The sequence below is a fragment of the Citrobacter sp. wls714 genome, assembly GCF_005281025.1.
GTDB classification, from domain to species: domain Bacteria; phylum Pseudomonadota; class Gammaproteobacteria; order Enterobacterales; family Enterobacteriaceae; genus Citrobacter; species Citrobacter werkmanii.
The window spans coordinates 1-57307 of record NZ_SZWZ01000092.1; the positions used below are offsets into that span (position 1 = coordinate 1).

53 protein-coding genes are annotated in these 57307 nt (G+C 52.2%); 25 read left to right on the forward strand and 28 right to left on the reverse strand.

Annotation, left to right across the window (positions count from 1 at the left end):
- Positions 1-195: 195 nt before the first annotated feature.
- From FDX11_RS18735 to FDX11_RS18765, 7 genes are all read left to right on the forward strand, one after another.
- Complete coding sequence (locus FDX11_RS18735; protein ID WP_006687581.1) at positions 196-804, forward strand: glutathione S-transferase; 609 nt, start codon at positions 196-198, stop codon at positions 802-804.
- 98 nt (positions 805-902) lie between these two features.
- On the forward strand, positions 903-2294 hold the full coding sequence (gene selA / locus FDX11_RS18740; RefSeq protein ID WP_061380923.1) for an L-seryl-tRNA(Sec) selenium transferase: 1392 nt from the start codon (positions 903-905) through the stop codon (positions 2292-2294).
- Positions 2291-4135, forward strand: coding sequence for a selenocysteine-specific translation elongation factor (gene selB / locus FDX11_RS18745; RefSeq protein ID WP_042311620.1), 1845 nt, complete (start codon positions 2291-2293; stop codon positions 4133-4135). The genes selA and selB overlap by 4 nt, the downstream gene beginning before the upstream one ends.
- Before the next feature lie 188 nt (positions 4136-4323).
- The gene (gene yiaY / locus FDX11_RS18750) at positions 4324-5475 is read left to right on the forward strand and encodes an L-threonine dehydrogenase (RefSeq protein WP_137349124.1); all 1152 of its coding nucleotides are present in this window, start codon (positions 4324-4326) and stop codon (positions 5473-5475) included.
- A 92-nt stretch (positions 5476-5567) separates the two neighbouring features.
- Complete coding sequence (aldB, locus tag FDX11_RS18755; RefSeq protein WP_137398362.1) at positions 5568-7106, forward strand: aldehyde dehydrogenase AldB; 1539 nt, start codon at positions 5568-5570, stop codon at positions 7104-7106.
- A gap of 331 nt (positions 7107-7437) precedes the next feature.
- A complete protein-coding gene (locus FDX11_RS18760) occupies positions 7438-7761 on the forward strand; it encodes a DUF3302 domain-containing protein (protein ID WP_042311625.1) in 324 nt (107 codons plus the stop codon).
- 5 nt (positions 7762-7766) lie between these two features.
- Positions 7767-8903, forward strand: a complete 1137-nt coding sequence (locus FDX11_RS18765) for an HlyD family secretion protein (RefSeq protein WP_042311628.1) — start codon at positions 7767-7769, stop codon at positions 8901-8903.
- Positions 8904-8919: 16 nt separating this feature from the next.
- Here the strand turns inward: FDX11_RS18765 and FDX11_RS18770 are convergent, their stop codons facing one another.
- Positions 8920-9870: a LysR family transcriptional regulator gene (locus FDX11_RS18770; RefSeq protein WP_042311631.1), complete on the reverse strand. Its 951-nt coding sequence runs from the start codon at positions 9868-9870 to the stop codon at positions 8920-8922.
- Between the two features lie 121 nt (positions 9871-9991).
- Between FDX11_RS18770 and FDX11_RS18775 the strand changes: the two genes are divergently transcribed.
- Positions 9992-10732: a MipA/OmpV family protein gene (locus tag FDX11_RS18775; RefSeq protein ID WP_038635252.1), complete on the forward strand. Its 741-nt coding sequence runs from the start codon at positions 9992-9994 to the stop codon at positions 10730-10732.
- A gap of 87 nt (positions 10733-10819) precedes the next feature.
- On the opposite strand, the gene FDX11_RS18780 is transcribed toward FDX11_RS18775, so the two are convergent.
- Both FDX11_RS18780 and FDX11_RS18785 read right to left on the reverse strand, forming a co-directional pair.
- Positions 10820-12775 carry a glycoside hydrolase family 127 protein gene (locus FDX11_RS18780; protein ID WP_042311633.1) on the reverse strand — a complete coding sequence of 652 codons (1956 nt, stop codon included), beginning with the start codon at positions 12773-12775 and terminating at the stop codon, positions 10820-10822.
- A 10-nt stretch (positions 12776-12785) separates the two neighbouring features.
- Positions 12786-14186 carry an MFS transporter gene (locus FDX11_RS18785; protein ID WP_137398363.1) on the reverse strand — a complete coding sequence of 467 codons (1401 nt, stop codon included), beginning with the start codon at positions 14184-14186 and terminating at the stop codon, positions 12786-12788.
- 252 nt (positions 14187-14438) lie between these two features.
- On the opposite strand from FDX11_RS18785, the gene FDX11_RS18790 reads away from it, so the two are divergent.
- A complete protein-coding gene (locus FDX11_RS18790) occupies positions 14439-15251 on the forward strand; it encodes an AraC family transcriptional regulator (protein WP_042311635.1) in 813 nt (270 codons plus the stop codon).
- Between the two features lie 4 nt (positions 15252-15255).
- On the opposite strand, the gene FDX11_RS18795 is transcribed toward FDX11_RS18790, so the two are convergent.
- Entirely contained in the window at positions 15256-15729 is a 474-nt protein-coding gene (locus FDX11_RS18795; RefSeq protein WP_137349121.1) for a hypothetical protein, read from the reverse strand.
- Positions 15719-16519, reverse strand: coding sequence for a winged helix-turn-helix domain-containing protein (locus FDX11_RS18800; protein ID WP_052511198.1), 801 nt, complete (start codon positions 16517-16519; stop codon positions 15719-15721). Before FDX11_RS18800 ends, FDX11_RS18795 begins: the two co-directional genes overlap by 11 nt.
- A 423-nt stretch (positions 16520-16942) precedes the next feature.
- Here FDX11_RS18800 and FDX11_RS18805 point away from each other — a divergent pair, with 423 nt between their 5' ends.
- The 3 genes from FDX11_RS18805 to FDX11_RS18810 all read left to right on the forward strand — a co-directional run bounded on the left by FDX11_RS18805 (position 16943) and on the right by FDX11_RS18810 (position 19344).
- Complete coding sequence (locus FDX11_RS18805) at positions 16943-17332, forward strand: helix-turn-helix domain-containing protein (RefSeq protein WP_042311638.1); 390 nt, start codon at positions 16943-16945, stop codon at positions 17330-17332.
- A gap of 178 nt (positions 17333-17510) precedes the next feature.
- On the forward strand, positions 17511-18413 hold the full coding sequence (locus FDX11_RS25545; RefSeq protein ID WP_249360749.1) for a hypothetical protein: 903 nt from the start codon (positions 17511-17513) through the stop codon (positions 18411-18413).
- Positions 18370-19344, forward strand: coding sequence for a methyl-accepting chemotaxis protein (locus FDX11_RS18810; RefSeq protein WP_249360750.1), 975 nt, complete (start codon positions 18370-18372; stop codon positions 19342-19344). The genes FDX11_RS25545 and FDX11_RS18810 overlap by 44 nt, the downstream gene beginning before the upstream one ends.
- Positions 19345-19384: 40 nt before the next feature.
- Here the strand turns inward: FDX11_RS18810 and araD are convergent, their stop codons facing one another.
- The 8 genes from araD to yiaK form a co-directional block, all read right to left on the reverse strand.
- A complete protein-coding gene (gene araD, locus FDX11_RS18815; protein ID WP_042311643.1) occupies positions 19385-20080 on the reverse strand; it encodes an L-ribulose-5-phosphate 4-epimerase in 696 nt (231 codons plus the stop codon).
- Positions 20074-20934, reverse strand: a complete 861-nt coding sequence (locus FDX11_RS18820) for an L-ribulose-5-phosphate 3-epimerase (RefSeq protein ID WP_042311646.1) — start codon at positions 20932-20934, stop codon at positions 20074-20076. The genes araD and FDX11_RS18820 overlap by 7 nt, the downstream gene beginning before the upstream one ends.
- Positions 20927-21589, reverse strand: a complete 663-nt coding sequence (ulaD, locus tag FDX11_RS18825) for a 3-keto-L-gulonate-6-phosphate decarboxylase UlaD (protein WP_042311650.1) — start codon at positions 21587-21589, stop codon at positions 20927-20929. Before ulaD ends, FDX11_RS18820 begins: the two co-directional genes overlap by 8 nt.
- Positions 21589-23091, reverse strand: a complete 1503-nt coding sequence (locus tag FDX11_RS18830; RefSeq protein WP_042311654.1) for an FGGY-family carbohydrate kinase — start codon at positions 23089-23091, stop codon at positions 21589-21591. The genes ulaD and FDX11_RS18830 overlap by 1 nt, the downstream gene beginning before the upstream one ends.
- A gap of 100 nt (positions 23092-23191) precedes the next feature.
- Complete coding sequence (locus tag FDX11_RS18835) at positions 23192-24511, reverse strand: MFS transporter (RefSeq protein ID WP_137349117.1); 1320 nt, start codon at positions 24509-24511, stop codon at positions 23192-23194.
- 31 nt (positions 24512-24542) lie between these two features.
- Positions 24543-25475, reverse strand: coding sequence for a DUF4862 family protein (locus FDX11_RS18840; RefSeq protein WP_137398365.1), 933 nt, complete (start codon positions 25473-25475; stop codon positions 24543-24545).
- 13 nt (positions 25476-25488) lie between these two features.
- Complete coding sequence (locus FDX11_RS18845; RefSeq protein ID WP_137365846.1) at positions 25489-25953, reverse strand: YhcH/YjgK/YiaL family protein; 465 nt, start codon at positions 25951-25953, stop codon at positions 25489-25491.
- 11 nt (positions 25954-25964) lie between these two features.
- Positions 25965-26963 carry a 3-dehydro-L-gulonate 2-dehydrogenase gene (gene yiaK / locus FDX11_RS18850; protein ID WP_137398366.1) on the reverse strand — a complete coding sequence of 333 codons (999 nt, stop codon included), beginning with the start codon at positions 26961-26963 and terminating at the stop codon, positions 25965-25967.
- 196 nt (positions 26964-27159) lie between these two features.
- Here yiaK and yiaJ point away from each other — a divergent pair, with 196 nt between their 5' ends.
- Positions 27160-27996 carry an IclR family transcriptional regulator YiaJ gene (yiaJ, locus tag FDX11_RS18855; RefSeq protein WP_371414802.1) on the forward strand — a complete coding sequence of 279 codons (837 nt, stop codon included), beginning with the start codon at positions 27160-27162 and terminating at the stop codon, positions 27994-27996.
- A gap of 117 nt (positions 27997-28113) precedes the next feature.
- Positions 28114-28587, forward strand: coding sequence for a 4Fe-4S dicluster domain-containing protein (locus FDX11_RS18860; protein WP_042311665.1), 474 nt, complete (start codon positions 28114-28116; stop codon positions 28585-28587).
- A gap of 35 nt (positions 28588-28622) precedes the next feature.
- Here the strand turns inward: FDX11_RS18860 and avtA are convergent, their stop codons facing one another.
- Positions 28623-29873, reverse strand: coding sequence for a valine--pyruvate transaminase (gene avtA, locus FDX11_RS18865; protein WP_042311667.1), 1251 nt, complete (start codon positions 29871-29873; stop codon positions 28623-28625).
- Positions 29874-30049: 176 nt separating this feature from the next.
- Positions 30050-32080 (reverse strand): alpha-amylase, encoded by a 2031-nt coding sequence (gene malS / locus FDX11_RS18870; protein ID WP_137398367.1) that lies wholly within the window; start codon positions 32078-32080, stop codon positions 30050-30052.
- A gap of 316 nt (positions 32081-32396) precedes the next feature.
- Between malS and FDX11_RS18875 the strand changes: the two genes are divergently transcribed.
- Positions 32397-33221, forward strand: a complete 825-nt coding sequence (locus FDX11_RS18875; protein ID WP_137398368.1) for a protein bax — start codon at positions 32397-32399, stop codon at positions 33219-33221.
- Between the two features lie 69 nt (positions 33222-33290).
- Here the strand turns inward: FDX11_RS18875 and xylR are convergent, their stop codons facing one another.
- Entirely contained in the window at positions 33291-34469 is a 1179-nt protein-coding gene (xylR, locus tag FDX11_RS18880; protein ID WP_042311672.1) for a D-xylose utilization transcriptional activator XylR, read from the reverse strand.
- Positions 34470-34826: 357 nt separating this feature from the next.
- On the opposite strand from xylR, the gene xylA reads away from it, so the two are divergent.
- From xylA to yiaB, 3 genes are all read left to right on the forward strand, one after another.
- A complete protein-coding gene (gene xylA / locus FDX11_RS18885) occupies positions 34827-36149 on the forward strand; it encodes a xylose isomerase (RefSeq protein WP_042311674.1) in 1323 nt (440 codons plus the stop codon).
- Positions 36150-36221: 72 nt separating this feature from the next.
- Complete coding sequence (gene xylB, locus FDX11_RS18890) at positions 36222-37676, forward strand: xylulokinase (RefSeq protein WP_137398369.1); 1455 nt, start codon at positions 36222-36224, stop codon at positions 37674-37676.
- A gap of 166 nt (positions 37677-37842) precedes the next feature.
- The gene (gene yiaB, locus FDX11_RS18895) at positions 37843-38208 is read left to right on the forward strand and encodes an inner membrane protein YiaB (RefSeq protein ID WP_042311678.1); all 366 of its coding nucleotides are present in this window, start codon (positions 37843-37845) and stop codon (positions 38206-38208) included.
- Here the strand turns inward: yiaB and FDX11_RS18900 are convergent.
- A complete protein-coding gene (locus FDX11_RS18900) occupies positions 38205-39200 on the reverse strand; it encodes an acyltransferase (RefSeq protein WP_042311996.1) in 996 nt (331 codons plus the stop codon). The genes yiaB and FDX11_RS18900 overlap by 4 nt on opposite strands.
- Before the next feature lie 172 nt (positions 39201-39372).
- Here FDX11_RS18900 and FDX11_RS18905 point away from each other — a divergent pair, with 172 nt between their 5' ends.
- From FDX11_RS18905 to glyS, 3 genes are all read left to right on the forward strand, one after another.
- Positions 39373-39681, forward strand: a complete 309-nt coding sequence (locus FDX11_RS18905) for a YsaB family lipoprotein (RefSeq protein WP_079225840.1) — start codon at positions 39373-39375, stop codon at positions 39679-39681.
- A gap of 95 nt (positions 39682-39776) precedes the next feature.
- Positions 39777-40688, forward strand: coding sequence for a glycine--tRNA ligase subunit alpha (gene glyQ, locus FDX11_RS18910; RefSeq protein WP_001168552.1), 912 nt, complete (start codon positions 39777-39779; stop codon positions 40686-40688).
- A gap of 9 nt (positions 40689-40697) precedes the next feature.
- Positions 40698-42767, forward strand: coding sequence for a glycine--tRNA ligase subunit beta (glyS, locus tag FDX11_RS18915; RefSeq protein ID WP_061380943.1), 2070 nt, complete (start codon positions 40698-40700; stop codon positions 42765-42767).
- Between the two features lie 66 nt (positions 42768-42833).
- Here the strand turns inward: glyS and cueP are convergent, their stop codons facing one another.
- From cueP to FDX11_RS18930, 3 genes are all read right to left on the reverse strand, one after another.
- Positions 42834-43373 (reverse strand): copper-binding periplasmic metallochaperone CueP, encoded by a 540-nt coding sequence (gene cueP / locus FDX11_RS18920; RefSeq protein WP_001620860.1) that lies wholly within the window; start codon positions 43371-43373, stop codon positions 42834-42836.
- Between the two features lie 187 nt (positions 43374-43560).
- Positions 43561-43773 carry an RNA chaperone/antiterminator CspA gene (cspA, locus tag FDX11_RS18925; RefSeq protein ID WP_000014594.1) on the reverse strand — a complete coding sequence of 71 codons (213 nt, stop codon included), beginning with the start codon at positions 43771-43773 and terminating at the stop codon, positions 43561-43563.
- A gap of 280 nt (positions 43774-44053) precedes the next feature.
- Positions 44054-44344, reverse strand: a complete 291-nt coding sequence (locus FDX11_RS18930; RefSeq protein WP_003024273.1) for an HTH-type transcriptional regulator — start codon at positions 44342-44344, stop codon at positions 44054-44056.
- A 380-nt stretch (positions 44345-44724) separates the two neighbouring features.
- On the opposite strand from FDX11_RS18930, the gene FDX11_RS18935 reads away from it, so the two are divergent.
- Entirely contained in the window at positions 44725-45435 is a 711-nt protein-coding gene (locus tag FDX11_RS18935) for a DUF3053 domain-containing protein (RefSeq protein ID WP_042311688.1), read from the forward strand.
- Positions 45436-45492: 57 nt separating this feature from the next.
- Here FDX11_RS18935 and ghrB read toward each other — a convergent pair whose 3' ends face one another.
- The 6 genes from ghrB to FDX11_RS18965 all read right to left on the reverse strand — a co-directional run bounded on the left by ghrB (position 45493) and on the right by FDX11_RS18965 (position 51407).
- Complete coding sequence (ghrB, locus tag FDX11_RS18940) at positions 45493-46467, reverse strand: glyoxylate/hydroxypyruvate reductase GhrB (RefSeq protein ID WP_137398370.1); 975 nt, start codon at positions 46465-46467, stop codon at positions 45493-45495.
- Positions 46468-46489: 22 nt separating this feature from the next.
- On the reverse strand, positions 46490-47770 hold the full coding sequence (locus tag FDX11_RS18945) for an MFS transporter (protein ID WP_042311692.1): 1281 nt from the start codon (positions 47768-47770) through the stop codon (positions 46490-46492).
- Positions 47771-47834: 64 nt separating this feature from the next.
- Positions 47835-48773: a sugar kinase gene (locus FDX11_RS18950; RefSeq protein ID WP_137361651.1), complete on the reverse strand. Its 939-nt coding sequence runs from the start codon at positions 48771-48773 to the stop codon at positions 47835-47837.
- A 3-nt stretch (positions 48774-48776) separates the two neighbouring features.
- The gene (locus FDX11_RS18955; RefSeq protein WP_137398371.1) at positions 48777-49526 is read right to left on the reverse strand and encodes a sugar phosphate isomerase/epimerase; all 750 of its coding nucleotides are present in this window, start codon (positions 49524-49526) and stop codon (positions 48777-48779) included.
- A 100-nt stretch (positions 49527-49626) separates the two neighbouring features.
- Positions 49627-50643 carry a LacI family DNA-binding transcriptional regulator gene (locus FDX11_RS18960; RefSeq protein WP_061380947.1) on the reverse strand — a complete coding sequence of 339 codons (1017 nt, stop codon included), beginning with the start codon at positions 50641-50643 and terminating at the stop codon, positions 49627-49629.
- 101 nt (positions 50644-50744) lie between these two features.
- Entirely contained in the window at positions 50745-51407 is a 663-nt protein-coding gene (locus tag FDX11_RS18965) for an OmpA family lipoprotein (protein ID WP_003827397.1), read from the reverse strand.
- A gap of 159 nt (positions 51408-51566) precedes the next feature.
- Between FDX11_RS18965 and FDX11_RS18970 the strand changes: the two genes are divergently transcribed.
- Positions 51567-53900 carry a molybdopterin guanine dinucleotide-containing S/N-oxide reductase gene (locus FDX11_RS18970; RefSeq protein ID WP_137398372.1) on the forward strand — a complete coding sequence of 778 codons (2334 nt, stop codon included), beginning with the start codon at positions 51567-51569 and terminating at the stop codon, positions 53898-53900.
- Here the strand turns inward: FDX11_RS18970 and FDX11_RS18975 are convergent.
- Positions 53869-54309, reverse strand: a complete 441-nt coding sequence (locus tag FDX11_RS18975; protein WP_042311700.1) for an N-acetyltransferase — start codon at positions 54307-54309, stop codon at positions 53869-53871. The two genes, FDX11_RS18970 and FDX11_RS18975, sit on opposite strands and share 32 nt — an antisense overlap.
- On the reverse strand, positions 54299-54868 hold the full coding sequence (gene tag / locus FDX11_RS18980) for a DNA-3-methyladenine glycosylase I (protein ID WP_137349103.1): 570 nt from the start codon (positions 54866-54868) through the stop codon (positions 54299-54301). The genes FDX11_RS18975 and tag overlap by 11 nt, the downstream gene beginning before the upstream one ends.
- A 159-nt stretch (positions 54869-55027) precedes the next feature.
- On the opposite strand from tag, the gene FDX11_RS18985 reads away from it, so the two are divergent.
- Both FDX11_RS18985 and FDX11_RS18990 read left to right on the forward strand, forming a co-directional pair.
- Positions 55028-55729: an autotransporter outer membrane beta-barrel domain-containing protein gene (locus FDX11_RS18985; protein WP_137361648.1), complete on the forward strand. Its 702-nt coding sequence runs from the start codon at positions 55028-55030 to the stop codon at positions 55727-55729.
- A gap of 251 nt (positions 55730-55980) precedes the next feature.
- Positions 55981-57183, forward strand: a complete 1203-nt coding sequence (locus tag FDX11_RS18990; protein WP_038635150.1) for an MFS transporter — start codon at positions 55981-55983, stop codon at positions 57181-57183.
- The last annotated feature ends 124 nt before the right edge of the window (positions 57184-57307 follow it).

Below are 57307 nucleotides of genomic sequence, written 5' to 3' on the forward strand. Positions count from 1 at the left end.
TCTCCGTGACGTATTGATACGTTTGCAGAGAACCATACGTCCTGAATAACTCAGCGAAAAGCATGTTGTATAAAAAGCAGCTGAAATTAAGAAAACGTTTAGGTCATAAGTAAAACAGTAAGAATGGAAGCTATCATCTGCCATTTGTCTCCGTCTGAGCCATACTGATATTTTTGTTGGCAAAAAGGACCCGGCATGAAACTCATTGGCAGCTATACCAGCCCTTTTGTGCGTAAAATTTCTATTCTGTTACTGGAAAAGGGCATCACCTTCGAATTTGTAAATGAACTCCCCTACAACGCGGATAGCGGCGTGGCGCGCTATAACCCGTTAGGAAAAGTGCCCGCGCTGGTTACTGATGAGGGTGAGTATTGGTTTGATTCTCCAATCATCGCGGAATACATAGAGCTGCTGGATATTGCGCCGGCTATGTTGCCGCGTGAACCGCTGGCGGCGCTGAAGGTACGGCAGTTGGAGGCGCTGGCAGACGGCATTATGGATGCCGGTTTAGTCTCGGTACGCGAACAGGCTCGCCCCGCCGCACAGCAGTCAGAAACTGAGTTGTTACGCCAGCGGGAGAAGATCACACGCAGTCTGGATGTGCTGGAAGGCTATCTGGCGGACGGTACGCTGAAAACTGATACGGTTAACCTGGCCACCATTGCGATTGCCTGCGCTGTCGGCTATCTCAATTTCCGTCGGGTCGCGCCCGGCTGGTGTGTGGACCGCCCGCGTCTGGTCAAACTGGTGGAAACGCTCTTTCAGCGCGAAAGTTTTGCCCGTACGGAACCGCCAAAGGCTTGATACACGTTATGTCCGCCTGAGCAAAGTCACGATACAATCCTTCCTATATCGATATCCCTCTCCACGGTGGAGAGGGCCACCAACAGCCAGGCCCTTTCATGACAACCGACATGCGTTCACTCTACAGCCAGCTTCCTGCTATCGATCGTTTATTGCGCGATAGCGCTTTCTCAGCCTTACGTGAATCCCACGGTCATACCCGGGTAGTTGACCTGCTACGTCATATGCTCGACGAAGCCAGAGAAGCCATTCGCGACGCCCACGCGCTCCCGGCATGGTGTGAGGACTGGGCGCAAGAAGCCAGAGCCAGGCTGGAAAGAGAATCGCAAAGCGCGCTGCGTCCAGTGATTAACCTGACCGGAACGGTGCTGCATACTAACCTGGGTCGTGCGTTGCAGGCCGAGGAAGCCATCGATGCGGTGGTGCAGGCGATGCGCACGCCGGTGACGCTGGAATACAGCCTGGATGATGCCGGGCGCGGACATCGGGATCGGGCGTTGGCGGATTTACTCTGTCGCCTGACGGGGGCCGAAGACGCTTGTATCGTGAATAACAATGCGGCAGCGGTGCTGCTGATGCTGGCTGCCACGGCTAACGGCAAAGAGGTGGTCGTTTCGCGCGGTGAACTGGTGGAAATTGGCGGCGCGTTTCGTATTCCTGATGTGATGTGTCAGGCCGGATGTATGCTGCGCGAAGTGGGGACCACCAACCGCACCCACGCGAAAGATTACCGCCAGGCGGTGAATGAAAATACCGGCCTGCTGATGAAGGTGCACACCAGTAATTACAGCATCGAAGGCTTTACGAAGTCGGTGGATGAGGCTGAGCTGGCCGCCATTGGCCGGGAGCTGGATGTACCTGTGGTGGCGGATCTCGGCAGCGGTTCGCTGGTCGATCTCAGCCAGTATGGTTTGCCGCAGGAGCCAATGCCGCAGCAACTGATTGCCGCAGGCGTGAGTCTGGTGAGCTTCTCTGGCGACAAACTGCTGGGCGGGCCGCAGGCCGGGATTATCGTCGGTAAAAAAGAGATGATCGCCCGCTTGCAGAGCCATCCGCTGAAACGTGCGTTACGGGCAGATAAAATGACGCTGGCGGCGCTGGAAGCAACGCTGCGTCTGTATCTGCACCCGGAAGCGCTGGCGGCGAAGCTGCCGACATTACGCCAGCTCACTCGCTCGCAAGAGGCGATTTACGCGCAGGCCCAGCAATTACAGGCGCAGCTTGCCGATCGTTACAGCGACGAGTTTGCTTTGAATGTGATGCCTTGCCTGTCGCAGATTGGTAGCGGTTCGTTGCCTGTTGACAGGTTACCCAGCGCGGCATTGACCTTTACCCCGCATGACGGGCGCGGTAGCCGCCTCGACGCACTGGCCGCCCGCTGGCGTGCGCTGCCCGTGCCGATCATTGGGCGAATTTATGATGGCCGCATGTGGCTGGATCTGCGCTGCCTTGAAGACGAGACCCGGTTTATGGAGATGATGCTGAAATGATTATTGCGACCGCCGGACACGTTGACCACGGAAAAACAACGTTATTACAGGCAATTACGGGCGTGAATGCCGACCGTCTGCCGGAGGAAAAAAAGCGTGGCATGACCATCGATCTCGGCTATGCCTACTGGCCGCAGCCGGATGGGCAGGTGTTGGGGTTTATTGATGTTCCCGGACACGAAAAGTTTTTGTCCAACATGCTGGCGGGTGTAGGCGGTATCGACCACGCGCTGCTGGTCGTCGCCTGTGATGACGGCGTGATGGCGCAAACGCGTGAACATTTGCAAATTCTGCAACTGACGGGCAATCCGCAAATCACCGTGGCGCTTACAAAAGCCGATCGCGTGGATGAGGAACGCATCAATACGGTGCGTGAAGAGGTACGCACCACGCTGGAAAACTATGGTTTTGCCGATGCGGCTCTGTTTGTGACTGCCGCCAGTGAAGGCCGTGGGATCGAAGAACTGCGCGACCATTTATTGCAATTAACCTCACGCGAGCATGCCCGCGATCACAGCTTCCGCCTGGCGATTGACCGTGCTTTTACGGTCAAGGGCGCAGGGCTGGTGGTGACCGGGACGGCGCTCAGCGGTGAAGTGAATGTCGGGGATACGCTGTGGCTGACGGGCGTCAACAAGCCAATGCGCGTACGTAGCCTGCATGCGCAAAACCAGGCCACTGAGCATGCTCATGCCGGGCAGCGTATTGCGCTGAATATTGCCGGTGATGCGCAAAAAGAAGAGCTTAACCGCGGCGACTGGCTGCTTTCCGATGTCCCGCCAGAGGCTTTTAACCGCGTGATTGTCTCTTTAGAACATGCCGCGCCGCTGACGCAGTGGCAACCGCTGCATATTCACCACGCGGCCAGCCATGTCACCGGGCGCATCTCATTGCTTGAAGGTACGCTGGCGGAACTGGTGTTTGATACACCGTTGTGGCTCGCCGATAACGACCGCCTGGTGCTGCGCGATATTTCTGCCCGCACGACGCTGGCTGGCGCACGCGTCGTCACGCTCAACCCACCGCGCCGCGGAAAGCGTAAACCGGAATATCTGCAGTGGCTGTCGGCGCTCGAAAATGCACGCAGCGACGGCGACGCCCTGGCGCTGCATCTGACGCGTGGGGCGGTGAATATTCCTGACTTTGCCTGGGCGCGCCAGCTCAACGGCAATGGGATGCGCCCGTTGATTGAGCAACATGGTTTTATTCAGGCGGGGTACAGCCTGTTGAATGCGCCCGTTGCCGCGCGCTGGCAGCGAAAAGTCCTCGATACGCTGGCGACCTATCACGAACAGCACCGTGATGAGCCAGGGCCAGGGCGCGAACGCCTGCGTCGTATGGCGTTGCCGATGGAAGATGAAGCGCTGGTATTGCTGCTGATTGAAAAGATGCGCGAGAGCGGCGCTATCCATAGCCATCACGGTTGGCTGCATTTGCCGGATCACAAGGCGGGTTTCAGCGATGAACAGCAGGCTATCTGGCAAAAAGCAGAACCGCTTTTTGGCGATGAGCCGTGGTGGGTGCGCGACCTGGCAAAACAAACGGGAACGGATGAGCAAATGATGCGCGTGGCATTACGACAAGCGGCGCAGCAAGGCATTATTACTGCGATCGTGAAAGATCGTTATTACCGTAACGATCGGATTGTGGCCTTCGCCAACATGATCCGCGAACTGGATCAGGAGAAAGGATCGACCTGCGCCGCCGATTTTCGCGACAGGCTTAATGTGGGGCGTAAATTAGCTATCCAGATTCTGGAATATTTTGACCGGATTGGTTTTACGCGTCGTCGCGGAAATGATCATTTATTACGCGATGCATTACTGTTTCCTGAAAAATAATGAAACAATTAATTCAGAAATCAAATGAATTAATACAATATATATATTGATTGAAATCAGCACATTAGATTATGAACCTAATGTGCTCTTTTATTCTGAATGTTATTAAAATAACAACCTCGATCATATTTTGTTGGAAATTTCACACGTATGCTTCCTGACTCTTTTGAGTAATTAAGGATCGTACAATGGCTGCTTCAACATTTTTTATTCCTTCCGTGAATGTAATCGGCGCTGATTCATTAAAAGATGCGATGAAAACCATGGCTGAATATGGTTTTCGCCGCACGCTAATTGTCACGGATGCCATGTTGACCAAATTAGGTATGGCTGGTGAGATTCAAAAGGCATTACAGGAACATGGTATTTTCAGCGTAATTTACGATGGTACGCATCCTAACCCCACGACCAGCAACGTTGCTGCTGGCCTGAAAATGCTGAAAGAAAACGACTGCGATAGCGTTATTTCTCTCGGCGGCGGTTCGCCACACGATTGTGCGAAAGGTATCGCGCTGGTGGCCGCTAACGGTGGCTATATCGGTGATTACGAAGGCGTTGACCGCTCTGCAAAACCGCAGTTGCCGATGATTGCCATTAACACCACGGCGGGTACAGCATCTGAAATGACCCGTTTCTGCATCATTACCGATGAAGAACGCCATATTAAAATGGCGATTGTCGACAAGCACGTCACTCCGCTGCTGTCGGTCAATGACTCCTCGCTGATGGTCGGTATGCCGAAATCTCTGACGGCGGCCACCGGTATGGATGCGTTGACCCACGCTATCGAAGCCTACGTTTCTATTGCTGCGACCCCGATTACCGATGCGTGTGCGCTGAAAGCGGTCACCATGATTGCGGAAAACCTGCCAGTTGCCGTTGAAGATGGCAGCAATGCTCAGGCGCGTGAAGCCATGGCTTATGCGCAATTCCTTGCAGGTATGGCATTTAACAACGCCTCTTTGGGTTACGTGCACGCCATGGCGCACCAGTTGGGTGGCTTCTACGATCTGCCACACGGTGTATGTAACGCCGTGCTGCTGCCGCATGTGCAGGTTTTCAACAGCAAAGTTGCTGCCGCTCGTCTGCGTGATTGCGCGGCTGCGATGGGCGTTAACGTTGCTGGACTGAGTGCAGAGCAAGGGGCGGAAGCCTGTATCGCGGCGATCCGTGAACTGGCGCAGAAAGTGAATATTCCGGCTGGTCTGCGTGAGCTAAACGTGAAGGAAGAAGATTTTGCCGTTCTGGCGACCAATGCCCTGAAAGATGCCTGTGGTTTCACTAATCCGATTCAGGCGACACATGAAGAAATCATGGCGATTTATCGTGCTGCGATGTAATTCGTGATACCTGTCGTAAAGCAGTAAAAGGCTGGCGAATTATTCGCCAGCCCCGTCTACCCTTGTAGTACCCCTACAGCAAGGAGACGGTCATGACCAATAACCCCCCTTCAACGCGTATTTATCCCGGCGAGTATGGTTACCCTCTGAAGTTAAAAGCCCGATACGATAACTTTATCGGCGGAGACTGGGTCGCGCCGGTGGACGGCGAGTATTACCAAAACCTGACGCCGGTCACCGGGCAATTGCTGTGCGAAGTGGCCTCTTCCGGTAAGAAGGATATCGATCTGGCACTGGATGCCGCGCACAAAATAAAAGATAAATGGGCGCAAACATCCGTACAGGACAGAGCGGCGATTCTGTTCAAAATCGCCGATCGTATGGAACAAAACCTGGAGCTGCTGGCGACGGCAGAAACCTGGGATAACGGTAAGCCCATCCGTGAAACCAGCGCGGCAGACGTGCCGCTGGCGATTGACCATTTCCGCTATTTCGCCTCCTGTATTCGTGCGCAGGAAGGGGGGATCAGCGAGGTTGATAGTGAGACCGTGGCTTATCATTTCCATGAGCCTCTTGGCGTGGTCGGGCAAATTATCCCGTGGAACTTCCCGCTGCTAATGGCCAGTTGGAAGATGGCGCCCGCGCTGGCGGCGGGTAACTGCGTGGTGCTTAAACCTGCGCGCCTGACGCCGCTGTCTGTGCTGCTGCTGATGGAGGTCATCGGCGATCTGCTCCCGCCTGGTGTCGTGAACGTGGTAAACGGCGCGGGTGGGGAAATCGGTGAGTATCTGGCGACGTCTAAACGTATCGCAAAAGTGGCGTTTACCGGCTCAACGGAAGTCGGCCAGCAGATCATGCAGTATGCCACGCAGAACATTATTCCCGTCACGCTGGAGCTGGGTGGGAAATCGCCCAATATCTTCTTCGCGGACGTGATGGATGAAGAAGATGCGTTCTTTGACAAAGCGCTGGAAGGCTTTGCGCTATTTGCCTTTAACCAGGGCGAAGTGTGTACCTGTCCGAGCCGCGCGCTGGTGCAGGAATCCATTTACGAACGCTTTATGGAAAGAGCCATTCGCCGGGTGGAGAGCATCCGCAGCGGCAACCCGTTAGACAGCGTGACACAAATGGGGGCGCAGGTTTCACATGGTCAACTGGAAACCATTCTGAATTACATCGATATTGGTAAGAAAGAAGGGGCGGATATCCTGACCGGTGGACGGCGCAAGCAGCTGGATGGTGAGTTAAAGGAGGGGTACTACCTCGAACCGACCATTCTGTTTGGCAAGAACAATATGCGGGTTTTCCAGGAGGAGATCTTCGGCCCGGTACTGGCTGTTACGACCTTTAAAACCATGGACGAAGCGCTGGAAATTGCCAATGACACCCAATATGGACTTGGCGCTGGCGTCTGGAGCCGTAACGGAAATCTCGCGTACAAGATGGGCCGCGGGATTCAGGCGGGGCGTGTCTGGACCAACTGCTACCATGCTTATCCGGCACATGCGGCGTTCGGCGGCTATAAGCAGTCGGGCATTGGGCGCGAGACACACAAAATGATGCTTGAGCATTATCAACAAACCAAATGCCTGCTGGTGAGCTACTCGGATAAACCGCTGGGGCTGTTTTAATATCCCGTCACTTACTGCCCGGTCGCATTTAGCGTACCGGGCATCAAGTTATGTCCTGCAGCTTAAAGTATGAAAAATATACCCTATGGATTTCGTGTTGCTTCGAGGCGGTAAGAGAGGGAATCTCCAGGAGCTTACTCCGGTAAGTGACTGGGGTGAACGTACGCAACCAACAAAGAAGCAGTTCGAAAGACGACGGGTATATAGAAAGTCATATATCGTTATATAAATAACCCCATTGCATCCAATCTGGTCATTCCACTACTATTATCAACTCTATTTTTTAAATAAATAGCAGCCAAGTTCTTTAATTTAAATCCCTGAGGCAAATATGTTCCTTGATTATTTTGCATTAGGAGTGCTTATTTTTGTATTCCTGGTCATTTTTTACGGGATTATTATTCTGCATGATATTCCCTATCTCATTGCAAAGAAACGTAACCATCCTCATGCCGACGCTATACATGTTGCGGGCTGGGTTAGCTTGTTTACCTTACATGTTATTTGGCCCTTTTTATGGATCTGGGCAACGCTTTATCGCCCGGAGCGCGGGTGGGGTATGCAGAGCGCGGATTCTTCCCTGATCCAGCTTCAGGCGCGGGTTGCCGATCTGGAAAAGAAACTGGGTGAGGTTAAGACCTCTCCGGCGGAGTAATATCGATGGATTTACTGATTGTTCTGACCTATGTGGCATGCGCATGGTCGATATTTAAAATTTTTAAAATTCCTGTAAATAAATGGACGGTACCCACTGCGGCATTGGGTGGTATTTTCATTGTTTGCGGACTTATATTACTGATGAATTATAACCATCCGTATACCTTTAAGGCGCAAAAAGCGGTAATTTCTATTCCCGTGGTGCCGCAGGTCACGGGTGTTGTAACGGAAGTGACGGATAAGAAGAATACGCTGATCAAAAAAGGCGAAGTTCTGTTTAAACTTAATCCAGGACGTTATCAGGCGCGGGTTGATCGTCTGAAAGCCGACATTGTCACCGCTCAGCATAAAGAGCAGGCACTGGTTGCGCAGCTAGACGAAATGAAAGCTAATACGCAGCGGGCAAAGGCGACGCGTGACAAGCTGGCAAAAGATTACCAGCGCTATGCGCAGGGGAGTCAGGCGAAGGTCAACCCTTTTTCTGAACGCGATATCGATGCGGCTCGTCAAAACTATCTGGCGCAGGAAGCATCGGTGAAATCGTCTATTGCGGAGCAACAGCAAATCCAGAGCCAGTTAGACAGCCTGGTACTGGGTGAAAATTCGCAAATTGCCAGCCTGAAGGCACAACTCGCCGAAGCGGAGTTTAACCTTGACCAGACCGTGGTTCGTGCGCCCAGCGATGGTTACGTTACGCAGGTGCTGATGCGCCCCGGAACCTATGCCGCCGCGCTGCCTATGCGTCCGGTGATGGTGTTTATCCCGGAACAGAAACGGCAAATTATCGCCCAGTTCCGTCAAAACTCGCTGCTGCGACTGGAGCCAGGCGATGAAGCAGAAGTGGTGTTTAACGCCCTGCCGGGGAAGGTATTTAGCGGCAAACTGGCTGCTATCAGCCCGGCTGTACCGGGTGGTACATACCAGTCGAACGGGGCGTTGCAATCATTAAACTCTACGCCCGGTTCAGAAGGGGTGATCGCCACGATTGAACTGAACGACAATGCGGACGTGAGCGCGTTACCTGATGGGATTTACGCCCAGGTCGCCGTTTACTCTGACCACTTCGAACATGTGTCAATCATGCGCAAAGTCTTGTTGCGGATGACCAGTTGGGTGCATTACCTGTATCTCGACCACTAGGTGCAGGCTATTTTGCTTACTCAGACAGCTGTAGCGTCTGAGTAAGCTGCTGACGTATCTCCGCTAACATTGCGTCGAGAATAAACTGTACACGCCAGGGCTGATATTCACGCTTGCGGAAAATCGCCACCAAATCCAGCCACCATTCGTGCTGTTCGGAGAAACAGGGAACCAACAATCCGGACTGAACATCTTTTTGTATACTCGCATAAGGCGCAAAAACAATGCCCAGATGATTACGCGCCAGCGCCAGCGCGGATTGCGTATTGTCACAGACGTAGTTTCCGGTCACCCGATAATCATGCATTTCCTTGCCGCCCGCGGAGCTGAAGCGCCAGATATTGGCCTCATCAATCATCATGGAATCGATTAAAATACAGGAATGATTTTCCAGCTCATCAGGGCTGTTAATGGGATGCTGTTTGATATATTCAGGGCTGGCAAACGCCATCACTGCATATTTGGTAATAAAGCTGGCGACCAGTGATTCATCTTTAGGATGCGCATAGGTAATTAAAACGTCACAATCATCCGGGAAGTCTACACCTTCATAAAATGCTTTCCGTTCAAGATTGCAGGTTTTCAGCGAGAGAGTAATACCACCGATATCCTGAATTTTTGCAATAACATGTTGCGATAAGTAAGCAATAATTCCGGTTGGTGCATATACCGTTACCTTGCCACGTTTTTCATGCTTATAATCAGCGATGAAACTATTTAGCTGATCGTTTCTGTCCAGCATGTCATTGATGTAAGGTAGCAGCGCTACACCAAAGGGCGTCAGGGTCAACTGTCGGGTGGTGCGATCAAAGACCTTTAACCCAACTTTTGATTCAAAATCAGCAAGGTACTTGCTGACATTAGCCTGTGCGATGCCGAGAACCGTAGCGGCATGACTGATGTTTTCACTGGCAGCAATTACCGAAATAATCTTCAGTTCCCGGTGTTTGAGTTGTAATTTGTTCATCGCCAAACCCAATATATATATGTTTGTATATATTACTATATAAATATGGAAGTTGCATCGATGAAATTGTAAGCATTATTATGCACCCGCTTTGTGGCTTATTTTAAAATGGAATGTTGGCATGTTAATTAAACGCAATATTGTGGCGCTGTTCGCCTTTTCTTTTATGGCGAGTGCAACTGCCGCAGAGTTTTCTATTGGCGGTGGCGCTGTATATAATGAATCTCCTTATCGTGGATATAATGATAATGTTCATGCAGTACCGCTTATCAGTTATGAAAGTGAATCATTTTATTTTAGGCAAACAACGTTAGGCTATATTCTTTCAAAAAGTGAAAGTAATGAATTTAGCATTACTGCTTCTTACATGCCGCTTGAGTTTGATCCCGGTGATAACGACGATCATGCGATGAAGCAGCTGGACAAGCGTGATGCAACCGCGATGGCGGGTGCCGCATGGTATCACCATGAAAAATGGGGCAGTGTGAAGGTCTCTGCCGCAGCGGATGTGCTGGATAACAGCAATGGCTGGGTGGCGGAAATGTCTATGTTCCGCCAAATGCCAATGGGCAAGCTGACGCTGACGCCGGCGATTGGCGTGCTCTACTATGACGAAAACTTCAACGAATATTACTACGGCATCTCTGGCAATGAATCCCGCCGTAGTGGGTTATCAAGCTACTCCCCAGGGGACAGCTGGACACCGTATGTTGGCCTGTCCGCTAAATACGCGTTGACCAGCAACCTGACGCTGCTGGCCAGCGCCAACTATAGCGTGCTGCCGGATGACATTAAAAATAGCCCGATGGTTGATCGCGATGACAGCTTTACCTTGATGTCCGGTCTGACCTGGCGTTTCTGATTCTCACCCGTTTGTCCTCAGGGAGGAGGGCAATCTTTTCATGATGCTTTGACGGATGGGGCTAACTGCCGCCATCCGTCGTCATCGTTACTGCTCGTTTATCCAGATTCGCATTTCGCCTTCACCACGGTTTGCCCAGCTAAACCACGGAATGAACGTCAGCGTATGCGCCTGACGCGAAGCTGGTGAAATATCGTAGTGCCACAACGCTTGTTGTGCCGCATTGTGGGTACTTTGCTTCACGCCTTCCGCCTGAATTAACATCTTATGGCTGAACAGTCCCTTACCCTCAAAGACCCTGAACTCACTCTCTTTTGGCAGCCACAGGTTATGCAACTCTTCGCCGTTGTCGGCCTGCTCCAGGCAATACACCAGCGGCCCACGCTGAATGGCGACCTTACCGGCAACATGGCGCACCAGTGGGTTTCCGTATACGCGACGCACGGGCATCGGCAGGGTCAGGCTTAGCGTATCCCCCTCCCGCCAGGTTCGGCTGATGTGCAAATAGCCTTTACGTACATCTTGTGCAACCGGTTGACCATTCAGCAAAATCTGCGGCGCGGTACACCAGTCCGGCAGGCGTAACGCCAGGGTATGATCGACCGGCAGCGGTGATTCAATGGCGATTGTTACCTGCTCATGCCACGGGTAATTTCCGTTAATGCGCAGTTTAAGCACGCCGTCTGCCACAGGAACTTCCATGCTATTGCCCACATACATGTTGATATACAGTGCGTCCTGACGTGGCGTATAGATGTAATGGCCAATAGAAGTGAGTACGCGGGCGATATTGGGCGGGCAGCAGGCGCAGCCAAACCAGCGCTGGCGAACGGGCTTCACATGGTCGTAAATATGATTGAATTTTAAAGATTTAGGATGCACCTCCAGCGGGTTAACGTAGAAGAAGTGCTTCCCGTCCAGCGCCATGCCGCCAAGTACGGTGTTATACAGGGCGCGCTCCATCACGTCGGCATACTGGCTGTCTGCTTCCATTTCCAGCATCCGGCGGGCGAACATCATCAGCCCGATTGAGGCGCAGCTTTCGGCATAGACGGAATCGTTGGGTAGATCGTAATCGCTGCTAAACGCTTCGCCGCTGCTTTGCGAACCGATCCCGCCGGTAATATACAACTGACGCTGGGCCATATTGTTCCACAGACGCAAACAATCCTGACGCTTGCTTTCGTCCTGACTTAGGCGTGCCAGATGCGCCACGCCGGTCATCAGATAAACAAAACGTACGGCATGACCGATAGCCTCTTGCTGCTCTGAAACAGGCTGGTGTGCCTGGCTATAGGGCTTATCCTTCACCATCCACGCCGGACCGTAGGTGTGCCAGTAAGACGTTTGGCCGCGTTTTTCGTACTCTTCGTCATAAAAATGAGGTTGCGCACCGCGTTGCTCAACAAAGTAATTTACCAGCGCCATATAGCGTGGTTGCTGAGTGACTTCGTACAAACGCATTAATGCCAGCTCGATTTCCGGGTGTCCGGGGTAGCCGCGCAGTTGATTCTTTCCCAGCCCAAAAACGCTGTCGATATGATCTGCCAGGCGGCACACCACCTCTAACAGACGACGTTTTCCCGTCGCCTGGTAGAAAGCAACGCCCGCTTCAATCAAATGACCCGCACAGTACAACTCATGGCACTCAGCGAGATTAGTCCAGCGTTCATCTGGGGCTTTGACCGTAAAATACGTATTGAGGTAGCCATCATCACACTGGGCGGCGGCGACCAGTTCAATAACTTCATCGGCAGTTTTCTCAAGCTCCGCATCGGGCTTCTGGCACAGCGACCAGGCGACGGCTTCCAGCCATTTCGCCACGTCGCTGTCCTGAAAAACCATCCCGTAAAACTCGCCTTGCTGAAGGCCTGCGGCGATGCGGAAATTCTCGATCGCATGGCTTGGCTCCGCTTCTGTAATGCGGTCATTGAGCGCATCCCACTGGTAGGGGATCACCACGTCACGCACCAACTGCTGATATTGTCCGAGGAACGGATCGCTGACCGTGAGCTTATGCAGGTCGACTTCCAGTACATTCATTTCGTGCTCCTTAAGGCTGTACATGACGTTGACGCAGATCGGTAGCAATGCGCGACATCATCGGGTTATTGAGTTTGCAGATGCGGACAGACAGCGCCAGCAGCAGGTGGAACAGTGCGGGCAGCAGCGTCTCCATGGCAGTAATCCCTTGCAAAGAACTGGCGGTTTGATTACCGGCGCCGGGATGATAGGCGACAAAAATAAACAACAGGCTGATGATCCCCGCACTGGAGGCCCAGGCCAGTTTGATGAAGAACAGGTTGAAGGCGAAATTCATGCCGGAAGAGCGCACGCCGGTTTTCCACTCGCCGTAATCATCGGCGAAGGCCATCAGCGAGAAGTGCAGCGGTAGCGTGAAGCCCAGGATAATGCCGTTACCGAGGATAATCGCCAGCCACAATGTCTGATAAGCCGGGCCGGTTGGCAGGAACCACATCAGCACCGCCAGCGCGGCCAACATCAGGTTGGTGTAGTAATAGAGTTTGACGGTATCAATGCGTCGGGTCAGCGGGCTGACGAGCACTGAACCGATGATAGAGGCAAAGGTTACCATGGTGAAAAACAGCGACGTGTAAGCGGTGCTGCCTTCCAGCACATAGGTAATGAAATACATATATCCGCCGCCGCGAATATTAAAGACGTTAATCAGCAGGAACGACATCACCAGCATCAGCAGCAACTGGTCATTTTTGCGCAGACCGCCAATATGTTCGCGCAGGGTAAATTTCCCCATCATCGCCAATGGCACACGTTCACGCACCCAGAAAAAACAGCACAGGAACATGACCACCGCGATGGCGCACAGGACACCGACACCGAACTGGTAACCCTGCGCGGCATTGCCCTGGCCCAGCACATCCACCATCCACGGCAGGCCGACGGAGACAAGGAATCCCGCCACGCCGCACAACACAAAGCGCCAGGACTGGCAGGCGATCACCTCATTGTGGCGGGTGGTCATGGTGTTAATCAGCGCACAGTACGGTACGTTGATGGCGGTATAGCCGACGGAGAGCAACAGATAGGTGCAGAATGCCCAGGCGATTTTTACGCCCATGCTGGCGTCTGGGACGGTGAACGTGAGCACGCCAATAATGCCAATAGGAACCGCGACCCATAGTTGCCAGGGGCGAAAGCGTCCCCAGCGGCTTTGCGTCCGATCGGCGAGAACGCCCATGATGGGGTCGGAAATCGCATCAAACACGCGCAGGGCAATAAACAATGTGCCGACCAGCGCGGGTGTTAACCCGAAGACATCCGTGTAGAAGAACGTCAGGAAGTTCATGATCAGGCAGGTAATCACCGTCCCGCCTGCATCGCCTAACCCATACCCTATTTTTTCACGAAGGGATAATTTGTCGTCTTGTGCACGCTGTGCCAAATCAGATGTCGTAATCGGAGCCGAAGTCATAAATAACTCCCGGAAGTGATGTTCGGAAAGTGTCCCGCTACGCTGCGGGTTATTTGGATGTAATTTGCAAAATACCTGATTAATTTTGCACGATATGTTTGAGTCAACAAGGGAAGAGAAAAGTATAAAAAGGTGACAATTCCGACTTCATTGGGAAAATGTGATTTCGATCCGGCGAAAAGCAATTTTATCGTGAATAATCAAAGGTAAAGGTCGGTTTAATTAATGCAAAAAGCGGGAATTTGAATATATATGCTCGAATTGTCCATGTCTCTTCCGATTAAAGTGCAAAACGGCGGGTTATTTATTTCTCGTGGCGTCGGCAGTCATCCCGCACGGCAATTGCAATCCTGGGAAATAATCTTTGTCGAAAAAGGGACATTAACGATTCGCGAAGGCCATACTGTTTTTTGCGTGAATGCCGGAGAAAGTTTGCTGCTGTGGCCGCATCGCTTACATATTGGCGTCGGGCAATTTCCGCCCGATTTAAAATTTTACTGGCTGCACTTTGAGTTAACGACAGGAAACGATGCTTCATCAACAGAACCGTTACTTGCGATTCCTCAGCATACCAGGGTGAGCGAGCCGCAATATATTATTTCGCTGTTTCGCCAGTTTTTACGCGAGCAGGAAAACATTCATCGCAGCATGGCGCTGGAACTGATCCTGTTGTTGATTTTGCAGCAAATATCCGCGGCCGCCGGTGAGCAACCTGTTGATAGCCCTGGGAATGCGCTGGCATGGAAAGCGCAACAAATGATCCACACCCAGTTCCACCTGCCGATTGGTGCTTCAACGCTGGCGAGAGAACTGCATTGCAATGCCGACTATCTGGGACGTGTTTTCCGCGGCGCTTTTCGGCTGACACTCACCGAAGCGTTGCATCGTCAACGGGTGAGGGCGGCAGAAAAACTGTTAATCAGCGATTCGCTGTCGCTCACTGAAGTGGCGCGGAGATGTGGATTTAACGACGTGGGCTATTTTCGCAAAATCTTCCGCAAGCATACCAGCCTGACTCCAGCGGCCTGGAAACGGCGCTATTGTAAGGAACATATAAACTCATAATCGATCAGTTGTTGTTACGTGTACAATAGAATAAAGGGGTATGGTCGTAGAGAAATAAATATCCATCGGCGTTCTGTTGTATGACTTGCAGGGCAAGTCCTCGATTGTGTTTCCTGAAGAAATCAGGTTTCCAGCTAAGGATAGGAATATCCCTTTTAGGTAGTTCGTTTGTTGATTTTGAGAACAGGTAAAGATTTTGCCCTTTACGCCAATAATCAAAAGTCACTTTATTACTGGTTTTTATTTCATGACCCTGTCGATCTCTGTAAATACCGGTTGCTTCATATTTACCCGAATCACCAGAAAAAGTGAAGTTCATGAGTACTTCATAAGATGAGATTTGGTCCTGCAATGTTAATTGGGCTTCACAGGAAAAATATTTATGCGCGGTAGACGTGCGCCAGCGGATGATAAATGTGGCCGCCAGTCCTGCTAAAAATATAATCCATAAGAATAAAGAAATTTTCTTAGTCATCATATTTCTCCATGAAAAATAATGATTTGCACTTTGCGAGAGAGGAGTTTATTTTATCGCGGCATATCAGAATAGACGTTCCGGATTGTGAGTTATTAAGTGTCATATATACAGTCTTTGCTGGTGGGCAGGTTAAGTTTTGTTTGGCGTAGAACTGGTTAAAGACTTGAGTACTTTTCTCCTTGCCTGACCATGACGAGTAGACCTGGCAGCCATGTAATTTACCAATATCTATGTAATGAGCATAAAAAGAGTTTTCATGCTGATGTGAGTAGAGAATGAAAAATAGTAAAAATATGCCACCAAGAAGTGGTATGAATATAGTTCGCTGAAGAAAATTACTCTTGAATACATTTTTTTTTGCAGCGGTTGCCGGGGGGGAGAGTTCTACCGGAACGGCAACCTGCCGGGCAGTGCGAGCGGTCATGAACTCATCGAAAGGAATTGTCACTACATGAGCTTCAGCTTTGAAGCCTATTTTTGGCAGAGTGAATATGATTTCCTCATCCAGACCCACTCCTCTGAGAGCTTTCCTGATCAACGCAATACTCTGATATATCGCATTGGTGGAGACAATCGCCCCATTTTTTTCCCATACTTCACTGAACAGATACTTCTGGGTAACGGGCTGATGGTTATGCTGTAGCAGCAGTAAAAGGCAGGCAGACACTGGCGCGTGCAGCGAGATGTTTCTTTCTGGGTAATCCTTTAGAGAAGTTAGACGATTTTTATCAGGTTCAAAAACAATTAATTTATTGATAATGATGACATTTTTCACTTTCATGCCCAACATGTAACAAAGAGAGTCCGTTCTGAATCAGAATAAATCATCAAACATCATTACCCAGTTTCAGTGGAATGGCTTAAGGTCAATCTCAACGAAGTGATTATCACGCAACAGAATGCTTCAGTGAAACTCAAACAGAATTATTATCCGTGATTTGAGATAAATAATTGGTTTTGCATTGTCATTATGAGTGCGTACGATTTGTTAGAGATTTATTCTGTAAATTTGCTGCTTGAAAAAGTATCATTTTATTAACCGGTATATTATTTTACATTTTATTCTGATTTTGGCTGGAATGTTGCTAGAGGAAGGGTGCACAGAATGTATATTGAAATTAATTTTCATCACTTTACACTTGCAGTGTGAAAGTAAAGGAGGAATGAGAATGTCTGGATATCATCGGCTGATGTTAAAGTGAGTCGCTGAACTATGAAATATCAATTACAGGGATTTATGATTGGTAGAGAAATTTTTTTCGATGTTAAAGAAGCCAGAATATTTAGACTTCCGGTACATAAGATGGATAGCATCATTTTATTTGGTGGTATATTTCTGAATAGTACGATGTTTCGTCTGTTGATCTATCTTTTGATAAACGCCGAGAATCGATATGTATCGCGAGATGAATTACTTAGCAATATCTGGGAAAAATATGACTTAAGTGCCTCAACACAACGGTTATGCAAAGTAGTAAGTAATTTGAATAAAAAATTGAGCCTTTTAGGGTTGCCTGCAGATACCATTGTTAATGTTAAAGGCAGTGGCTACATTATAAGACTGAATAATATAAAACCGCTATATGGTTTAGTTGATTTTTAATATAAGTCCGACACCTGTGGAAAGTTTTTTTTCGTGAGCGTGATGTCGCCTCCGAAATATTATCCTGGGCAGTAATGCCCAGGGTCTTTTTACAGGGTAAACATTTCTTACTCCGGTTTCTGTATCAAGTGGAAAATATTAATCACTTCTCTGGGCATTTCTACTGGATGGCATAAATATGAAAATAAAGTACTTTTTTCTAAATTTAAAATTAAATAAAAAGATGCTATTAGGTTTTTCTGCGATGTTTATCATCATGATTTCTATTATGGCTTCAGGATTGTTTGGCTTAAGGCAAATCCAGGAACGTGTTGATAAAAATGCAGTTAGTATCAAACTCCTCGAAAGTTTGGCAGCAGCAAAACTTAGCCGAATTAGCTATGAGTTATCTGGAGATGCCGCTTATTTTAAACAAAATAAGGTTGCTATGGCGCAATTGTCACAGCATCTTGAAAATTTGTTTGCTTTCACATGGTCTGAAAGTGGTCTGGATATTCTTAATCGAAGCAAACGCGCACTGAAAAATTGTTTCGAAGATTGGGAAGTGTTTGACTCATTAATGACGAAAAAGGTAGCAATGCAACAACGGCTTGATAGTCAGGATTTTTACACTAAATCAACGAGCTTAAACCGCTGGAGCTATGATATAGCTTTGCAGCCAGAACTCGGGATGATGATATCTCAATTTAGTTTTGCGATGAGTGATTTGGATACATTGCTCAGTGAATATTTGAAGTCACCGACAGAAAATAAATTGCATACGCTACAAACCCGTATTGATGAAAGTCTGGCTCTTGGCGAGCGATTCAAATCATTATTATCAAGCGAGAGGCAATCCTATCTTGACAATATTATTAAGGAAATAAAAGGTTACGCCAGTGATATTGTGCCTTATCGCCAATTAAATAATGAGGTGCTTGAAGTATCCAGTAAGCTGGCAAATGGAGATTGTGGCTTTAGTGGGAATTGGTATCGGGATTTTATTGGCATGGCTGATTACGCGCTCGATAACGTTGCCAATTCAGGATACTTTACGTTTGGCAGAACAGATTGCCAAAGGGGATCTGACTCACGATCTTAAGACTGAACGACGCGATGAACTGGGTTCATTAATGCAGTCGATATATACAATGAATAACAATCTGAAAACGATTATTCATGACGTGAGAGAAGGTGTAGATAGTGTCGCACGCTCTTCATCAGAGATAGCATCGGGAAATATTGATTTATCTTCTCGTACAGAAGAACAAGCGGCTGCTGTGGTTGAAACTGCGGCGAGTATGGAAGAATTAACTTCAACTATTGCACTTAATGCAGCAAATGCCAACGATGCGCTAAAGCTGTCTGAACTTGCAGCGAAAAAAGCCAATGAAGGATGCCAAATTTCTCAGGTTGTTATTGAATCAATGAAAAACGTCCGAACTAGCTCACACCGTATTTCGGAAATTACCTCTGTAATTAATGGGATCGCTTTTCAGACGAATATTCTGGCGTTGAATGCTGCCGTTGAAGCAGCACGCGCTGGGGAGCAGGGGAAAGGGTTTGCAGTTGTTGCAGGAGAGGTTCGTAATCTTGCCCAGCGCAGCGCGCAATCAGCTAAAGAGATTGAGGAATTGATCACTGATTCGGTTAAACAGGTTGATTCCGGTTTTGCATTGGTTGAACGTTCGGGGATTGCGATTGCGGATATTGAGCAATCAGTCATTCGGATGCGCGATATTATGGCGGATATTGCACTGGCAACCAGTGAGCAAAGTCGGGGTGTTACTCAAATTGCTCAGGCAATGACGGAAATGGATACGACTACACAACAAAATGCGGCGTTGGTTGAGGAGTCCTCTGCAGCAGCGAGTTCGTTAGAGGAACAGGCGCTTAAGCTTGAAGAGGCTATTTCTGTTTTCCACGTATCACATGAATATAATAACATCCCACAGACTCTAATGGGCATTCGAAAAATGAGTGTAGAAGCTGTGAAGCAGGAAAGTAATCACAATAACTGGGTTAAATTCTAAATAATTAGCCGCTGCTAACTGGCAGCGGCTATCACTTATGCTACTGCCCGTAATAGGCATTCGCGCCATGTTTACGTAGATAGTGTTTATCCAGTAACTCAGGCTGCATATCCGGTAACTGCGGGGCCAACTGGCGTGAGAACAGCCCCATATAGGCGCACTCCTCAAGTACCACTGCGTTATGCACAGCATCCGCGGCGTTTTTACCCCAGGCGAACGGGCCGTGTGAATGCACCAGTACCGCCGGAACCTGCATCGGGTTCAGGTCCCGTTGCTCAAACGTTTTAATGATCACTTCGCCGGTCTGGTATTCATATTCACCGTTGATCTCTTCCATGGTCATCAGTCGGGTACATGGGATCGTGCCGTAAAAGTAGTCGGCATGCGTGGTGCCCCATGCCGGGAGATCAAGACCCGCTTGCGACCAGATTGTCGCGTGGCGTGAGTGCGTGTGCACAATGCCGCCGATCTCAGGGTAACGGCGATACAGCGCCAGATGAGTTGGCGTGTCGGAAGAGGGTTTTTTACTGCCTTCAACCACGTTGCCGCTGGCGATATCCACCACCACCATATCATCGGCGGTCATCACGTCATATTCCACGCCGGATGGCTTGATCACCATCAGCTTGCGTGTTTCATCTACTGCGCTGACGTTACCCCAGGTAAAGGTGACTAAACCATGTGCCGGCAGCGCCAGATTCGCCGCCAGTACCTCGGCTTTCAGTTGTTCTAACATGGGAAACCTCCTTCCTGCATACGGTCTTCTATCCAGCGTCGGGCCTGGATAATTTCCAGCACCGGTTCTTTTGCTTTTTCCGTCCACATTTCAATCAGAAACGATCCGCGATAGTTCAATTGATGCAGCGTTTTGAAGATGCCCACAAAGTCCACACATCCTTCGCCAAAGGGGACATCGCGAAACTGGCCCGGATGAGTTTCGGTTACCGGCAGCGTGTCCTTCAGATGGATCGCGGCGATACGGTCGATGCCCAACGTCAATTCAGCCGTAACGTCATTACCCCATGCGCTGAGGTTGCCCACGTCCGGGTAGACGGTGAACCACGGCGATGAGAGCATTTCATCCCACTTTTTCCACTTGCTGATCGAGTTCATAAATGCGGTATCCATGATTTCTACCGCCAGCATCACCTGCGCGGCGGCGGCTTGCTCAACTGCCCATGCCAGCCCCTCGGCAAAGCGCTGCTGTGTACCTTCGTCATGTTCTTCGTAATAGACGTCGTAACCGGCCAGTTGAATTGTGCGAATACCTAAATCCCGGGCCAGGCGGATGGCTTTGGTCATGATGTCGCGTGCCCGGGCGCGGACGGCTTCATCGCGACTGCCAAAGGGAAAACGGCGGTGGGCCGACAGACACATAGAAGGAATGGCCACGCCGGTTTCCAGCATCGCGCTCACCAGCGATGCGCGCTGGGCAGGAGTCCAGTCAAGGCGCGACAGACGTTCATCGGTTTCATCTACCGACATTTCAACGAAATCAAAACCGCAGCTTTTCGCCAGCACTAACCGCTCCGGCCAGGTGAGGTCTTTGGCCAGCGCTTTTTCATAGATACCTAACGGATGGTTACGCATATTTTGCTCCCCAGATGGCGTCGATTTGCGCATGGAATTCGGCGGCCACCTGCGCCGGGTTTTGTGCTCCCGCCAGCGCGCGTCCAGCGATAAAGGCTTTGACGTTGATGTCGCGAAACAGCGGCAGGTCGGCGGGCGTAATTCCACCGGTAATCGACAGCTCCAGACCGATATCAGAAAGCGCCTTCATCCGCGCCAGATCCGCTTCCCCCCACAGTTGACCGCTGGCCTGCGCATCGCGTCCACGATGGTAAATCGCCTGGCGAACGCCGACGCGATACCAGTCGCGGGCATCATCCAGGGTCCAGTTGCCGAACAGTTCCATCTGAATTTCGCCGCCGCAGGACTGCGCGACGCCATGGCCTTTTTCCACCGTAGCGAGCGGTGCGGCGCAGATGATGGTCATCCAGTTGGCGCCTGCGTCAAACGCCTGCTGTGCGAGAGTTTCGCCCGCATCGGCCACCTTCCAGTCGGCGACGATGATTTTATTCGGGCACTGTGCTCGCAGCGCTTTCACGGCGGAAAGGCCTTCGGTTAAGCAGAGAATAGTGCCTGCCTCAACGATATCGACACTTTCCTGTAGCAGCGCGACATCGCGTTGGGCCGCTTGCAGATTCGTGTGGTCAAGCGCCAGTTGCAGTAATGGTCGACTCATTATTCGTGCTCCTTAATACGGGCGTGATAGCCCTGCAGTGCGGTAATTAAATTCTGGTATTGGCGGTATTTGCGCTGATAGTTCGCATGCGCCGCGGCGTCCGGCAACAGGGTGCGTACCGGGTGCTGTAAGCTGCGCTGGGCATCGCTGAAATTGTGATAAACACCGGTGCCTACGCGGGCGGCGAGCGCTGCGCCAAAGCAGCCTGTCTCTTCAACCTGCGGCAGTTCGATACGTAAACCGCTGACGTCCGCCAGCATTTGCATCCAGACGTTGGAATGCGCCGGACCACCGGTAACGCGCAGGGTATGCGCCTTGGTAAAGCGCTCACGCATACGGTTGAGGTGGGTCATATGGCTGAAAACCACGCCTTCGTAGATGGCCTGTAACAAGTAGGCACGGGTGTGTATAGCCTGCATGCCATAAAAACCGCTGGTCATCTCCATCCCGGCGTTACTGCCATACAAAAAAGGCAGGAATAAAAGATCGCTACTGGCTTTTGGCAAGCTGGCAACGGCCTGGTTGATCTCATCGAAAGAGAGTTCGCCCCACTGGGCGGTAAACCACTCCAGATTGCCGGAAGAGGTCGGGCTGGCTTCGTGAACGATGTACTGCCCATCATTGACATAGCGGCCATAGACGTAAGGATGCGCTTCGTGGTTGCGCAGGCCGTGAGCGATCCCGCTGGTGACGGCCCAGGTTCCCATCACCGCGTTGAGGGTGTGTTCATCTTCGATCCCGGCGCAGAGTGCGGTGGAAACCACATCAAACAGACCGCCGACGACGGGAGTACCCGCCGCCAGACCGGTTATGGCGGCTGTTTGAGCGGTGATTTCCCCGCATATTTCTGCTGAACCGACAATAGGCGGTAGCGCATTGTCGACTTCACTGATGCCCAGCCACTGGGTCAGACGCGGGTCGTACTGGCCTGTCGTCATGTTGTAGAGGTTGGACTCAGAGATGTTGCTCTCTTCGCAGCCTTTCACGCCGGTTAAGCACCAGCGCAGGTAGTCATGGCCCATCATGACGCTGCCGATTTGCGCGTAGCGTTGTGGTTCATTTTCTTTCACCCAGCGCAGGAGGGATGCGGGATGTCCGGTCCATAATGTCTGGCGGGTGATCGGGTAGAGCTGCTCGGGGATCCCATCCTGCTGCCAGCGCTGAACGATGCCCATCGCACGTCGGTCGGAAGAGAGAATGGCATTGCCCAGCGGCTTATCCTGTTTATCGAGAAGGAACAGTCCCTTGCCCTGAGCGGAAATACCGATGCCTTTGATTTGTTCACCGGATACGCCAGTGCGCTTCAACAGCCCGGCAATGGTGGCAACACACTGTTGCCACAATTGGTGCATATCGCGTTCGGCGTAACCCGGTAATGGCGATACGGTCTGCAACGATTGCCGGTTAATTCCATGCTCATGACCTTTGGCATCATACAAACCGGCTTTCAGATAGGTACCGCCACAATCGATCCCCAGCCAAAAGGTCTCTCTATCACTCATCTTTGTTATCTCATTTTTGCCGGATGGCGCTGCGCGTATCCGGCCTTGGGTATTTATTGATTTTGTAGGCCCGGTAAGCGCAGCGCCCCCGGGCATTGTTTTACGCCGTGCGTTTATGTGGGTTCAGTGTTTTGAGCGGTGCGGAACCCGCGTCGCATTTCGCTGGCAGCAGCAGCGCCATCAGCGCGGCCAGAGCCAGTGAGACGGCCAGGCAGTAAACGCCTGCATCTTTGCTGTACAGGGTGATAAGTACGCCGACCGCGTAAGGACCGCAGAAACCGCCGAGGTTACCCAACGCATTGATGACCCCACGTGCGCCACCGGCCATTTCCGCGCTGAACAAACGCGCCGGAATAGTCCAGAACACGCCTGCAGCCGATTGCAGGAAGAATCCGCAGCCAACCAGTGCGGCATAAGCCAGCCAGACGTTATTTTTCAGTGCTACAGAGAGGAACATGCACAGGGCAAAGCCAATCAGCGGCAGGCAGACGAACAGCTTGCGTTTGCCGGTCCGGTCAGAGAGGGAAGAGAACAGGAACATCCCGGCAATCGCGCCGACGTACGGCAGAATAGCGAGCATGCCAACTTGCCCCATGCTGCTGTGGGTCAACTCTTTGAGGATGGTCGGCAGCCACAGGGTGTAACCGTAAATCCCGGTCTGATAGAAGAAGTTCAGCGCGATAAGTTGCCACATGGTTTTGTCGGACAGCACCGCGCCCAGAGAGGCATTTTTGACCTCTGTTCCGGCAATCGCTTTTTGCTCGGCGGCCAGGGTTTCTACCAGGTAATTTTTCTCCGCCTCAGAGATCCAGCGCGCTTCCTGCGGACGGTCGTAAACGGTATAGGCCCACAGCACCAGAACGACGACGGAGAGTAAACCTTCAATGATGAACAGCCAGCGCCAGTCGAGTACGGTGATTATCCAGCCTGAGAGCGGGGCGGTAATGATCCCGGCAATAGGCACGAACATAATCACAATCGCATTGGCGCGACCGCGTTCGGCGTCGGGGAACCAGTTACTGATCATCGTCAGCACCACCGGCAGCATGCCGCCTTCGGCCACGCCGAGTAAGAAACGTAAAACCAGCAGTTGATACTGGTTAGTGATCAATCCCGTCAGAACGGAAATAACCGCCCAGGCAACCAGCGACCAGCCGATAAATTTCTTGCCGCTGCCGTGTACGGCAATTTTTCCGCCGGGTACCTGTAAAAACAGATAACCGATGAAGAAAATTCCCCCGGCCAGACCGGCCATGGTGGCGGAAATACCTAATTCTTCATCCATACCGCCGGGCATCGCAAATGCGATATTAACGCGGTCCATATAAGAGATAATACAAGCGATCAAAATCGGGGGAATAATCCGCAGCCAGCGCTGACGGGGTATATCTTTGAGTGTAGGGCGAGAGGTCATGTTCATATTAATATTCTCGTAGAGTAGTATGTTATTTTTATAGTTTTGCTTTGTTTAATGCAGCGATGCCGTCGCGTAATATCGCTACGCGATGGTTCACATCTGCATTGGCATTTATTTCCAGCAATTTAGTACCGGCAAACTGCAATGGATCGCTTCCTGCGCAGGCGAATAATTCGCGGGCATGGTCCGTGGTCATCAGGCTCTGCGGGCAGAAAGGGGCAAATGGTGCGTGAAGGTCCTGCCATTCGCCGTATTCTCCTGTCAGCGTCGTGCCGGAGAACATCAGCGCGCCCAGTTTCCCGGCCCGTTGGGCCTGCTGCGTGTGGGCCAGAGGTAGGGCGAGGTTCTGCCCTTCAATCGCCGATCTCGCCCAGTTAATGCACACGCTGATGTCGTAACCGGCAATCACGTCCAGTACGTTTTCTAACGGTAAAAATCCTTTGCGTGGCGCGGGGCCAGTCATAGCATCGCAATGTTCCAGCACCAGATCGCAGGACCAGTCCCAACGGGTAATTTCCTGGAGTGAACGGGCAAACGCGTCGGTGGCCTGAGCGACATTTGGGTTGCTTGCCAGTGGAGCGGCATGCAGTTCAAGGGCGATTATTTTCCCGGCGCTGGCCGCATTAATATGGTTGATTTTCTGGTGCAGATGGCGGTAATACGCCACACAGGCCTGACGCTGCTCTTCGTCGCTGGAGGCCAACCCGAAACCACCCTCAGTACCACGACGGCGCATGGTCTCCATAATCGCTGTGACCACGATTTGCCACTCGCCTGGCGTATGGCGCAATAACCACTCGTCACCTAACGGATGCAGATGCTCAAGGCAGGGCTGCTCCAGTCCGCGAATATCCGGGGTATCGGAGAGTTGACGCCAGAAGTCCTTCTCTTCCTCTTCACTCTTTTGGTGAAATGAGGGTGCACAAGGGTACGCACCGATAATATAACCGGTAGTGTTAGCTTTCATTTTTGTGCTCCTTTTATAAAACTGAAATAGCAACCTTCACGACTATTTTGCGGATCGGCGTGGCGACAGTTTTATGACATGCTGGACGATGAACATCCTGCGGGAAAAATATGGCGTAACTTCCCGGAATCATTTCAATAAAAGATTCATGTTCGCTGGCGTGATAAAAAATAATATCGCGCTGTTCTAATAACGATTCGCTGATTTGGTTATTTCCGGTATCAATGGCGATACCGATTTTTTCTTCACCCCAGGCTAAAAACTGAATATCCAGATAGCGGCGATGTACTTCAGGGCGATTTTCGGCAGCGTCACGCGTGGTTAAATCGATAATTTGTGCGAAGATATTTTTACCTTCTATCTCCACCACGCCCGGCTCAAGCTTGCGGAAATCCGTGGTGCGCAGGAAATCGAGCGCCCTTTCAATCGCCACGGGCAAACGACACGGGTTAGGCTGAGAGATATGTCCAAAGATCATGGTGTTGCTCCTTACAGCGCCTGAATTTTTGCCCAGACGCTGTCATCAACGGTTATACCGTTACGGCGATTTTCTTCCAGTAGCTTTGTAAACTCGTGGCCTGGCAGACGAACAGGCGTGTTTTCATCCGCGCGTTCGGCGGTGGTGATGAAATCCATAATCCGCTGTAGTTTGGCATCGCGCGTGGCGCCATCGATCAGCTTATCCACTTCAATGGCGATGAAAATCTGCGAAACGCCATATTCGTCGCTGTTATCCTGAGTGACCTCCGCAACGGAAGAGCCGTCAGAAAGCAGGGTGGCAATCATATCCAGCACAATCGACAGACCTGAACCTTTCCAGTAACCCATTGGCAGAATGCGACGATTTTTTTCGATAATGCCAGGCTCTTTGGTGAGATTGCCTTCATCGTCAAAACCACCGTCTACCGGCAGTTCGCGACCGGCCAGGCGATTCACTTCCAGCATGCCGTAGGAGAACATCGACATCGACATATCAACCATGGTGATTGGCGTGGAGGGGATGGCGACAATCAGCGGGTTAGTACCAATGCGGCACTCCTTCGAACCCCACGGCGGCATGACGGCAATTGAGTTGGTCCAGCAGATACCAATGTACCCTTTCTCCGCGGCCTGCCAGCCATAGCTGCCGCCACGCATCCAGTGGTTGGCGTTACGCAGCGCCACCAGACCAATACCGTGATCGGAGGCCAGCTCAATGGCCCGGTCCATCATCTTTTTCGCCGTCAGGTTGCCGATCGAACGCTGGGCATCCCATTGCTCAATCGCCCCCAGGCTGGTGATGCGCTGTGGTTTGGCTTCAGGAATGATGTCGCCGTTATCCAGTTGTTGAATGAAGCGGGGAAAACGGTTGACGCCATGCGAATAGACGCCGGATTCGGTGGTGCGCGCGAACATTTCGGCACAGGCATCGGCGGTTTCAACGGCGATACCGCGTGCCAGCAGTACCCGATTGAACGCATCTTTTAACTGTTCAAAGGTGACTTTCATTCCTGTTTCCTTGTTTAAATTTGATCGCTTTTTTATCTCTAAATTTCACTATGCGAAATCTGATTTCAAATATAGCGATCAAAATTTAACAGATCAACGGGGTGGCCTGTTTTTTAAAATCTGCAAAATCAAATAGTTGTGTTTTTTTGGTTCAGATCGTGAACTGAAACACACTTTGCGCTACCATCAGAGCGCGATGAAAAGGGGAGCGGAAAAAATGGGCACAAAAGAGAGTGAAATGACGCAAGACAAAGAGAGGCCAGCCGGAAGTCAGAGCCTGTTCCGTGGTTTGATGTTGATTGAGATCCTGAGCAACTATCCGAATGGGTGCCCGCTGGCCCACCTGTCTGAACTGGCGGGGCTGAACAAAAGTACCGTGCATCGACTCCTGCAAGGATTGCAGTCCTGCGGCTATGTCACACCCGCACCCGCTGCGGGCAGCTATCGGCTGACCACTAAATTTATCGCCGTTGGGCAGAAGGCGCTGTCGTCACTGAATATTATCCATGTCGCCGCGCCGCACCTTGAAGCGCTGAATATTGCCACCGGCGAAACCATCAACTTCTCCAGCCGTGAAGATGACCACGCTATTTTGATCTATAAGCTCGAGCCGACAACGGGCATGCTGCGTACCCGCGCCTATATCGGCCAGCATATGCCGCTGTACTGCTCCGCGATGGGCAAAATCTATATGGCGTTTGGGCATGCGGATTACGTGGCGTCCTACTGGGAGAGCCATCAGGATCTGATTCAGCCTCTGACCCGCAATACCATTACCGGTTTACCGGCGATGTATGACGAACTGGCGCAAATCCGCGAAAGCAGTATGGCGATGGATCGAGAAGAGAACGAGCTGGGGGTTTCCTGTATTGCCGTGCCGGTGTTTGATATTCACGGTCGGGTGCCGTATTCGGTGTCGATTTCACTTTCTACCTCACGTCTGAAGCAGGTAGGGGAAAAGAATTTACTTAAGCCGCTGCGCGAAACCGCTCAGGCAATTTCCAATGAGCTGGGCTTTACCGTTCGCGATTAGGCGCATGCCTGGCGTCGTTCAGTCACCTGACAAAATTTAACCGTTTCCCCTGTCCGATCAAGGCAGCAGGGAGTCTCTCTCTGGCAATCTGTGGTTTTCACTCTGACGGAGGGGGCAATGAACGAGTTTATTATGGCGGATGCGGCAAAATGTATTGGGTGTCGTACCTGCGAAGTTGCCTGCGTTGTCGCACATCAGGAAAATCAGGATTGCGCATCGGTCTCCTCCGCGGCGTTTATCCCGCGGATTCGGGTGATTAAAGACGATGCCTTTACGACGGCAGTAGCCTGTCATCAGTGCGAAGATGCTCCCTGCGCTAATGTGTGCCCAACGCACGCTATTCGTCGTGAACATGGGCATATCTTCGTTGAACAGGCGCAGTGTATTGGCTGTAAAAGCTGCATGATCGCATGTCCGTTTGGGGCGATGAATGTTGTCGCACGAACGGCACGGGCGCAGGCGATAAAATGTGATTTGTGCTGGCATCGCGAGACGGGACCTGCATGTGTAGAAGCCTGCCCGACCAATGCCTTGCAGTGTATTGATGCTGTCAGTATGCAGCGACAGCGTCTGCGTTCACAGCCTCTGTGAAGCGATCCCGACCCACGCTCGGGTCGGGATTTGCGTTAGCCTTCCAGCCAGGCGCGCTCGATCTCTTCCGCCAGAATCTTCACGCCAGCTTCGATTTTCTCCGGCTCTGGAACGTAATTCATGCGCATGCACTGATGAGTATGCGGCCAGGGTTTATCCAGCCCCGGGAAGAAGTAGTCACCGGGAACCATCAGCACGCCGCGCGCTTTCAGGCGCTGATACAGCAGCTCGGTGGTGATCGGCAAATCTTTGAACCATAACCACAGGAAAATCGCCCCTTCTGGTTTATGGATGAGACAGCGATCTTCAGGTAAATAGCGGCGAATGATCGCAATAGTCTGCTGAACGCGCTGGTAATAAAACGGTTTGATCACTGTCTCAGAAAGGCGCAGAAGATCGTTACGTTTAATCATTTCGCACATCATCGCCGGTCCCATTCCGCCGGGCGCAAGGCTGATAATGCCGTTCATATTGGTGATGGCGGTGATGATTTTTTCATTGGCGATAATGATGCCGCAGCGGGAGCCTGGCAGACCCAGCTTAGAAAGGCTCATGCACAGCACAATGTTTGGGTTCCACAGCGGCCGCGCTTCGCTAAAAATGATGCCAGGGAACGGTACGCCATACGCGTTATCGATCACCAACGGGATGCCGTGCTGGTTGGCCAGCCGATCCAGCTTCATCAGCTCTTCGTCGGTGATCACGTTGCCTGTCGGGTTAGTCGGGCGCGACACGCAGATCATCCCCGTTTCTTCACCGATGTGCAGATGTTCAAAATCAACGTGATACTTAAACTGCCCTTCTGGTAACAGTTCGATGTTTGGGCGTGCAGAGACAAAGAGTTCTTCTTCCAGCCCGGAATCGGCATAGCCAATATATTCCGGCGCTAATGGGAACAACACTTTTTGGGTTGTTCCGTCGGCGCGGCGTCCGGCGAAGAGATTGAATAAGTAGAAAAATGCGCTCTGACTGCCATTTGTCAGTGCAATATTTTGTGGCTCGATATCCCAACCCTGCTTCTCACGTAGCAGTTTCGCCAGCTCGGCCAGTAGCTCGGTTTTACCTTGTGGACCGTCATAATTGCAAAGCGCATCAGTGGCTTTGCCGTTTTCCAGCATATCTGCCAGCAGAGACTGAAAGTAATTTTTCATCTCTGGGATTTGCGCCGGATTACCGCCGCCGAGCATGATGGCGCCTGGTGTACGTAAGCCATCGTTGAGGTCCTCCATCAGGCGTGTGATACCTGAATGGCGGGTAAATTTGTCGCCAAAAAGTGAGAATGTCATAGCAGGTGGTCTGTCGAACTGAGTAGTAAAGTGGCTAACCATAGCGCTACCTATGGCGGGGTGCAAATCAGGGGTATCAGGCTGGATTGATGTTTTGTGCTGCAGATTTTTGTCGGGGTGGTGTTTTATCGTGAATTGGGCTTCTCGCATCAGCGAGTACGAGAAGCCCGTCAGGATCAGTGCTGACCGGCCCACACCACCATAACTTTATCGTTGCCATGTTCACGGACGAATCCGTATCCCTGCTTCAATGTCAGCGTGGTTTGTTTACCGGCGCCAATGGCGGGATGTCTGGCCCTGAACTGGCTTATACGTTGCCAGTGGGCGACGCTGGCGGCAGATTTCCCGGTCACATCCTGCCAGTTCATCTCTGAGCGCGTACCCTGCAAGGGATCGGAACCCGTGGGGCCAAAAGGCCGGGCCGACTCGTCACCGTAAAACAGTTGTACTGCCCCAGGCGCCAGTAGCAATAGCTCGGCGGCTTTGTCTCCACCCTCGCGAAACAGCCGGGTATCATGGGAGGAGAGATAGCTCAGGACATTGAAATCCTGCAGTTTTTCTGCCATCTGCTGCCAGGTGAGATCCATATTTGCCAGACAATCAACGGCTTTCGCCGCCTGCTCCTGATAGTCGAAATTGATCATCGCGTCGAAACCGTGACGATAATAGTCGCTTTGCATGACGCCGTGACCCCAGGCTTCACCGGTCATCCAGAAGGGTTTATCATCCAGCGCTTTGTCCGGGTTGGCTTTCTTCCATTCGACCAGCGCCGCGCTGGCCTGTGTTTTGAGCTGCTGCCAGGCGGGCAGCTCAACGTGTTTGGCGGTATCAACCCGAAAGCCGTCAATTCCGTAATCGCGCACCCACTGACTGAGCCAGTGGGTCAGATAGTCACGGGGCGTGTAGCCGGCGATAGCTTTGGCGTGAGTATCTGGTTTGTGCTGATAAAAATTAGGCAGGCCGGAAGGCGTGGTGGATTCGGTTTTCAGATCGGGCAGGAAAGCCAGCGACATGGTCAAGTCGTCAAAACCAGGGTTGTCGTAATCGCCAATATCGGTGCGGATCCAGTTTTTGCCCCACCATTTTTCCCAGCCGGTTTTATCGCTGAAGTTGATGTAATCATTAAAGCTATGCCAGCTCTGCCCGGCGGCTGGCTTCCAGTCCGTCCAGCGTTCGCCGAGCGTGTTTTTCAGCTCATCGCCTGATAAGTACAACGCCCCAAACTGATATTCCTGCATATCCGCCAGCGTGGCGTAACCAGCATGGTTCATCACGACATCGAACAGGACACGGATACCGCGCTGGTGAGCGCCGTCAACCAGCGCGCGCAGATCGTTTTCGTTGCCCATATTAGCGTCGAGCGTGGTCCAGTCCTGAGTGTAGTAGCCATGGTAGGCGTAGTGGGGGAAATCGCCTTTGGTGCCACCGCCGACCCAGCCGTGGATTTGCTCAAACGGCGCGCTGATCCATAGCGCATTGACGCCCAGTTGTTGCAGATAGTCGAGTTTGCTGGCAAGACCGCGTAAATCGCCGCCGTGGAAGGTGCCAATTTCCTGCATACCGTCGTTGCGCCGACCGTAGCTGTGGTCATTGCCCGGATCGCCATTCATAAAGCGGTCCGTCAGGACGAAATACACCGTCGCGTTATGCCAGTCGAAAGCAGCGGGGGCGTCGGTTTCCGCCCGTTCCAGCAGCAACAATCCGTTACTGGTTGCGGCGGGCTGCAGGGTAATCGACCCGTTTTTTACCGTCGCCGTTTGGTTACTGTAGTAGTCGCGCACCACGGCGCCTTCCGGGAAGGTCTGACTGACGTCCAGCGTTAATGGCGAACCATCCCATTTCGGACACTGGCGAATTTGGACACTGACGGGGTCTGCGGCGCTTTTGACTGAGAGCATCAGCGTTGGCGTGCCGGAGCGGGTATCGACTTCCAGCGTGTAATCGCCGTCCTTGAATAAACGCCACTGCGGCGGGGCGCCTTCACAAGGTTTGAGCGACAGCATCTGGTTGAGTTTTATTGCATCAGCTGGCTGCCAGCACTGTTGGTCAAAATTCAGAATTAAAGGACGAGTACCCTTCGTCAACGCTGCATGGCTGACGAATTTACCCGTACCTTCCGCTTCGAAGGTGGGAAGTCCCTGAGAGGTCCATGTTGAGGCGATGGCAATTCCGGGTAGTAGCGCCAGCGCAACGGCGGCAAGTTTCATAATGCTGTCCTTGATGCTGCGATTTTCGCCAGTTTGCCAGTGAAATCAGGCCGGAAACTCCTCCTTTGAGCTGATTCCGCCAGGAGGAGAAGTGAGGGTGAGCTAATGCGCGCAAAAAATGAACTAATTTTGCGATAACCCCCACATTTTCATCAAATTAATGGCGCCCCGAATCGTTAACGCGTGACATAGTTTCAGAATTGGACTATTCCTTTGGGTGCTCTTGACCGTTATTTTTGATATGATTTGAGATTCATCTCTCATTTTTGTGAAAAATATAAGGTGTTGGAATGTATAAATCCGACCAGGAGACCTAATGATATTGACTCCCATTCGACGATATGGGGCAATGATTCTTATGTTACTCACCGTTGCATTTTCGGGTGAGGTGCTGGCAAAGACACACACGGCGACAACGAGTCACAAGCCCCAGGTAATCAAGGCAAGTAATAAACAGGTTAGCAGTAAACAAGAGTATTCTCGCAATAATGCAAAGAGTAGTTCACTTCCTGATTTGCGAAAATACCCTTCCGGAACACCAAGGAAAAAAGCGTTTCTCCGGACGGTTATGCCTTATATTACCAGCCAAAATGCTGCCATTACGGCGGATCGTAACTGGCTGATTTCAAAACAGTACCAGAATCGCTGGTCGCCGACAGAGCGTACGCGGATGAAAGACATCGCCAAGCGCTATAAGGTGAGCTGGTCAGGTAACACGCGTAAAATTCCGTGGAATACGCTGCTTGAGCGTGTAGACATTATCCCGACCAGTATGGTGGCAACCATGGCTGCGGCTGAAAGCGGCTGGGGGACATCGAAGCTGGCGCGGAGCAACAACAACCTGTTTGGCATGAAATGTGGCAAAGGGCGTTGTAACAATGCCCCGGGTAAGGTGAAAGGCTACTCACAGTTTGAATCAGTGAAAGAGTCAGTCAATGCCTATGTCATTAACCTGAATACGCACCCTGCTTACTCTTCTTTCCGTAAGTCACGCGCGCAACTGCGTAAAGCCGATCAGGAAGTCACCGCTACTGCGATGATCCATAAGCTGAAGGGTTATTCCACTAAGGGACAGAGCTACAACAACTATCTGTTCGCAATGTATCAGGATAACCAGCGCTTAATCGCCGCGCATATGTAACGTGTGTAATCCGGTCTACAAATCATCTTGTAGGCCGGATCAGACGAAGCTGCCATCCGGCAATTCCCTCTATAGCAATACTTCACTATTCACATCGCGATACTCTTTTGGCGTCGTGTCGTACTCTTTCTTGAAGACGGAATAGAAGTATTGCAAAGATGGATAGCCGCACATTTGTGAAATTTCGTTGATTGAAAGCGTGGTGGAAATCAACAGGCTGCGCGCTTTTTCCAGCTTTTCGGCATGAATCACCGCATGGATAGTTTCTCCGACCTCTTCTTTAAAACGTTTCTCCAGGTTCGACCGCGAAATCCCCACTGCATCCAGTACCTGTTCGACTTTAATGCCTTTGCAGGCATGGTTTCGGATAAAGTGCATCGCCTGAATCACCGCCGGATCGGTCAATGAACGGTAGTCAGTTGAACGGCGTTCAATGACGCGCACTGGAGGGACCAGTATGCGTTGCAGCGGTAGTTCTTCACTCGCCAGTAAGCGGTGCAAAAGCTTAGCGGCCTGATACCCCATCTGCCTGGCCCCCTGAGCAACGGATGACAGCGCCACCCGCGACAGGTAACGGGTCAGTTCTTCGTTGTCGATACCAATCACGCACAGTTTTTCCGGGACCGGAATATGCAGGTGTTCGCAAGCTTGCAGGACGTGCCGCGCTCGCGCGTCGGTGACGGCGATAATGCCGGTTTGCGGCGGCAGAGTCTGCAGCCAGTCCGCCAGACGGTTTTGCGCGTGCTGCCAGTTTTCCGGCGCGGTTTCCAGTCCCTGATAGACAACCCCACGGTACTTTTCTTTCGCGACCAGTTGGCAAAACGCATATTCACGTTCAGCGGCCCAGCGTTTGCCGCTTGAAGCGGGCAGTCCGTAGAATGCGAACCGGTTGATCCCTTTTTCTTTCAGATGCAGGAAAGCGCTTTCTACCAGCGCGTGGTTATCGGTGGCAATGTAATGTACCGGCGGATAATCCTTTTCCGCATGGTAGGAACCCCCGACGCCGATGATAGGAACATCCACATCGGCAAGTAATTGTGCAATGTCATCGTCGTCATAATCAGCAATAACACCATCGCCTAACCAGTCTTTGATATTATCAATGCGGGCGCGGAAATCTTCCTCAATGAATATATCCCACTCTGATTGCGATGCCTGTAAATATTCACCCACCCCTTCTACCACCTGGCGGTCGTAGGCTTTATTGGCATTAAATAATAGAGTGATGCGGTGACGTTTATCAAACATAAGAACCTGTCCTGGAAGGTTAACGTGGCCTGTCGATACTAGCAAAACCGCAGGTACGACTGCTTGATGAAGCGTGACAAATTTTTATTTTCTGATTCTACGCAAAATTCACATACTGAACGCGGGATGACAATTGCCATTTTTTATCTGCGCATTACGGTTTTTTGTTTAATGATGAACCTTCGATCGCGATCGCTTTTTTAATTCTTTTTTCAATGCGATTTTTTGGGAGCCAGCGCACGTTTGGGTATTCTCTTAATGGCGGTGTGAAATAACGTAATTGAGCAATAAATCAGGAAATTCCAGTATAGCTATATCGCAGTTTACTCGCCGTATTACCTGATTATGGAGCTTATTATGCAGGCTTATTTCGACCAACTCGATCGTGTTCGTTTTGAAGGGACTAAATCTACTAACCCGCTCGCATTTCGCCATTACAACCCTGACGAAATCGTGTTGGGCAAACGCATGGAAGATCATCTGCGTTTTGCCGCCTGCTATTGGCATACATTCTGCTGGAACGGTGCGGATATGTTCGGCATGGGCGCTTTCGATCGCCCGTGGCAGCAGCCCGGAGAAGCACTGGCGCTGGCGAAACGCAAAGCGGATGTCGCATTTGAGTTCTTTCACAAACTGAACGTCCCTTACTATTGCTTCCATGATGTGGATGTCTCGCCGGAAGGCGCGTCGCTGAAAGAGTACAAAAACAACTTTGCGCAGATGGTTGATGTACTGGCGGCAAAACAAGAACAAAGTGGGGTCAAGCTGCTGTGGGGAACGGCAAACTGCTTCACCAATCCACGCTACGGCGCGGGCGCGGCCACGAACCCGGATCCGGAAGTGTTCAGTTGGGCTGCCACGCAGGTGGTCACGGCGATGGATGCCACGCATAAGCTAGGCGGCGAAAACTATGTTTTGTGGGGCGGTCGTGAAGGCTATGAAACGCTGCTGAATACCGATCTGCGTCAGGAACGTGAACAGATTGGCCGCTTTATGCAACTGGTGGTAGAGCACAAACACAAAACGGGTTTCCAGGGCACTTTACTTATCGAGCCGAAGCCACAGGAACCAACCAAACACCAGTACGACTACGATGCAGCGACCGTTTACGGGTTCCTCAAGCAGTTTGGCCTGGAAAAAGAGATCAAACTGAATATCGAAGCCAACCACGCCACGCTGGCGGGTCACTCTTTCCATCATGAAATCGCCACTGCTATCGCGCTGGGTCTGTTTGGCTCTGTCGATGCCAACCGCGGTGACGCACAACTGGGATGGGATACTGACCAGTTCCCGAATAGCGTAGAAGAGAATGCGTTGGTGATGTACGAAATCCTCAAAGCGGGCGGCTTCACCACCGGCGGTCTGAACTTCGACGCCAAAGTCCGTCGTCAGAGCACCGATAAATACGATCTGTTCTATGGTCATATTGGCGCAATGGATACCATGGCGCTGTCGCTGAAAATTGCGGCCCGTATGATTGAGGACGGTGGCCTGGATCAGCGCGTGGCCAAGCGCTATGCCGGTTGGAATGGTGAGCTGGGCCAGCAAATTCTGAAAGGGCAGATGACGCTGACGGAAATTGCGCAGTACGCTGAACAACATAACCTGGCGCCAGTGCACCAGAGCGGTCATCAGGAACTGCTGGAAAATCTGGTAAACCATTATTTGTTCGACAAATAACAGGTTTCTGAGAACGTCCGTAAGCCCGGAAAGCTACGCGCTGCCGGGCCTTTCTTTAAGGAACAATACGCTATGTATATCGGGATAGATCTAGGCACCTCAGGCGTAAAGGCCATTCTGCTGAATGAGCAGGGCGATGTGATCGCTTCGCAAACGGAGAAACTCACGGTCTCGCGCCCGCATCCGTTATGGTCAGAGCAGGACCCTGAACAATGGTGGCTGGCAACGGATCGCGCCGTAAAAGCGCTGGGCCAGCAGCATTCGCTCAGTGAGGTGAAAGCGTTAGGGATTGCCGGCCAGATGCACGGCGCGACGTTACTGGACAAGCAACAGAAAGTATTACGTCCCGCTATCCTGTGGAACGATGGCCGCTGCGGTGAAGAGTGCATAATGCTGGAGAACCAGGTTCCGCAGTCTCGTGCTATTACTGGCAACCTGATGATGCCTGGCTTTACCGCGCCAAAGTTGCTGTGGGTGCAACGCCACGAACCGGAGATTTTCAGCCAGATTGATAAAGTGCTGTTGCCGAAAGATTACCTGCGTCTGCGTATGACCGGCGATTTTGCCAGCGATATGTCTGATGCGGCAGGTACGATGTGGCTGGATGTCGCCAAACGTGACTGGAGTGATGTCATGCTGGCGGCCTGTAAGCTGTCTCGTGCGCATATGCCTGCGCTATACGAAGGTTGTGCGATTACCGGAACATTGCTGCCAGAAGTCGCCCGGAACTGGGGAATGAGTGAGGTTGCGGTCGTTGCCGGGGGCGGTGATAACGCGGCGGGGGCGGTTGGCGTGGGCATGATGAATGCCGGTCAGGCGATGCTTTCGTTGGGTACATCCGGCGTCTATTTTGCGGTAAGCGACGGCTTCCTCAGCAAACCGGAAAGCGCGGTACACACTTTTTGTCATGCTTTGCCGGAACGATGGCACCTGATGTCCGTGATGCTGAGCGCAGCATCCTGCCTGGATTGGGCAGCGAAATTAACCGGACAGGCGAGCGTACCTGCGTTGATCGCCGCAGCGCAACAGGCGAATGAAGACGCCGAGCCGGTCTGGTTTTTACCTTATCTGTCCGGTGAACGTACGCCGCATAATAACCCGCAGGCGAAGGGCGTATTTTTCGGTCTGACGCATCAGCATGGTCCGGCAGAACTGGCGCGAGCGGTACTGGAAGGTGTGGGTTTTGCGCTGGCTGACGGTATGGATGTGGTGCATGCGTGCGGCGTGCAGCCTGCAAGCATTACCTTGATTGGCGGCGGGGCGCGCAGCGCATACTGGCGTCAGATGTTGTCTGACATCAGCGGATTGCAGCTGGATTACCGTACCGGCGGTGATGTCGGCCCTGCACTTGGTGCGGCGCGACTGGCGCAAATCGCTATGAATCCGCAGCAGCCGTTAGCAGACATACTGCCTCAGCTTACGCTGGAACAGGCGCATTATCCTGATGCTGAGCGCCATGCGCTTTACCTACAGCGTCGGGAAACCTTCCGTCGTATTTATCAGCAATTACAGCCGCTGATGTCCTGACGACTTTCCCCTCTGAATAGCAGAGGGGATTTATCAAATATATATTTCAATGAAATAAATAATTGATGTGAATGGATTTATTCTGAAAATCCAGTGTGGTGGCATATTTCTGTGTTGTCTTTAGCGGGTTATTCATATTGTATCCATGATGGATAAGGAGATCCCAATGAAGACGACCAGGCTGTTGCCATGGATATTATTTTTCTCTGGCATACTGATTTACGTTATCGGCTTATGGCGAGCATGTCCGTTATTAAGCGGCAAAGGCTATTTTCTGGGTGCGCTGATGACGGGAATGTTTGTGACGTACGCTTATCAGCGTGCTGAAAATCTCAATCAGAACGACGAACGCTTCGCTTCCGTGTGTCAGATGGTGGCATTGATAACGCTGGGGCTACTGCTGGTGGGGATATGGAATATACCGTTAACGCCCCTCGAAAAGGGGCTATACCTGGCAGCATTCTTTGTGTGTTTGGCCGGACAAGTTTTACTCCTGCGTCCAGGGCCGAATGAACAAAAGGGTGAGTCTTAACTCACCAACCTGCGCGTATCGATACGCTGCAAGAGTATGGACAACAGCAGGCTACCCGCCAGCGTGGCGCTAAAAATCCACAGCATGTCCAGCGGTGGCCAGTTTTTGAGTTCAAGGCCGTTGGTGCGCAGCGCGTGAATGATCAGCGCATGAAAGCCATAAATGCCCAGCGAGTGGCGGGAAATAAGGCCCAGTACCGGTAGAGTGCGCTTGCTGAGCGTATTTTTGACCAGCGTCAGGAGCGAGGCGGCACAAATAAACACCGCCGGGCCGCAGTAGAGGTACCAGGTATCGGCAAAATTGCCGCGCCAGCGCAGTTCATGCAACGTGCCCCGAGAAATAACAAACACCGCGGTGATGAACAACGCCGCACAGAGCCAGGTGAGCGCACGCTTTTGCGTATCCATCATGCCAATCGCCCGACCCAACATGCCGTACAAGATGTAATAGAAGGTATCGCCACTGATGTACAGGTTGATGGGAAGCCACTCAAAACCGCCAATTTTTTGCGAGACGGTGTTGGGATTGGCAATCACCCCAATCACTACCATGAGCGCCAGCAGCATCTTGCCGCTGATATTTTTCACCTGTATCAGCGGGGAAACCAGGTAGATGACAGCGATGGCGAAGAAAAACCACAGGTGATAGAACACCGGTTTTTGCAACAGGTTTTTCAGCGACAGCTCAGCATTGATCGAGGTAAACAACAGAATATAGGCCAGCGACACGCTGCTGTAAAAAAGAATGCACAGCGTGATGCGCGTGAAATGGCGCGGTTTGGCGCTGCGCTCACCAAAAAACAGATAGCCCGAAATCATGAAGAACAGCGGGACGCTGACGCGAGAGGCGGAATTGAGCACATTGGCCAGATCCCAATTCAACGGGCTGACGCTGTGCGCATTGGTGATGTACCAGGTCGTGGTGTGGATCATCACAACCATGAGACAAGCTATTCCGCGCAGATTATCAATCCAGAAAATTTTGGGCTGCATCAGTTCCTCTGTCTCCATTAAAAAAAGTCTGACCGATATTTTGCGTACGTAACTCACTGGAATAATCTGAGTTTTTACGCTAAAGCTTGAGATGGTCTGATGAGATTCTCAAAATAGGATCTGTTTCCAGACACTAATAATAAGACTGACCAGCAAACCAGGCGGTAATAAAATGATGATGAAGTATTTCTTTCCCGCGATCGCTACCCTCATGCTGGTAGCTTGCGCCGACACACAGCCGTCTGCACCCGCGCAGAAGGCGCAAAAGGTTAAGGTCAGTGCAACACGCTCGCTGGATATGGAGTCGCTGTGCAAAAATGAGGCGGCACAACTTTATAACATCGGCGCGCAGAAAATTGATATCTCCGGCCTGGAACAATTCCAGGGCAGCTATGAGATGCGTGGTTCGACCTTCCGTAAAGAGAGTTTTGTCTGCTCTTTTGATGCAGACGGGCAGTTTTTGCACCTTTCCATGCGCTAAGTTCCCCCTTTTTCCCGTTTCGTACTGTATATCTTGCAGCCAGCGGGTATACTGACCGCTTCCTTTAAATCCACACGTATCCAGCACGAAATAATATGCAAAAGTTTGATACCAGGACCTTCCAGGGCTTGATCCTGACCTTACAGGATTACTGGGCTCGCCAGGGCTGCACCATCGTTCAACCATTGGACATGGAAGTCGGCGCGGGGACATCTCACCCAATGACCTGCCTGCGTGCGCTGGGGCCGGAACCGATGGCGACTGCTTATGTGCAGCCTTCTCGTCGTCCGACCGACGGCCGCTATGGCGAAAACCCGAACCGCTTACAGCACTACTATCAGTTCCAGGTAGTGATTAAGCCGTCTCCGGACAACATTCAGGAGCTGTACCTGGGTTCTCTGAAAGAGCTGGGTATGGACCCGACCATTCACGATATCCGTTTCGTGGAAGATAACTGGGAGAACCCGACGCTGGGTGCCTGGGGGCTGGGTTGGGAAGTGTGGCTGAACGGTATGGAAGTCACGCAGTTCACCTACTTCCAGCAGGTTGGTGGTCTGGAATGTAAACCTGTGACTGGGGAAATTACCTACGGTCTGGAACGTTTGGCCATGTACATTCAGGGCGTAGACAGCGTTTACGACCTGGTCTGGAGCGACGGCCCTCTGGGTAAAACCACTTACGGCGACGTGTTCCATCAGAACGAAGTGGAGCAATCCACCTATAACTTCGAATATGCCGACGTGGACTTCCTGTTCACCTGCTTCGAGCAGTACGAGAAAGAAGCGCAGCAGTTGCTGGCGCTGGAAAATCCACTGCCGCTGCCTGCGTATGAACGTATTCTGAAAGCCGCTCATAGCTTCAACCTGCTGGATGCGCGTAAAGCCATCTCCGTCACCGAGCGTCAGCGCTATATCCTGCGCATTCGCACCCTGACTAAAGCTGTGGCAGAAGCTTACTACGCTTCCCGTGAAGCCCTTGGCTTCCCGATGTGCAACAAAGAGAAATAAGAGGCGGCCATGTCTGAGAAAACTTTTCTGGTGGAAATCGGCACTGAAGAGCTGCCACCAAAAGCACTGCGCAGCCTGGCTGAGTCCTTTGCTGCGAACTTTACCGCGGAGCTGGATAACGCTGGCATCGCGCACGGCAACGTTGAGTGGTTCGCCGCACCGCGTCGTCTGGCGCTGAAAGTCGCGAACCTGGCTGAAGCGCAACCTGACCGTGAAGTTGAAAAACGCGGCCCGGCAATTGCTCAGGCGTTTGACGCCGAAGGCAAACCGAGCAAAGCGGCAGAAGGTTGGGCGCGTGGCTGCGGTATCACCGTTGACCAGGCCGAGCGTCTGACCACCGATAAAGGCGAGTGGTTGTTGTATCGCGCGCATGTGAAAGGCGAAAGCGCTGAAACGCTGCTGCCGAACATGATCGCCACCTCGCTGGCTAAGCTGCCGATCCCGAAACTGATGCGCTGGGGCGCGTCTGACGTCCATTTCGTGCGTCCGGTTCACACCGTGACTCTGCTGCTGGGCGACAAAGTGATTCCGGCAACGATTCTGGGCATTCAGTCCGATCGTGTGATTCGCGGCCATCGCTTTATGGGCGAAGCGGAATTCACCATCGACTCTGCCGATCAATACCCAGAAATCCTGCGTGAGCGTGGTAAAGTGATTGCGGATTACGCTGAGCGTAAAGCAAAAATCAAAGCCGATGCAGAAGAAGCGGCGCGTAAAATTGGCGGTAACGCCGATCTGAGCGAAAGCCTGCTGGAAGAAGTCACCTCGCTGGTAGAATGGCCGGTAGTGTTGACCGCGAAGTTCGAAGATAAATTCCTCGCGGTTCCGTCAGAAGCGCTGGTTCACACCATGAAAGGCGACCAGAAGTACTTCCCGGTTTACGCCAACGACGGCAAACTGCTGCCGAACTTTATCTTCGTTGCCAACATCGAATCGAAAGATCCGAGCCAGATTATCTCCGGTAATGAGAAAGTTGTGCGCCCGCGTCTGGCGGATGCCGAGTTCTTCTTCAATACCGACCGTAAAAAACGTCTGGAAGATCATCTGCCGCGTCTGCAAACCGTGCTGTTCCAACAGCAACTGGGTACGCTGCGCGACAAGACCGATCGTATCCAGGCGCTGGCGGGCTGGATTGCTGGTCAGATTGGCGCTGACGTGAACCACGCAACGCGTGCGGGCCTGCTGTCCAAGTGTGACCTGATGACCAACATGGTCTTCGAGTTCACCGACACCCAGGGCGTGATGGGCATGCACTATGCGCGTCACGATGGCGAAGCGGAAGATGTGGCCGTGGCACTGAACGAGCAGTATCAGCCGCGTTTTGCCGGCGATGACCTGCCGTCTAACCCGGTAGCCTGTGCCGTGGCGATTGCCGACAAAATGGACACCCTGGCGGGTATCTTTGGCATCGGCCAGCATCCGAAAGGCGACAAAGACCCGTTTGCGCTGCGTCGTGCCGCGCTGGGCGTGCTGCGTATTATCGTTGAGAAGAACCTGAATCTCGATCTGCAAACGCTGACCGAGGAAGCGGTTCGTCTGTACGGCGACAAGCTGACCAACGCGAAAGTCGTGGATGACGTTATCGACTTTATGCTCGGTCGCTTCCGCGCATGGTATCAGGACGAGGGTTACACCGTTGATACCATTCAGGCCGTGCTGGCGCGTCGTCCGACTCGTCCAGCTGATTTCGACGCGCGTATGAAGGCGGTATCGCACTTCCGTACGCTGGAAGCCGCGTCCGCGCTGGCTGCGGCGAACAAGCGTGTATCAAACATCCTGGCGAAGTCTGAAGAAACGCTGAACGACCGCGTGAATGCGGCAACGCTGAAAGAGCCGGAAGAAATTGCGCTGGCGATGCAGGTTGTGGTGCTGCGCGATAAGCTGGAGCCTGTCTTTGCAGCCGGTCATTACCAGGAAGCGCTGGTTGAGCTATCGGCACTGCGTGAACCGGTTGATGCGTTCTTTGAGAAAGTGATGGTTAACGTGGAAGATAAAGATTTGCGTATTAACCGTCTGTCTATGCTCGAAAAACTGCGCGAGCTGTTCCTGCGCGTGGCGGATATTTCGCTGCTGCAGTAACGGCCCTGAGCTGACTTAGAAAATGCCGGATGGCGTCTCTGCCTTATCCGGCATTTTTTTATGTTGTTATCGCAACTGCAACTTAGTCAGGCAGGTCTGGCTGTCTTCCATTGTCTTAATGGGATACTCGGCTGATTTACCGTTGTAGCTCACTGCGATGGTGCCTTCCATATTGCGCGGTAGCCATACCCCGACGAAGCCGTTTCGACCGCTCTTCATCGCTTTTTGTACCACTACCTCTCCCTTACTGTCCGTCACTTTGACATTGAATGTCTTCTCCGGCATTTCGCCCTGGCAGCCAGACAGACTATGGTTGAAGCAAGGATGTGTTTGCCATTCATAAGGGGCAAATGACAGGTAGAACTTGTCACCGAGCGGCAGGGTATAAACCTGATCGCCAGAAGACAGTTTCAGCGCAGTGCTGGTGACGGACGCTGAGTAAGGCAACGGCCGACTCTGTGGCGACTGGTCAATAGTCTCTACGATTTGCTCAACGGATTTACCGCTGAGTCCGTGTTCCGCCAGAAAAGTGGCTTCCGGGGTCGCCGCGAATGCAGTACCCGTTGTGAGCAAACCTAAAACCAGCAGCAGTGAGGATTTCGACATAGCTTCAATTCCTTGTGAACATTATGGAATACAGACTGGCTCACTATAAAGCTTGCCCTTAGGGAAAGGTCAAAGGTACGGCGGGTAAAGTAATGCAAAGACGCGTTTCGGTGGGATGTATTGCGAAATACAGATAAAAAAAATCCCCGCCGTTTGGCAGGGATTCAGAATTTTGAGCTTTTTAAGCTTACAGGCTGGTTACGTTGCCAGCTGCCGGGCCTTTAGCGCCGCTTTCGATGGTGAAGGAAACTTTCTGACCTTCGTCCAGAGATTTGTAGCCATCGTTCTGGATAGCAGAGAAGTGTACGAACACGTCTTTAGAGCCATCGTCAGGAGTGATGAAGCCGAAACCTTTATCAGCGTTGAACCATTTTACGATACCAGTCATTTTACCGGACATAGTGTATTACCTTTTAAAAAATAAGTGTGCCTTTCGGCGATATGGCGTGCTCTACAGATTTTTTAACAGTAAAGGAAATGCTCACTACGAGGGGTATCAATGATAACTCTTGAAGGGACTTGCCTTACTAAACTGCTGTAATGGTCTGTACGTCAAACCGTTGAGAGCATTAACTCATTTTACGCCTGTGGATGCAACTACTATTTTCTTATTTGTGGATACCCTCCGTAAGGGAACGGTCCTTTTACCGGACCGTTCTTCAGCAAAATTAAAAAATAGTTCAATCCATCAATTGCTTACTTAATCTCGGATCGGCCTGGATCAGGCGCATCAACTTCAATTCGGTAGTGGAAGGCTTTACGCGTTTAGACTCCCATTCATGCACCATCGCGACCGTCACGCCCATCACTCGGGCAAAATCATCTGTTTTTAAACCAGTCCCTCGACGTAGCTGTTCAAATTCGGTGAAAGGGTTGGTTTTTTGCGTCAGAGTAACTGTCTGCGATACATCTTTAAAAACAATCTGCTCCAGACTGCTCAGCAGTTCAAACATTGGATCTTTGTATTCCATTGAGAACTCCTATAAATCACACAGCGGGATCGTGAATTTCATCGAAGCTCCTTAAGAGTAGTCGGAAAAAATGAAGTCGGATCTAAGGTTTGCGTGATGGATTCGTTTCAGCAGAGTATGAGCGACAAGCCTTTACAGGCTAACAAACTGATTAAGGTCGCGATCTCCGAACGATTGCTCCCGATTGTAAAGATAACGAAAATACGACCCTGGGTAATGAATGGCGCATTGTTTAGCAAAAAAAAGGGGGGCGGGAACGGTTATTTTCCCTCACAAGATTACGCGGAAAGGGTATCTTGCGAGCCTGACCTGGACTATCCTTGTCAACGTCTGGCACGCGGGTGTCGTTGTGCGCATTTTTGGGTGAAAGGAGTATTAAAATGGCGACAGGTAAGTCCTGCTCTCGCTGGTTTGCGCCTGTTTTGGCGCTCTTAATGGTAGTTGGCCTGAGTGGGTGTTTTGATAAAGAAGGCGATCAGCGCAAAGCGTTTATCGATTTTCTGCAGAATACTGCAATGCGTAGCGGGGAGCGTTTGCCAACGCTGACCGCCGATCAGAAAAAACAGTTTGGCCCGTTTGTGTCCGATTACGCGATTCTGTATGGCTATTCTCAACAGGTTAATCAGGCGATGGACTCCGGTCTGCGCCCGGTCGTTGATAGCGTAAATGCGATTCGTGTTCCTCAGGATTATGTGACTCAGCGTGAACCGCTGCGTCAGGCAAATGGCGCACTGGGTGTGTTAGGGCAACAGTTGCAGAATGCGAAACTGCAGGCAGATGCTGCGCATGGCGCGCTGAAGCAGGGCGAGGATCTCAAGCCGGTCTTTGACCAGGTCTACAATAAAGTCGTCACTGCACCTTCAGAGGCGCTACAGCCGCTGATCCCTGCCGCGCAAATCTTCACGCAGCAACTGGTGCAGGTCGGTGATTTTGTGGCGCAGCAGGATACGCAGGTGAGCTTTGTCGCCAACGGTATCCAGTTCCCCACTTCACAACAGGCAAGTCAGTACAACACGCTGATTGGCCCGTTGGCTGCTCAGCATCAGGCGTTTACTCAAGCCTGGACTGCTGCGGTGAATGCCACTCAGTAAAAGAGTGCTGTAATACATAGAAGGCCGGGTAAGCGTAAGCGCTGCCCGGCCTTTTGTTTATTGCGCGACCTGCGGGTTGACGCAGTTCTTCTCCACTCTTCCTTGCAGCGCATCGATTAAGTTATCCACCGCACAGGCCGCCATGTTATAGCGCGTTTCGTGCGTGGCTGAACCAATGTGCGGCACGGCCACCACGTTGGGCAGTGACAGCAGCGGAGAGTCTGTCGCTAATGGCTCCTGCTCAAATACATCCAGACCTGCGGCATGAATGTCGCCGTTTTGCAGAGCGCTAATCAACGCTTTTTCATCGACCACCGGGCCACGTCCAGCGTTAATGAAAATGGCGGAAGACTTCATTTTAGCAAACTGCTCGGTACTGAACAGATGATGTGTTTCGTCGGTTAATGGCAGGATCAGGCAGACAAAATCAGACTCCTGCAACAGCGTGTCGAGATCGCAGTAACGCGCATTGAAGCGTTCTTCCGCTTCCTGATGATGACGGCGGGCGTTATAGAGAATCGGCATGCTAAAGCCAAAATGCGCACGTTGCGCCAGCGCCAGCCCGATACGACCCATGCCGACAATGCCCAGCGTTTTGTGGTGGACATCGGTACCAAACCAGTCTGGCCCGACACTTTTGGTCCATTCGCCTGACTTCACTCGTTCAGCAACTTCCACCACGCGGCGAGCGGTGCTTAGCACCAGCGCCATTACCGTATCGGCGACGGTTTCCGTGAGCACGGTTGGCGTATGCATCAACAGTACCTTACGCGCATTGAGGGCATCGACATCGAAGTTGTCATAGCCTACGGAAATTGTGGATGTCGCACGCAGCCTGGGCATTTTCTCCAACAGCGCGGTATTGACGGCTTCACTGGAGCCCAGCAGACCTTCGGCGTTGGCAAAGGCCTTGGCGTGCTGTGCGACCGTTTCCGGGCGCAGGTTAGGCACCTGAGTCACAGTAAAATGCTCTTCCAGGCGATGCAGTAAATCGTCAGGTAACGCTTTATAGAGAATAATGGACGGCTTCATGCGAATCTCCGTAAGTTAAAATTTAAGCGTGGCGTGCGCCAACCGGAATTTGGGAATTATTAGCAGGCTTAACAATTAAAGTTAGCCATACTGAGGCAAAAAGCGCTACCCCCATAAAAATGTACGAGGCGGATGGGCTGCCGGTTGCGCCATTGAGGTAGCCGACAAACCAGGAACCAAAGAATGAGCCCAGCGCGCCCATGCTGTTAATCAACGCCATTGCACCTCCGGCGACGTTGCGTGGCAGCATTTCCGGGATGATGGCGAAGAAGGGACCATATGGGGCATACATTGCCGCGCCCGCGATAACTAACAGCGTGTAGGACAGCCAGAAGTGATCCGCGCCAACGGCCCAGGAGCCGATAAAGGCGAAAGCGGCAATCAGCAACAGCGGCCAGACAAACAGCTTACGATTTTGCAGTTTATCAGAGGCCCAGGAGACGAGAATCATCGCTGCCGTCGCCGCCAGATACGGTACGGATGACAGCCAGCCAACTTCCACCATCCCCAGATTTGCGCCGCCGTTGCGAATAATGGACGGCAGCCACAGCACAAACCCGTAGACGCCAATACTCCAGGCGAAATACTGCATACACAGCAGGATGACGTTACGTGAGCGGAAAGCCTCACCGTAGTTACGCACGGCTTTGATCCCTTGTTGCTCTTGTTCCAGTTGGGCCTGAAGCGCAGCTTTTTCGGATTCCGACAGCCAGCCGACCTGAGACGGTTTGTCTTTTACCAGTACCCACCAGCAGAACGCCCAGATGATGGCCGGGAAGCCCTCGATGATGAACATTTCCCGCCAGCCCAGCGCCTGAATGAGATAACCGGAAACGACGGACATCCATAAAACAGTAACCGGGTTACCGAGGATTAAGAAGGTGTTAGCGCGTGAACGCTCGGATTTCGTAAACCAGTTGCTGATATAAATTAGCATTGCGGGCATCACGGCAGCTTCAACGACGCCAAGAATAAAGCGGATAGCGGCCAGCATCGGAATATTGCTGACCATCCCAGTTAACGAGGCACAAGCCCCCCACAGGATCAGGCAGACGAAAATCAGTTTTCGTACGCTGCGGCGCTCGGCGTAAATTGCGCCCGGGATCTGGAAGAAGAAATAGCCAAGGAAAAACAGAGCGCCCAGCAGAGAGGAGATCCCTTTGGTAATGCCGAGATCCTCGTTAATGCCTGCGGCGGAGGCGAAGCTGAAGTTCGCGCGGTCAAGGTACGCCAGGCTATACGTGATAAACACGATTGGCATGATGTACCACCAGCGTTTTGCTGCATTGGTTGAGCTATTCATAGACTGCCCTCTGGTTATGCTGATACGCCGCCTCTGTATGTAGGGTACAGCGGTGGCCGGGGATTTATTCCCCTAATTGTTCACGTGTGGGTAATCCTTCGCTGTCGCCCTGAACCTGAATGGCCAGTGCGCCAATTTTATTGCCGCGGGTCACCGCCTGATGCAGCGAACGGCCTTCCAGCAGAGCGCTGATCACGCCCACGGCAAAGCCATCGCCTGCGCCGACCGTATCAACCACGTTGTCGACTTTTACCGGTGCGACGCAGCCGTGCTCGCCGCTGGCGGTTTTGTACCAGGCGCCATCTGCCCCGGTTTTGATAATGACTGCCTTCACACCATGGCGCAGATAAAAGTCGGCGATGGCTTCAGGTGTTTGTTGTCCGGTGAGAATCATTCCCTCTTTTAGACCAGGCAAAACCCAGTCAGCCTGGAATGCCAGCCGGTTCAGTTTTTCCACCATCTCGGCTTCGCTTTTCCACAGCACCGGACGCAAATTCGGGTCAAACGAGATGGTTTTCCCCTGAGCTTTCATGGCGCGGGCGGTATGCGCCAGAAGTTCACAGGAACTGGCGGAAAGCGCGGCTGCCACGCCGCTCAGGTGCAAGTGACGCGCGCTGGCAAAATAGTCCTCGTGGTAATCCTCAATACTGAGATGGCTGGCTGCGGAACCTTTGCGGAAGTATTCCACAATGGGATCGGTTCCATTTTCGACCTTAGATTTAAGCTGAAAGCCGGTAGCGAAGCGCTCGTCCTGAGTGACTCCCTGCGCATCAATCCCTTCTTTTTCCAGCGACTTAATAATAAAACGGCCAAAACTGTCGTTACCTACGCGGCTTACCCAGCCTACATTCAGACCCAAACGAGCAAGACCGGTCGCCACGTTGAGTTCAGCGCCTGCAACGCGCTTGATAAACTGCTCTACATCCGCCAGGTCGCCGGTTTGCGTGGCGACAAACATCGCCATCGCTTCACCTATAGTGACCACATCCAGTGAATTCTTCATGCGTTACTCCTCGCGTAGCTGCTCGACGTAATGGCGAGTAACCGCCGTTAAATCCTGTCCTTCCAGGGGAAACTCGATGCCGCGCGGAACATCGTCAGGCAGCGTTTTTAACAGCGCCAGCCAGCGCGGATCGGCTGCATCAGGCGGCACTGCACGGTAGCTGTCGCGATGTGTAACCGCGGCTTTGACATGGATGTATCCCACGGTTGGCGCCAGGTTTTTCGCCGCCTCTTCCGGGGAGTCGCCAACCCACAGCCAGTTGCCCATATCGAAGGTCAGCGAGATCGGCAGGTTTTGCATTTGGCAGGCTTCGTTAAAGTGCTGCATTGGCTGCAGGCGTCCGCAGGCGGTTTGATCGTTTTCGACAACCAGCTCCATCCCGCTGTTATCCAGCCACGTACGTAAAACGTCGAACTGTTCGGTATGGGAAAAATGACCAAGGGAGACTTTTAACCACAGCGCTTGCAGGGTCTGCGCTTCCGCAAATAGCGCCGGAAGACGGGGGTTGAGGTTACCGTCCTCAAGGAACAGCGGCTCAGGCGCTGAATAACAGGCCAGCAGGCCGAAGATTTCGATCGCTGAGGCCATCGTTGACAGCGTGGTGAGTTCGGCGTCAGTTAGCATCTCGCGGCGAATTTCGACGCCGTCAGCACCGGCTTCAGCAATGATGGGCAGCATGGCGGTTTGTCCACCCGCAGCGCGGACCTGCTCATAGCCGTAGGCGGCGGTGACCACCATAATTTTTCTTTTCATGGAAACTCCATAACCAGCGTTCTTGCTATAACGCTAGATGGAACCGGTTCCAAAGAAAAGCCTATGATGTCGAATTTATGATCACCATCACGAAGGAAATTTAGCGGGCGGTAGAGCCGCGCACGATCAGTTCACCAGAGAAAACCTGTTCCTGAATGGCGTCAGAGCCGCCATCGATCCGGCGTACAACCTGTTCCACAGCGGTGTAGCCAATCTGCCATGTGGGTTGTTTCAGCGTGGTAATACCGACACCCGCCAGCTCGGCCCATTCCAGCTCGTCAAAACCAAGTAGCCCGATATCGCTGCCCCAGTTGAGGCCAATGCGCTTCAGGGCGCGGGCAACCTGTAGCGTAAGGGCACCGTTGGCGGAGATAACGGCTTTGCGCATGCCTCGATGCTGCTGGTGGAACTGGCGCAGCGTGTCATCCAGTTGCGCATTGTCCGTTAGCGGAACTTCGGCATTTTGCGCGATAACGCCGGGATAGCGTGCGAGCGTGGCGCGAAAGGCGCTCAGACGTTCGCGGCGGGTATTCACCATGCCGAGTGGTTCGCTGAGAAACAGAATGGCTTCAAAGCCTTGTTCAAGCAGGTGTTCCGTGGCAACCGTTGCGGCCTGGGTGTTATCCAGCCCGACCATATCGCAGGCGAAATCAGGAATTTTACGATCAATCAGTACCATCGGCAGCGCAGACTGTTGCAGGCGATTCAGCCCCTCTTCGCGCATCCCAACGGCGTTGACTACAATCCCTTCGACCTGGTAACTGCGCAACAGGTCAAGATAGTGCAACTCCTGATCCACTTCGTTGTTGGTGTTACATACCAGCGGGGTAAAGCCTTTATCGCGACAGGCGGCTTCAATTCCGCTTAATACGTTGACGGAGTAGGGGTTAGTAATATCTGCGATGATCAGGCCAATCAGGCGGGTGCGACCGTGTTTCAGGCCGCGTGCCATCAGGCTGGGTCGGTAGTCGAGATCGGCAATGGCTTGTTCAATGCGGGCCAGCAGCGCGTCGGATAGCAGGTGCTTTTCACCGTTGAGGTAGCGTGAAATGCTGGTCTTGCCGGTTTTTGCGGCCTTCGCCACATCGCTGATGGTTGCCCGTGTTGATTTGCTCATCGCTGATTTCCCTGAATTTGGTGACAACACCTTAACGCGAAAATCAACGATGGCAAGTGCTTCATGCCGGATCGGGCGCAGCCTGTCTCCGGCTCAAAACGTTACTGGATCGGGCTTAAGGTAATCTCTACGCGGCGGTTCTGCGCTTTACCTTCCGCCGTGCTATTGCTGGCGATTGGATTTGCCGGACCCATACCCTGAGTGCGGATACGGTTAGCGGCGACGCCTTGAGTGATCAAGGCGCTGGCGACGGAGTCCGCGCGCTGCTGTGACAGGCGCATATTCAGATCCTGGCTGCCGGTGCTGTCGGTGAAGCCCAGCACGTTAACCGCGGTTTTATTGTACTCTTTCAGAACCATGGCCACGCCGGTCAGTGTGTTAGCCCCGGCAGGTTTCAGGTTGGCACTGCTGCTGTCGAAGGTGACGTTGTTTGGCATGTTCAGAATGATGTTATCGCCACTACGCGTCACGCTGACGCCAGTTCCCTGCATTTTTTCGCGCAGTTTTGCTTCCTGCACGTCCATGTAATAGCCGATACCACCGCCAACAGCCGCGCCAGCTGCTGCGCCAATCAGTGCGCCCTTGCCACGATCTTTCTTCGAAGAAGAGAGTGCGCCAATACCCGCGCCGACCAGAGAGCCAATGCCTGCGCCAATACCGGATTTACCCGCTTCGCGCTCGCCGGTGTAAGGGTTTGTTGTGCAGCCAGAAACCGCCAGGGCGCCGCTCACGATGGCAGCAATAACAAAAACACGTTTCTTCATCTCAATTCCTTAATGACTTATTCTTCTTTGCCACAGCGACGGTGGCGGTTGATTATGACGTGTGAACATGAAGAAAATTCCAGGGAAGACTCTGAAATTTGTAAGTAACATTGAACGGCAGAATAAATAAGCCGCTACATCGTATTCAGGAGCGCCATCTTGGCTAATTCACCCGCACACTACTCGGTGTTAACCGCTGCCCACTGGGGACCTATTCTCGTCGAAACCGATGGCGAGACCGTTTTCTCCTCCCGTGGCGCGTTGCCCACCACTCATCCCAACTCTTTGCAAACCGTGGTGCGTGACCAGGTACACAGTAAAACGCGGGTACGTTTTCCGATGGTACGTAAAGGCTTCCTCGCCTCGCCGGAAAGCCCACAGGGCGTGCGCGGGCAGGATGAGTTTGTTCGCGTCAGTTGGGATGACGCGCTGATGCTTATCCATACGCAGCATAAACGCATCCGTGACAGCTATGGCCCGGCCTCGATTTTTGCCGGGTCTTACGGCTGGCGCTCCAACGGCGTGTTACACAAAGCCGCGACCCTGTTACAACGTTATATGGCACTGGCGGGCGGTTATACCGGGCATCTGGGGGATTACTCCACGGGCGCCGCGCAGGCCATCATGCCGTACGTGGTGGGCGGCAACGAAGTTTACCAGCAGCAGACCAGCTGGCCCGTCGTGTTGGAACACAGCGATGTGGTGGTGTTATGGAGCGCCAATCCGCTGAATACCCTGAAGATTGCCTGGAATGCTTCCGACGAACAGGGTCTCGCTTACTTTGCGGCATTGCGTGATAGCGGCAAGCGTTTGATCTGTATCGATCCGATGCGATCGGAAAGCGTGGATTTCTTTGGCGATAAGATGGAATGGATCGCCCCGCATATGGGTACCGACGTGGCGCTGATGCTGGGCATCGCGTATACGCTGGTGGAAAACGGCTGGCATGACGCGGACTTTCTCGCCCGTTGTACCACTGGTTATGAGCGGTTTGCCGACTATCTGCTGGGTAAAACTGACAATGTCGCAAAAACGGCAGAGTGGGCTGCTGAAATTTGTGGGATAACTGCGGCAAAAATACGCGAACTGGCGGCGATATTTCACCAAAATACCACCATGCTGATGGCCGGATGGGGCATGCAGCGCCAGCAGTATGGCGAACAAAAACACTGGATGATTGTCACCCTGGCCGCCATGCTCGGGCAAATCGGCACGCCAGGCGGAGGCTTTGGGCTGTCGTATCATTTTGCCAACGGTGGGAATCCAACGCGTCGCGCCGCAGTATTGGCTTCGATGCAGGGCAGCGTGAAAGGCGGTACCGATGCGGTGGATAAAATCCCGGTGGCGCGAATTGTCGAAGCGCTGGAGAACCCCGGAGGCTTTTACCAGCACAACGGAATGGACCGACATTTCCCGGATATCCGCATGTTATGGTGGGCCGGCGGGGCCAATTTTACTCATCACCAGGACACCAACCGTCTGATTCGCGCCTGGCAAAAACCGGAGCTGGTGGTTATCTCGGAGTGTTTCTGGACCGCCGCCGCGAAGCATGCCGATATCGTATTACCGGCGACCACCTCGTTTGAGCGCAACGATCTCACCATGACGGGTGATTACAGCAACCAGCACCTGGTGCCGATGAAGCAGGTTGTGCCGCCGCAGCATGAGGCGCGCAATGATTTTGATGTCTTTGCCGAGCTGAGCGAGCGCTGGGAAAAGGGCGGCTATGAACGATTCACCGAAGGTAAAAGCGAGCTGGCGTGGCTGGAGACCTTTTACAATATCGCCGGGCAGCGCGGGGCCAGCCAGCAGGTCACACTGCCGTCCTTCACCGAGTTTTGGCAGCGGAACATCCTGATCGAAATGCCGGAAAACCCCGCCAGCGCGCACTTTATTCGGTTTGCGGATTTTCGCCGCGATCCACAGGCGCATCCGCTGAAAACGGACAGCGGAAAAATTGAAATCTACTCCGCGAAGATTGCTGGTTACGGCTATGCGGATTGTGCTGGACACCCGATGTGGCTGGAACCTGATGAGTGGTTTGGTAACGCCGAGCCGGGTCAGTTACAGCTGCTTTCCGCCCATCCGGCGCACCGTTTGCACAGCCAGTTGAATTACAGTGCGTTGCGTGAGCAGTATGCGGTGGCGGATCGTGAGCCCGTTACGATCCATCCGCAGGACGCCAACACACGTGGTATTAAGGATGGCGACACGGTGAGGGTGTGGAACGCGCGTGGGCACGTTCTGGCGGGTGCTGTCGTGACGACAGGGATCAAACCTGGCGTCATTTGCATTCATGAAGGCGCCTGGCCTGATTTGGATCTCACTGCCGGTGGTATTTGTAAAAATGGTGCCGTCAACGTGCTGACCAAAGATCTCCCCAGCTCGAAGCTGGGGAATGGCTGCGCGGGCAACACTGCCCTGGCGTGGATCGAAAAATACAATGGACCCGCCCTGACGCTTACGGCGTTTGATCCGCCTGCCAGCCCATAATCCACGTGGGGTGGTGAGTTTCTTCCTGCCATGCGCCGTCTTCAATGCGAAAACCCAGCGCATGGTAGAAGTTTACCGCTGACTGATTCTTCTGGTAGACCTCCAGGCTGAGTAGAGAAAAGCGCTGCTGCACATGCTGCACCAGCGCTGTACCAATTCCGCTTCTGATGGCCGCTGGCGCGACAAACAACGCGCCAAGGAAGCGTTCGTCAATCACGCTGACAAAGCCTTTGAGTACACCTTCTTCTTCCCACACCCAGGTTTGCGCGGCGGGCAGGTATACATCACGCACGATGGGTTCACTTTCGCGCCAGTAGCGTTCGTCGATAAACGGATGGGCATGGATCGTGCTTTCCATCCACAGCGCCAGAATTGACGGCAGATCGTCAGCTTTAGATTCACGAATCATGTTGTGCCCCTGGGTAACAGATGCAACTGGTGATATGGTCGTTGACCAGACCACAGGCCTGCATAAAGGAGTAGCAGATGGTGGTGCCGACAAACTTAAACCCGCGTTTTTTTAACGCCTTAGACAGAGCATCTGACGCAGGTGTTGAGGTGGGGATATCGCTCAGGTTGGCGGCGCGGGTCACTTGCGGTTGGTTATCAACAAATGACCAGACGAACTCGCTAAACGATTCACCGTTTTGCGCCATGGCCAGAAATGCGCGAGCGTTACCGATAATGGCCTGAATTTTTCCGCGATGGCGAATAATGCCGGCATCCTGTACCAGCCTTTCCACATCCTCTTCGGTCATGGCTGCCACTTTTTCCGGATCAAAATGGTGGAAGGCGTGGCGATAATTTTCCCGTTTCTTCAGTACGGTGATCCATGATAATCCCGCCTGCTGGCCTTCCAGGCAGATCATTTCGAACAGCTTCTTGCCATCGGTTTCGGGGACGCCCCATTCCTTGTCGTGATAGGCAATGTAAAGTGGGTCCTGGCTGACCCATCCGCAACGCTGCATATTCTTCCTCGCTGTTTTTACTGGCGTAAAAATTTCATTCGGCCCGCCTTGACGCGCCAGCTAAAAAGACAATATTTAATACAGGGCCTGATGGCCCCGATTTCCTACACACAATGACAATAATATCGCCGAATTCGGCTCTTTTCTGGAGTCGCGTTGATGATTATAAGAAACAGTAGTGGTCGCCAAAGGTTAACTCTGGCGAGCGTCGTAGTTTGTGCGCTGTCCATCAATACAGCATATGGCTGGCAACAAGAATATATCGTTGATGCGATGTCAGGGCATACGGCTGAACGTTATACATGGGACAGCGATCACCAACCACGTTATAACGACATTCTGGAGGAACGAATTCGTTCTACGCAGAATGTGGCGGGGCCGGTGGTGAATCTGGCCGATCAGACGCTGATGGATACGACCAGCGGCATGAGTATGGGCTGGAACTTTCCTCTTTCCAGGCAGGTAACAACCGGACCGGTCGCCGCCTTACATTATGACGGCTCGACCACGTCTACCTACAACGAGTTTGGTGATAGCGCGACCTCAATAACACCGACCGATCCGATGTGGCATGCCAGCGTCAGCACGTTAGGCTGGCGAGTCAATTCGCAGTTCGGTGATGTGCGTCCCTGGGCGCAAATCAGCTATAACCAACAGTTTGGCGAGAATATCTGGAAGGCGCAGTCGGGCCTCAGCCGCATGACGACAGCAGGACAGGACGGTAACTGGCTGGATGTTACCGTCGGTGCGGATATGCTGTTGAACCCGCATATGGCGGCTTACGCCGCACTTTCTCAGGCAGAAAACAGTACCAACAATAGCGACTATATGTACACCATGGGGGTTAGCGCTAAATTTTAACGGAAGAAATCATTGGTTATACATCTTAGTTACATATTAGGATCAATAATCACACACCTTCCAGCGATAGTGTGTACTAACTCTTGCGATAAAATTCAGTATCCCGACTTTTTGTCTCGTCATTCATTCCGCAATCCAGGCATTTCATTCCGTCTTGGCGGCATTTCATGCCGTTTTTTCCTGGTATAAATGGCGCTTCGGTATGGTTGTTGGCAGAGAATTTCCCATTTTGCTTATGCAGGAAGACTGCCATGAAAACTTCTGATTATCAGCGTACCCGTTGGCTGACACTGATCGGCACCATCATTACCCAATTTGCCTTAGGTTCTGTTTATACCTGGAGCCTGTTTAATGGCGCGCTCTCTTCTAAACTGGACGCGCCGGTGAGTCAGGTTGCATTTTCCTTTGGTTTGCTGAGCCTGGGGTTGGCGATTTCTTCTTCCGTCGCCGGAAAACTGCAAGAACGTTTTGGCGTGAAACGCGTCACCATGGCCTCCGGTATCTTACTGGGCGTCGGCTTCTTCTTAACCGCCCACTCTGACAGCCTGATTATGCTGTGGTTGAGCGCCGGTGTACTGGTCGGCCTGGCGGATGGCGCAGGATACCTGTTAACCCTTTCCAACTGCGTAAAATGGTTCCCTGAGCGTAAGGGGCTGATTTCCGCCTTTGCCATCGGCTCTTATGGCCTGGGTAGCCTCGGTTTTAAATTTATCGACAGCCAACTGCTCAGCACCGTGGGTCTGGAAAAAACCTTTATGATCTGGGGCGCAATTGTGCTGGTGATGATCGTCTTTGGCTCCATGCTGATGAAAGATGCGCCGAATCAGGAAGTGAAGGCGAAAAATGGCGTGGTCGAGAACGACTACACTCTGGCGCAGTCCATGCGTAAACCACAGTACTGGATGCTGGCCGTGATGTTCCTAACTGCATGTATGAGCGGGCTGTATGTAATTGGCGTGGCGAAAGATATTGCACAGAGCCTGGCGCATATGGATGTAGCCACGGCGGCAAATGCAGTAACCGTCATCTCCATCGCTAACCTGTCAGGCCGTCTGGTACTGGGTATTCTGTCCGACAAAATCTCTCGTATTCGTGTTATCACCATTGGTCAGGTTGTTTCGCTGGTCGGTATGGCGGCACTGCTGTTCGCCCCGCTCAATGACGTTACTTTCTTTGCGGCAATTGCTTGTGTGGCATTTAACTTTGGCGGCACCATCACCGTGTTCCCGTCACTGGTGAGTGAGTTCTTTGGTCTCAATAACCTGGCTAAAAACTACGGGGTTATTTACCTGGGCTTCGGTATCGGCAGTATTTGTGGTTCCATTATCGCCTCGCTGTTTGGCGGATTCTATGTGACCTTCTGCGTTATCTTTGCGCTGTTAATCATCTCGCTGGCACTTTCCACCACTATTCGCCAGCCGCAACGTAGCGTATATACCGAGGCGCACGCCTAAATCTATTAGTGGTCTGATTAATACCTGGCGCATATATTTACAAAAATATATGCGCCATTTGCATTCTCTATAAGCACTTTTCTTCCCTCCTGTGGTCTACTTACCCGCGCCCGTAGATATTTCA

What these genes read in the sequence shown, in the direction of transcription:
- selA (WP_061380923.1), top strand. Translation starts at nt 903, where the DNA reads ATGACAACCGACATGCGTTCACTCTACAGCCAGCTTCCTGCTATCGAT.
- FDX11_RS18735 (WP_006687581.1), top strand. Translation starts at nt 196, where the DNA reads ATGAAACTCATTGGCAGCTATACCAGCCCTTTTGTGCGTAAAATTTCT.
- FDX11_RS18905 (WP_079225840.1), top strand. Translation starts at nt 39,373, where the DNA reads ATGATGATGAAGTATTTCTTTCCCGCGATCGCTACCCTCATGCTGGTA.
- FDX11_RS18760 (WP_042311625.1), top strand. Translation starts at nt 7,438, where the DNA reads ATGTTCCTTGATTATTTTGCATTAGGAGTGCTTATTTTTGTATTCCTG.
- FDX11_RS18805 (WP_042311638.1), top strand. Translation starts at nt 16,943, where the DNA reads ATGAAATATCAATTACAGGGATTTATGATTGGTAGAGAAATTTTTTTC.
- FDX11_RS18900 (WP_042311996.1), bottom strand. Translation starts at nt 39,200, where the DNA reads ATGCAGCCCAAAATTTTCTGGATTGATAATCTGCGCGGAATAGCTTGT.
- FDX11_RS18975 (WP_042311700.1), bottom strand. Translation starts at nt 54,309, where the DNA reads ATGATTCGTGAATCTAAAGCTGACGATCTGCCGTCAATTCTGGCGCTG.
- tag (WP_137349103.1), bottom strand. Translation starts at nt 54,868, where the DNA reads ATGCAGCGTTGCGGATGGGTCAGCCAGGACCCACTTTACATTGCCTAT.
- yiaB (WP_042311678.1), top strand. Translation starts at nt 37,843, where the DNA reads ATGAAGACGACCAGGCTGTTGCCATGGATATTATTTTTCTCTGGCATA.
- FDX11_RS18860 (WP_042311665.1), top strand. Translation starts at nt 28,114, where the DNA reads ATGAACGAGTTTATTATGGCGGATGCGGCAAAATGTATTGGGTGTCGT.
- yiaK (WP_137398366.1), bottom strand. Translation starts at nt 26,963, where the DNA reads ATGAAAGTCACCTTTGAACAGTTAAAAGATGCGTTCAATCGGGTACTG.
- ulaD (WP_042311650.1), bottom strand. Translation starts at nt 21,589, where the DNA reads ATGAGTCGACCATTACTGCAACTGGCGCTTGACCACACGAATCTGCAA.
- FDX11_RS25545 (WP_249360749.1), top strand. Translation starts at nt 17,511, where the DNA reads ATGAAAATAAAGTACTTTTTTCTAAATTTAAAATTAAATAAAAAGATG.
- xylA (WP_042311674.1), top strand. Translation starts at nt 34,827, where the DNA reads ATGCAGGCTTATTTCGACCAACTCGATCGTGTTCGTTTTGAAGGGACT.
- ghrB (WP_137398370.1), bottom strand. Translation starts at nt 46,467, where the DNA reads ATGAAGCCGTCCATTATTCTCTATAAAGCGTTACCTGACGATTTACTG.
- yiaJ (WP_371414802.1), top strand. Translation starts at nt 27,160, where the DNA reads ATGAAAAGGGGAGCGGAAAAAATGGGCACAAAAGAGAGTGAAATGACG.
- FDX11_RS18875 (WP_137398368.1), top strand. Translation starts at nt 32,397, where the DNA reads ATGATATTGACTCCCATTCGACGATATGGGGCAATGATTCTTATGTTA.
- xylB (WP_137398369.1), top strand. Translation starts at nt 36,222, where the DNA reads ATGTATATCGGGATAGATCTAGGCACCTCAGGCGTAAAGGCCATTCTG.
- FDX11_RS18845 (WP_137365846.1), bottom strand. Translation starts at nt 25,953, where the DNA reads ATGATCTTTGGACATATCTCTCAGCCTAACCCGTGTCGTTTGCCCGTG.
- xylR (WP_042311672.1), bottom strand. Translation starts at nt 34,469, where the DNA reads ATGTTTGATAAACGTCACCGCATCACTCTATTATTTAATGCCAATAAA.
- avtA (WP_042311667.1), bottom strand. Translation starts at nt 29,873, where the DNA reads ATGACATTCTCACTTTTTGGCGACAAATTTACCCGCCATTCAGGTATC.
- aldB (WP_137398362.1), top strand. Translation starts at nt 5,568, where the DNA reads ATGACCAATAACCCCCCTTCAACGCGTATTTATCCCGGCGAGTATGGT.
- FDX11_RS18820 (WP_042311646.1), bottom strand. Translation starts at nt 20,934, where the DNA reads ATGCGTAACCATCCGTTAGGTATCTATGAAAAAGCGCTGGCCAAAGAC.
- FDX11_RS18835 (WP_137349117.1), bottom strand. Translation starts at nt 24,511, where the DNA reads ATGAACATGACCTCTCGCCCTACACTCAAAGATATACCCCGTCAGCGC.
- araD (WP_042311643.1), bottom strand. Translation starts at nt 20,080, where the DNA reads ATGTTAGAACAACTGAAAGCCGAGGTACTGGCGGCGAATCTGGCGCTG.
- FDX11_RS18790 (WP_042311635.1), top strand. Translation starts at nt 14,439, where the DNA reads ATGCTCGAATTGTCCATGTCTCTTCCGATTAAAGTGCAAAACGGCGGG.
- glyS (WP_061380943.1), top strand. Translation starts at nt 40,698, where the DNA reads ATGTCTGAGAAAACTTTTCTGGTGGAAATCGGCACTGAAGAGCTGCCA.
- FDX11_RS18985 (WP_137361648.1), top strand. Translation starts at nt 55,028, where the DNA reads ATGATTATAAGAAACAGTAGTGGTCGCCAAAGGTTAACTCTGGCGAGC.
- FDX11_RS18930 (WP_003024273.1), bottom strand. Translation starts at nt 44,344, where the DNA reads ATGGAATACAAAGATCCAATGTTTGAACTGCTGAGCAGTCTGGAGCAG.
- FDX11_RS18935 (WP_042311688.1), top strand. Translation starts at nt 44,725, where the DNA reads ATGGCGACAGGTAAGTCCTGCTCTCGCTGGTTTGCGCCTGTTTTGGCG.
- cspA (WP_000014594.1), bottom strand. Translation starts at nt 43,773, where the DNA reads ATGTCCGGTAAAATGACTGGTATCGTAAAATGGTTCAACGCTGATAAA.
- selB (WP_042311620.1), top strand. Translation starts at nt 2,291, where the DNA reads ATGATTATTGCGACCGCCGGACACGTTGACCACGGAAAAACAACGTTA.
- FDX11_RS18830 (WP_042311654.1), bottom strand. Translation starts at nt 23,091, where the DNA reads ATGAGTGATAGAGAGACCTTTTGGCTGGGGATCGATTGTGGCGGTACC.
- FDX11_RS18965 (WP_003827397.1), bottom strand. Translation starts at nt 51,407, where the DNA reads ATGAAGAAACGTGTTTTTGTTATTGCTGCCATCGTGAGCGGCGCCCTG.
- FDX11_RS18780 (WP_042311633.1), bottom strand. Translation starts at nt 12,775, where the DNA reads ATGAATGTACTGGAAGTCGACCTGCATAAGCTCACGGTCAGCGATCCG.
- FDX11_RS18840 (WP_137398365.1), bottom strand. Translation starts at nt 25,475, where the DNA reads ATGAAAGCTAACACTACCGGTTATATTATCGGTGCGTACCCTTGTGCA.
- FDX11_RS18960 (WP_061380947.1), bottom strand. Translation starts at nt 50,643, where the DNA reads ATGAGCAAATCAACACGGGCAACCATCAGCGATGTGGCGAAGGCCGCA.
- FDX11_RS18765 (WP_042311628.1), top strand. Translation starts at nt 7,767, where the DNA reads ATGGATTTACTGATTGTTCTGACCTATGTGGCATGCGCATGGTCGATA.
- glyQ (WP_001168552.1), top strand. Translation starts at nt 39,777, where the DNA reads ATGCAAAAGTTTGATACCAGGACCTTCCAGGGCTTGATCCTGACCTTA.
- yiaY (WP_137349124.1), top strand. Translation starts at nt 4,324, where the DNA reads ATGGCTGCTTCAACATTTTTTATTCCTTCCGTGAATGTAATCGGCGCT.
- FDX11_RS18945 (WP_042311692.1), bottom strand. Translation starts at nt 47,770, where the DNA reads ATGAATAGCTCAACCAATGCAGCAAAACGCTGGTGGTACATCATGCCA.
- FDX11_RS18795 (WP_137349121.1), bottom strand. Translation starts at nt 15,729, where the DNA reads ATGATGACTAAGAAAATTTCTTTATTCTTATGGATTATATTTTTAGCA.
- malS (WP_137398367.1), bottom strand. Translation starts at nt 32,080, where the DNA reads ATGAAACTTGCCGCCGTTGCGCTGGCGCTACTACCCGGAATTGCCATC.
- FDX11_RS18785 (WP_137398363.1), bottom strand. Translation starts at nt 14,186, where the DNA reads ATGACTTCGGCTCCGATTACGACATCTGATTTGGCACAGCGTGCACAA.
- FDX11_RS18800 (WP_052511198.1), bottom strand. Translation starts at nt 16,519, where the DNA reads ATGTTGGGCATGAAAGTGAAAAATGTCATCATTATCAATAAATTAATT.
- FDX11_RS18955 (WP_137398371.1), bottom strand. Translation starts at nt 49,526, where the DNA reads ATGAAAAGAAAAATTATGGTGGTCACCGCCGCCTACGGCTATGAGCAG.
- FDX11_RS18775 (WP_038635252.1), top strand. Translation starts at nt 9,992, where the DNA reads ATGTTAATTAAACGCAATATTGTGGCGCTGTTCGCCTTTTCTTTTATG.
- FDX11_RS18950 (WP_137361651.1), bottom strand. Translation starts at nt 48,773, where the DNA reads ATGAAGAATTCACTGGATGTGGTCACTATAGGTGAAGCGATGGCGATG.
- FDX11_RS18770 (WP_042311631.1), bottom strand. Translation starts at nt 9,870, where the DNA reads ATGAACAAATTACAACTCAAACACCGGGAACTGAAGATTATTTCGGTA.
- cueP (WP_001620860.1), bottom strand. Translation starts at nt 43,373, where the DNA reads ATGTCGAAATCCTCACTGCTGCTGGTTTTAGGTTTGCTCACAACGGGT.
- FDX11_RS18990 (WP_038635150.1), top strand. Translation starts at nt 55,981, where the DNA reads ATGAAAACTTCTGATTATCAGCGTACCCGTTGGCTGACACTGATCGGC.